General features: G+C 45.1%; 48 protein-coding genes, 5 tRNA genes, 1 other RNA gene and 1 pseudogene (1 of these 55 running past the window's edge). 29 read left to right on the forward strand and 26 right to left on the reverse strand.

Annotated elements, in window-relative coordinates:
• A pseudogene (locus AZH43_RS18540) lies at positions 1–361 on the forward strand (hypothetical protein); the annotation flags it as partial.
• 255 nt (positions 362–616) lie between these two features.
• On the opposite strand, the gene ssrS reads toward AZH43_RS18540, so the two are convergent.
• From ssrS to AZH43_RS05425, 3 genes are all read right to left on the reverse strand, one after another.
• Positions 617–801, reverse strand: a non-coding RNA gene (ssrS, locus tag AZH43_RS05415) — 6S RNA.
• A 96-nt stretch (positions 802–897) separates the two neighbouring features.
• Positions 898–1,185, reverse strand: a complete 288-nt coding sequence (locus AZH43_RS05420) for a cell division protein ZapA (protein WP_067667406.1) — start codon at positions 1,183–1,185, stop codon at positions 898–900.
• Between the two features lie 2 nt (positions 1,186–1,187).
• The gene (locus AZH43_RS05425; RefSeq protein WP_067667409.1) at positions 1,188–1,739 is read right to left on the reverse strand and encodes a hypothetical protein; all 552 of its coding nucleotides are present in this window, start codon (positions 1,737–1,739) and stop codon (positions 1,188–1,190) included.
• Positions 1,740–1,803: 64 nt separating this feature from the next.
• Here AZH43_RS05425 and AZH43_RS05430 point away from each other — a divergent pair, with 64 nt between their 5' ends.
• Both AZH43_RS05430 and pepP read left to right on the forward strand, forming a co-directional pair.
• Positions 1,804–2,421, forward strand: a complete 618-nt coding sequence (locus AZH43_RS05430; protein ID WP_067667411.1) for a UPF0149 family protein — start codon at positions 1,804–1,806, stop codon at positions 2,419–2,421.
• A 57-nt stretch (positions 2,422–2,478) separates the two neighbouring features.
• Positions 2,479–3,801, forward strand: coding sequence for a Xaa-Pro aminopeptidase (pepP, locus tag AZH43_RS05435; RefSeq protein WP_067667413.1), 1,323 nt, complete (start codon positions 2,479–2,481; stop codon positions 3,799–3,801).
• Between the two features lie 74 nt (positions 3,802–3,875).
• Here the strand turns inward: pepP and AZH43_RS05440 are convergent, their stop codons facing one another.
• Entirely contained in the window at positions 3,876–4,607 is a 732-nt protein-coding gene (locus AZH43_RS05440) for a hypothetical protein (RefSeq protein WP_131796927.1), read from the reverse strand.
• 444 nt (positions 4,608–5,051) lie between these two features.
• Between AZH43_RS05440 and ubiH the strand changes: the two genes are divergently transcribed.
• From ubiH to AZH43_RS05455, 3 genes are all read left to right on the forward strand, one after another.
• On the forward strand, positions 5,052–6,260 hold the full coding sequence (gene ubiH / locus AZH43_RS05445; protein ID WP_067667417.1) for a 2-octaprenyl-6-methoxyphenyl hydroxylase: 1,209 nt from the start codon (positions 5,052–5,054) through the stop codon (positions 6,258–6,260).
• A gap of 2 nt (positions 6,261–6,262) precedes the next feature.
• Positions 6,263–7,501 carry an FAD-dependent monooxygenase gene (locus AZH43_RS05450; protein WP_171254431.1) on the forward strand — a complete coding sequence of 413 codons (1,239 nt, stop codon included), beginning with the start codon at positions 6,263–6,265 and terminating at the stop codon, positions 7,499–7,501.
• A gap of 178 nt (positions 7,502–7,679) precedes the next feature.
• On the forward strand, positions 7,680–7,928 hold the full coding sequence (locus tag AZH43_RS05455) for a hypothetical protein (RefSeq protein ID WP_067667421.1): 249 nt from the start codon (positions 7,680–7,682) through the stop codon (positions 7,926–7,928).
• An 18-nt stretch (positions 7,929–7,946) separates the two neighbouring features.
• On the opposite strand, the gene AZH43_RS05460 is transcribed toward AZH43_RS05455, so the two are convergent.
• Positions 7,947–8,360 (reverse strand): hypothetical protein, encoded by a 414-nt coding sequence (locus AZH43_RS05460; protein WP_067667423.1) that lies wholly within the window; start codon positions 8,358–8,360, stop codon positions 7,947–7,949.
• Between the two features lie 206 nt (positions 8,361–8,566).
• Positions 8,567–9,415 carry a 16S rRNA (cytidine(1402)-2'-O)-methyltransferase gene (gene rsmI, locus AZH43_RS05465; RefSeq protein WP_067667425.1) on the reverse strand — a complete coding sequence of 283 codons (849 nt, stop codon included), beginning with the start codon at positions 9,413–9,415 and terminating at the stop codon, positions 8,567–8,569.
• 10 nt (positions 9,416–9,425) lie between these two features.
• On the opposite strand from rsmI, the gene AZH43_RS05470 reads away from it, so the two are divergent.
• The 4 genes from AZH43_RS05470 to AZH43_RS05485 all read left to right on the forward strand — a co-directional run bounded on the left by AZH43_RS05470 (position 9,426) and on the right by AZH43_RS05485 (position 12,449).
• A complete protein-coding gene (locus AZH43_RS05470; RefSeq protein ID WP_067667427.1) occupies positions 9,426–10,373 on the forward strand; it encodes a penicillin-binding protein activator in 948 nt (315 codons plus the stop codon).
• Positions 10,374–10,414: 41 nt separating this feature from the next.
• On the forward strand, positions 10,415–10,822 hold the full coding sequence (locus tag AZH43_RS05475; protein ID WP_067667429.1) for a YraN family protein: 408 nt from the start codon (positions 10,415–10,417) through the stop codon (positions 10,820–10,822).
• A 66-nt stretch (positions 10,823–10,888) separates the two neighbouring features.
• Positions 10,889–11,578 (forward strand): BON domain-containing protein, encoded by a 690-nt coding sequence (locus tag AZH43_RS05480; RefSeq protein ID WP_067667431.1) that lies wholly within the window; start codon positions 10,889–10,891, stop codon positions 11,576–11,578.
• Complete coding sequence (locus tag AZH43_RS05485; protein ID WP_067667433.1) at positions 11,568–12,449, forward strand: alpha/beta hydrolase; 882 nt, start codon at positions 11,568–11,570, stop codon at positions 12,447–12,449. The genes AZH43_RS05480 and AZH43_RS05485 overlap by 11 nt, the downstream gene beginning before the upstream one ends.
• Positions 12,450–12,501: 52 nt before the next feature.
• Here AZH43_RS05485 and nudC read toward each other — a convergent pair whose 3' ends face one another.
• From nudC to dnaQ, 3 genes are all read right to left on the reverse strand, one after another.
• Positions 12,502–13,278, reverse strand: coding sequence for an NAD(+) diphosphatase (gene nudC / locus AZH43_RS05490; RefSeq protein ID WP_067667435.1), 777 nt, complete (start codon positions 13,276–13,278; stop codon positions 12,502–12,504).
• On the reverse strand, positions 13,278–14,921 hold the full coding sequence (locus AZH43_RS05495) for a chemotaxis protein (RefSeq protein ID WP_067667437.1): 1,644 nt from the start codon (positions 14,919–14,921) through the stop codon (positions 13,278–13,280). The genes nudC and AZH43_RS05495 overlap by 1 nt, the downstream gene beginning before the upstream one ends.
• 127 nt (positions 14,922–15,048) lie before the next feature.
• On the reverse strand, positions 15,049–16,416 hold the full coding sequence (dnaQ, locus tag AZH43_RS05500; RefSeq protein WP_067667439.1) for a DNA polymerase III subunit epsilon: 1,368 nt from the start codon (positions 16,414–16,416) through the stop codon (positions 15,049–15,051).
• 207 nt (positions 16,417–16,623) lie between these two features.
• Between dnaQ and AZH43_RS05505 the strand changes: the two genes are divergently transcribed.
• The 6 genes from AZH43_RS05505 to AZH43_RS05530 all read left to right on the forward strand — a co-directional run bounded on the left by AZH43_RS05505 (position 16,624) and on the right by AZH43_RS05530 (position 26,878).
• Positions 16,624–19,962, forward strand: coding sequence for a LysM peptidoglycan-binding domain-containing protein (locus AZH43_RS05505; RefSeq protein WP_067667441.1), 3,339 nt, complete (start codon positions 16,624–16,626; stop codon positions 19,960–19,962).
• Between the two features lie 30 nt (positions 19,963–19,992).
• On the forward strand, positions 19,993–21,831 hold the full coding sequence (locus AZH43_RS05510; RefSeq protein WP_406564612.1) for an extracellular solute-binding protein: 1,839 nt from the start codon (positions 19,993–19,995) through the stop codon (positions 21,829–21,831).
• A 24-nt stretch (positions 21,832–21,855) separates the two neighbouring features.
• On the forward strand, positions 21,856–22,923 hold the full coding sequence (locus tag AZH43_RS05515; protein ID WP_067667445.1) for a microcin C ABC transporter permease YejB: 1,068 nt from the start codon (positions 21,856–21,858) through the stop codon (positions 22,921–22,923).
• Complete coding sequence (locus tag AZH43_RS05520; RefSeq protein ID WP_067667447.1) at positions 22,923–23,936, forward strand: ABC transporter permease; 1,014 nt, start codon at positions 22,923–22,925, stop codon at positions 23,934–23,936. The genes AZH43_RS05515 and AZH43_RS05520 overlap by 1 nt, the downstream gene beginning before the upstream one ends.
• A complete protein-coding gene (locus AZH43_RS05525) occupies positions 23,911–25,530 on the forward strand; it encodes an ABC transporter ATP-binding protein (RefSeq protein ID WP_067667449.1) in 1,620 nt (539 codons plus the stop codon). The genes AZH43_RS05520 and AZH43_RS05525 overlap by 26 nt, the downstream gene beginning before the upstream one ends.
• Positions 25,531–25,633: 103 nt before the next feature.
• Positions 25,634–26,878, forward strand: a complete 1,245-nt coding sequence (locus tag AZH43_RS05530; RefSeq protein ID WP_067667451.1) for an NADH:flavin oxidoreductase/NADH oxidase family protein — start codon at positions 25,634–25,636, stop codon at positions 26,876–26,878.
• A 49-nt stretch (positions 26,879–26,927) separates the two neighbouring features.
• On the opposite strand, the gene AZH43_RS05535 is transcribed toward AZH43_RS05530, so the two are convergent.
• The 12 genes from AZH43_RS05535 to pyrC all read right to left on the reverse strand — a co-directional run bounded on the left by AZH43_RS05535 (position 26,928) and on the right by pyrC (position 37,214).
• Complete coding sequence (locus tag AZH43_RS05535) at positions 26,928–27,605, reverse strand: glutathione S-transferase (RefSeq protein ID WP_067667453.1); 678 nt, start codon at positions 27,603–27,605, stop codon at positions 26,928–26,930.
• 171 nt (positions 27,606–27,776) lie between these two features.
• Positions 27,777–27,852, reverse strand: a tRNA-Glu gene (locus AZH43_RS05540).
• Positions 27,853–27,898: 46 nt separating this feature from the next.
• Positions 27,899–27,974: transfer RNA gene (locus AZH43_RS05545), tRNA-Glu, on the reverse strand.
• Between the two features lie 26 nt (positions 27,975–28,000).
• Positions 28,001–28,076: transfer RNA gene (locus AZH43_RS05550), tRNA-Glu, on the reverse strand.
• Between the two features lie 132 nt (positions 28,077–28,208).
• Positions 28,209–29,093 carry an alpha/beta fold hydrolase gene (locus AZH43_RS05555; protein ID WP_081406778.1) on the reverse strand — a complete coding sequence of 295 codons (885 nt, stop codon included), beginning with the start codon at positions 29,091–29,093 and terminating at the stop codon, positions 28,209–28,211.
• Positions 29,094–29,189: 96 nt separating this feature from the next.
• Positions 29,190–30,602, reverse strand: coding sequence for an amino acid permease (locus AZH43_RS05560; protein ID WP_067667456.1), 1,413 nt, complete (start codon positions 30,600–30,602; stop codon positions 29,190–29,192).
• 107 nt (positions 30,603–30,709) lie between these two features.
• A tRNA-Glu gene (locus tag AZH43_RS05565) sits at positions 30,710–30,785 on the reverse strand.
• Between the two features lie 190 nt (positions 30,786–30,975).
• Complete coding sequence (locus AZH43_RS05570) at positions 30,976–32,406, reverse strand: amino acid permease (protein ID WP_067667457.1); 1,431 nt, start codon at positions 32,404–32,406, stop codon at positions 30,976–30,978.
• A 120-nt stretch (positions 32,407–32,526) separates the two neighbouring features.
• Positions 32,527–32,673: a hypothetical protein gene (locus AZH43_RS18650; protein WP_162840077.1), complete on the reverse strand. Its 147-nt coding sequence runs from the start codon at positions 32,671–32,673 to the stop codon at positions 32,527–32,529.
• A 116-nt stretch (positions 32,674–32,789) separates the two neighbouring features.
• Positions 32,790–35,327: a TonB-dependent receptor plug domain-containing protein gene (locus AZH43_RS05575; RefSeq protein WP_227509788.1), complete on the reverse strand. Its 2,538-nt coding sequence runs from the start codon at positions 35,325–35,327 to the stop codon at positions 32,790–32,792.
• A gap of 208 nt (positions 35,328–35,535) precedes the next feature.
• A complete protein-coding gene (rnt, locus tag AZH43_RS05580; protein WP_067667460.1) occupies positions 35,536–36,195 on the reverse strand; it encodes a ribonuclease T in 660 nt (219 codons plus the stop codon).
• Entirely contained in the window at positions 36,180–37,214 is a 1,035-nt protein-coding gene (gene pyrC, locus AZH43_RS05585; RefSeq protein WP_067667461.1) for a dihydroorotase, read from the reverse strand. The genes rnt and pyrC overlap by 16 nt, the downstream gene beginning before the upstream one ends.
• Before the next feature lie 152 nt (positions 37,215–37,366).
• Here pyrC and AZH43_RS05590 point away from each other — a divergent pair, with 152 nt between their 5' ends.
• Complete coding sequence (locus AZH43_RS05590; protein ID WP_067667464.1) at positions 37,367–38,623, forward strand: GGDEF domain-containing protein; 1,257 nt, start codon at positions 37,367–37,369, stop codon at positions 38,621–38,623.
• Positions 38,624–38,792: 169 nt separating this feature from the next.
• Here the strand turns inward: AZH43_RS05590 and argG are convergent, their stop codons facing one another.
• Positions 38,793–40,136, reverse strand: coding sequence for an argininosuccinate synthase (argG, locus tag AZH43_RS05595; RefSeq protein WP_067667684.1), 1,344 nt, complete (start codon positions 40,134–40,136; stop codon positions 38,793–38,795).
• Positions 40,137–40,491: 355 nt separating this feature from the next.
• Positions 40,492–41,343, reverse strand: coding sequence for a LysR family transcriptional regulator (locus tag AZH43_RS05600; RefSeq protein ID WP_067667466.1), 852 nt, complete (start codon positions 41,341–41,343; stop codon positions 40,492–40,494).
• Between the two features lie 150 nt (positions 41,344–41,493).
• On the opposite strand from AZH43_RS05600, the gene AZH43_RS05605 reads away from it, so the two are divergent.
• The 9 genes from AZH43_RS05605 (at position 41,494) to AZH43_RS19045 (ending at position 51,816) form a co-directional block, all read left to right on the forward strand.
• Positions 41,494–42,411: a DMT family transporter gene (locus AZH43_RS05605; protein ID WP_067667467.1), complete on the forward strand. Its 918-nt coding sequence runs from the start codon at positions 41,494–41,496 to the stop codon at positions 42,409–42,411.
• Positions 42,412–42,523: 112 nt separating this feature from the next.
• On the forward strand, positions 42,524–42,877 hold the full coding sequence (locus AZH43_RS05610) for a hypothetical protein (protein WP_067667472.1): 354 nt from the start codon (positions 42,524–42,526) through the stop codon (positions 42,875–42,877).
• A 549-nt stretch (positions 42,878–43,426) separates the two neighbouring features.
• On the forward strand, positions 43,427–45,109 hold the full coding sequence (gene lldP, locus AZH43_RS05615) for an L-lactate permease (protein WP_171254427.1): 1,683 nt from the start codon (positions 43,427–43,429) through the stop codon (positions 45,107–45,109).
• A 32-nt stretch (positions 45,110–45,141) separates the two neighbouring features.
• On the forward strand, positions 45,142–45,885 hold the full coding sequence (lldR, locus tag AZH43_RS05620; RefSeq protein ID WP_067667685.1) for a transcriptional regulator LldR: 744 nt from the start codon (positions 45,142–45,144) through the stop codon (positions 45,883–45,885).
• Positions 45,886–45,887: 2 nt separating this feature from the next.
• Positions 45,888–47,039 carry an FMN-dependent L-lactate dehydrogenase LldD gene (gene lldD, locus AZH43_RS05625; protein ID WP_067667479.1) on the forward strand — a complete coding sequence of 384 codons (1,152 nt, stop codon included), beginning with the start codon at positions 45,888–45,890 and terminating at the stop codon, positions 47,037–47,039.
• A 293-nt stretch (positions 47,040–47,332) separates the two neighbouring features.
• A complete protein-coding gene (gene dld, locus AZH43_RS05630; RefSeq protein WP_067667480.1) occupies positions 47,333–49,030 on the forward strand; it encodes a D-lactate dehydrogenase in 1,698 nt (565 codons plus the stop codon).
• 239 nt (positions 49,031–49,269) lie between these two features.
• The gene (locus AZH43_RS05635) at positions 49,270–51,306 is read left to right on the forward strand and encodes an NADPH-dependent 2,4-dienoyl-CoA reductase (protein WP_067667481.1); all 2,037 of its coding nucleotides are present in this window, start codon (positions 49,270–49,272) and stop codon (positions 51,304–51,306) included.
• 86 nt (positions 51,307–51,392) lie between these two features.
• Positions 51,393–51,482 (forward strand) — tRNA-Ser (locus AZH43_RS05640).
• Between the two features lie 211 nt (positions 51,483–51,693).
• On the forward strand, positions 51,694–51,816 hold the full coding sequence (locus AZH43_RS19045; RefSeq protein ID WP_264753344.1) for a hypothetical protein: 123 nt from the start codon (positions 51,694–51,696) through the stop codon (positions 51,814–51,816).
• 88 nt (positions 51,817–51,904) lie between these two features.
• Here AZH43_RS19045 and AZH43_RS05645 read toward each other — a convergent pair whose 3' ends face one another.
• The 3 genes from AZH43_RS05645 to AZH43_RS05655 all read right to left on the reverse strand — a co-directional run bounded on the left by AZH43_RS05645 (position 51,905) and on the right by AZH43_RS05655 (position 55,205).
• A complete protein-coding gene (locus AZH43_RS05645; RefSeq protein WP_067667483.1) occupies positions 51,905–52,603 on the reverse strand; it encodes a pirin family protein in 699 nt (232 codons plus the stop codon).
• Positions 52,604–52,724: 121 nt separating this feature from the next.
• A complete protein-coding gene (locus tag AZH43_RS05650; RefSeq protein ID WP_081406779.1) occupies positions 52,725–53,822 on the reverse strand; it encodes a hypothetical protein in 1,098 nt (365 codons plus the stop codon).
• 150 nt (positions 53,823–53,972) lie between these two features.
• Positions 53,973–55,205 carry a L,D-transpeptidase family protein gene (locus AZH43_RS05655; RefSeq protein ID WP_067667484.1) on the reverse strand — a complete coding sequence of 411 codons (1,233 nt, stop codon included), beginning with the start codon at positions 55,203–55,205 and terminating at the stop codon, positions 53,973–53,975.
• A 205-nt stretch (positions 55,206–55,410) separates the two neighbouring features.
• Between AZH43_RS05655 and hemE the strand changes: the two genes are divergently transcribed.
• From hemE to AZH43_RS05670, 3 genes are all read left to right on the forward strand, one after another.
• Positions 55,411–56,481 (forward strand): uroporphyrinogen decarboxylase, encoded by a 1,071-nt coding sequence (gene hemE / locus AZH43_RS05660; RefSeq protein ID WP_067667487.1) that lies wholly within the window; start codon positions 55,411–55,413, stop codon positions 56,479–56,481.
• A gap of 31 nt (positions 56,482–56,512) precedes the next feature.
• Entirely contained in the window at positions 56,513–57,313 is an 801-nt protein-coding gene (locus AZH43_RS05665; protein WP_067667488.1) for a DUF817 family protein, read from the forward strand.
• 146 nt (positions 57,314–57,459) lie between these two features.
• Positions 57,460–57,671: the 5' end (the start) of a DUF3015 family protein gene (locus AZH43_RS05670; protein ID WP_067667490.1), read on the forward strand. It continues 259 nt past the right edge of the window; the window shows 212 of its 471 coding nt (coding positions 1–212); the start codon lies at positions 57,460–57,462; the stop codon falls past the right edge of the window.

Below are 57,671 nucleotides of genomic sequence, written 5' to 3' on the forward strand. Positions count from 1 at the left end.
TGGCTTGGGCGGCACAAATACTGTTACTGCTGATTCAAGCTTTGAGATTCAAATTGGTCAAAAAGGTAATGATGCAGTCATTGGATCACGGTACAGCACGCAGGCTGGCGGTACAGCTATTTCATCAAGCATTGGTGCTGTGAATGGCGGCGGTGCAGGTGCAACAGGCATTGGCGATGAACGTTGGTCTTATGGCGGCGGTGGCGGCTCAGGTGGACGCTTAAAAGTTAAATATACGAATACGACTGAAGAAGTAGTCACATTTAATTTGTCAGTTGGAGCGAAAGGACAAGGCTGGAAATCTGGTGGCAATTCAGGCACTGATGGCGGTATTGGTTTTGCTATCGTTACTACGAGTTAAAATGAAATAACTTTGCATCATTTGAAATGTGCGTGACAAGGTAATTATCGCAAAAAAACGCCGAAATTATCTCGTCGCGCATCAGCTTAACGGCTAGCCGAAAAATTCTGTATATACAAGCATTACCCGCATTAATTGCGCTAATAGTCTTGAATCTGGGGTTTTAGAATCTGGTCTTGGAAGAGGGGGATTTCGCTATTTTAAAGCGAAAAAGAGCAATTAAAATAATTATATGGTGTTTTATTTTAAATAAGAAATAACTCCGAAGATGCCGCTGCATGTGTCGTTACCCTGAACCCGATGAGTTCAAGGTGGACGCGACGCATACTTGCTGGGTTACCTGCACGAAGGCAGGCATACACTCTAAATATGCAGAACACGATCCATAAGTGTTAGTATCGGCAGGGGAATAGACCCGCTGGCGAACACCTCAGAGTTAAGCCAAGTATAACGGATAACGCCTGCTTGGCAAATATTTTGGTGGGTATAACTGTAAAGGAGTGTGCGATTGGTTGCGCTTTAGGCAAAAATCCAGCTTATTCCGCGAGACCTTCAGCTTCTTCTAAAATAGCCTGCAGCAGCCGTTCACAATGCTCATATTCTTGTAAGCTCTTGTTCATGCTGAGAACTTCCTGCATTAATTCCAGCGCAACCATAATAATTAGTTTGCTGGGCTCCATACGCGGCGCTTTGCGACGGAATTCATCATATTTATCGTTGAGCAGCTGGGCTGCGCGCTCTAAATCAGCCTGCTGACTGGCGGTTGTCGCTAAGCGGAAGTTATGGCCAAGGACTTTTAAATCGACAGCAATTTGTTCAGTCATGCTTAAACTTCCTCGTTTGCATCAGTTGGATGGGCCAATTGCTGAATTTCCTGCGCATGCTGGTCCTGAGCTGTACCTAAAATCGCTAGGCGCTGAATAATTGCCTCAACTTTGGCTTTAGCATGTTCATTTTTTTGCAATAAGCGCTGACGTTCTTGCTGCAAGGATTGAATTTCCTGCATCGCATGGCGCTGTTCGTTTTGCATTTTTTCTTTGACGACACGCAATTCATTACGTTCAGCCAAAATTTCCTGAAACCGGTTTTTTAAATCGGTGCAGCTTTTCTCCAGACGGCTGTAACGGTCGGCCAAAGAAGTTGCATCATTATTCAAATGCTGAAATTGAGAACGCGATTCGGTTAATTGCTCTGTCAGCGTGTCAATTTCTTCTTGTTTGTGCGTGATGATGCCGTTTTTATGCACAATTTGCGCATGATGCTGTTCACTTGCAGAATCTTTATCTTCTGCAAGTGAGGCGTTTTCACTTTCATAATGCGCAAGTTTCGTTTTTAAGACGTTTAGATGCGCTTGCAGCCGCTGTAATTCTTCTAACATATCGTGGTCGCACAGTATTGCAAACAAAGGTAATATATAAGAAGTATAGAGATTGGATAAACGAATGCAAGACGATATTTCAGGTTGGTCAGAATGGGACCGCAATTTTAGTGAAATCGAAGAGATTTCCAGCCCGAGCGAACTTCACGGCCTGCTGACAGGCATAGTCTGTGTAACGCAGGTGCCGACCCGTGAAGAGTGGCAGCAAATTTTAGCGACACTGGAAGTGACCGAAATCAGCGATGACGCAATTGCGATTCTGACAGATGAAACCGAAGACATTGCACATGCCTTGTCAGAAGATGAATTGGACTATCTGCCGCTGCTTCCTGATGATGAACACAGTTTGTCTGAACGCGTTCAAGCCCTTGCTGACTGGTGTGCAGGCGTGGTTTTAGGCTTTGGCTTGGCGTCTGGGCATTTGCGTGCAGAAGAGCAGGAATTGATTGAACATCTGCAGGATGTGGCATCGGTTGAGTTTGATGAATCGGATGATGACGATGAAGGTGAAGAAAGCTATCAAGAGCTTTACGAATTTGTGCGCCTGATTCCTGTCAGCCTGTCGATGGGCCGTCAGAAAATTGAAGTGTCTGAAAGTCCGCTTTTGCAGCTGTTTTCTGCCCAAAAATCGGCTGATGCAAATAATGTTGTAGAAATGTTTACACCGCACCGTCCAAGCTGATTTTGGGCGTTTAATTTCACTTTTACCATTTAATCAAGAGCCATAAGAAGTATTCAGATGAAGAAATTAACTCAAGCTGATTTTCAGGAACGCCGCGATATCCTTGCGGGAGAAATGGGGCTGCGCAGCATTGCGATCATTGCAACCAGTCCTGTTGCTATGCGCAACCGCGATGCAGACTATAAATTCCGAGCGGACAGCAGTTTCTTTTATCTGACTGGCTTTGCAGAACCTGAAGCGGTCGCCGTGATTGAAACCTTTGACAGCGAAGAAGATGGCTATACCTACAGCTTGTTCTGCCGTGAACGCGACCGTGAAATGGAAATTTGGAATGGCTACCGCGCAGGTGTTGACGGTGCCGTCGATGACTATGAAGCAGATGAAGCCTATGCCATCGATTTGCTGGACGAAGAAATTCTTGAAAAATTACTGAACAAAGACAAATTGTTTTACCGCATAGGTCAGCAGGCTGAATTTGATGCGCGTGTTGCCAAATGGATTGCCGCTGCAAGCGGCGAATCCCGCAAGGGCGCATCTGCACCCGCTCAGGTGATTCAGCTGGACCGCATTGTTGATGAGCTGCGTTTGCATAAATCTGATGATGAATTAGCGCTCATGCAGCTTGCATCTGATATTTCTGCAGAAGCGCATACCCGCGCGATGCAAACAGTCAAACCGGGCATGATGGAATACACGCTGGAAGCCGAACTGAATTATATTTTTGGTAAAAATGGCTGTGTGCCTTCATATAACAGCATTGTCGGCGGCGGTGAAAACGGCTGCATTCTGCATTATGTGGAAAACGACAAAGAGCTGAAAGATGGGGATTTGGTGCTGATTGATGCGGCTTGTGAATATCAGCTGTATGCTTCCGATATTACCCGGACTTTTCCGGTAAATGGTAAATTCAGTCCAGAGCAAAAAGCGCTGTATGAGATTATTCTTAAAGCGCAGATTGCAGCCATTGAGGCCGTGAAAATAGGCAACTCCTATAAAGAGCCGCATAATGTCGCAGTACGCATTATGGTTCAAGGCTTGCTGGATTTAGGCCTGATGCAGGGCGATATTGAAGACATTATTCAGAAAGAAGCTTACCGTCAATTTTATATGCACGGTACAGGCCACTGGCTGGGCATGGATGTGCATGATGTCGGTTCATATAAGCAAGACGGTGCATGGCGTGCTTATGAAGAGGGCATGGTGGTGACCGTTGAGCCGGGTCTTTATATTGCGCCAGACGATGAAACTGTGGATGAAAAATGGCGCGGGATCGGCATCCGTATTGAAGATGATGTGGCAGTAACCAAAGCTGGTCCGCGTGTATTGACAGCGGCTGTCGTGAAATCTGTAGAAGAGATTGAAGCCTTGATGGCGAAGTAAGTTTAAATTTTAAAAAGGCCCGATCAGATGATCGGGTTTTTATTTCGTATAACAGCCATTATGTTAAATGGATGTTACTTCCAAAATAAAATTTTCTGAAAAAAGCTTTTTTTCTGTGTATTTGGAATTAACTGATTCTCAGCAATCTCCCCATAGCCTAGAGTAATTTTGTTCTCTATGTCATAAAAATCATTAATCAAATCAAAACCTAGATATTTATTTGATAAGTCACTTAGCAACTGTCTGGCTAAATGGTTGGTGGAATAATCTATAGAGCCAACATAATAAAATTTATAATAATTTTCCCATTCTTCAATGTCATCCAAGGAAAATTTTGGATCTGTTATAATTTCTTCTTTCCATTCATCACCTTCTTGATATTCATATTCATAACCTACTGATGCGTTAAGCCATTCTTTTTCAAAGTCTTGAGGTTCTCCATCCTGATAAAAAGCTTGATCTTCACATTCAGTAACTCTTCTAATTTCTATATTATTTTTAAATATCAAATAACTAGCTGCATTAGAACTATCCACACATTCAAAAAATATTACCCAATCATTCAATGAAGATTTTTTAAGCCTTTCATTCCATAAATCCTTATCTTGATAAGCAGAGAAGAAAAAGTTGTGGTTATGGATAATGACCAAGTTATCTTTAATAAACTCTAATTCAATAGTTTCATTTGCTTTCAAATTAGGTTCTAAAATTTCAAAGTCTTTTTCAGTCCAATTGTTAATTAAGTCAACTATTTCTTCTAAATTATCTTTAAAGGGAAATATCATCCCACCAGATCTATAGCCCATAATTATTAATTTATTTTGATTAAAAATTTATTTTATCAAAAATTAAGGTTTCCTAAAATTAACATAATACGCGTTATATGGAATGATTTTTTATTCTATATGAATCAAAATCTTAACTCTAGTCTTAAAGCCTAATTAGGAATGATTGGGTTTTTTAAATGATTTATCATGCTTTATGTTTGTTATTTGATCAACTCTCTGCGTGTTTGATGAGTTTACTTAAATAATTTGCTAACTATTTAGGACGCATTAAATCATCAAAAAAGATTGAGTTTAGGCTTAGCCATTTGCAAACTATGACGTGATTAAGTACAAAACCCAACAACAAATTTCTAATTCATTATAAAAATGCATGTCCTTGATGTAATATAAAATCCATTACAGATTATACGTATTTCGAATGAATCTCCTGAATTCGAATACCTGATAAAAAAGGATGAAAGCATGCAGCAAGAAGTCATTATTGTTGGCGGCGGTATGGTCGGACTCAGTCTGGCGCTTATGTTGGCAAAGGCAAATATTGGCGTGAAGCTGCTCGAAGCCATTCAATATCCAAATTATGATGATGCCAATCTTGCCCCTTACCATTCCAGTTTCGATGCGCGAAACAGCGCACTGTCGCGCCGCACTGTGCAAATCTATCAAGAGTTGGGGCTGTGGGAGGCCTTGCAGGAACACGCAACGCCAATTTATGAAGTTCACATTACAGAGCAGGGAAGTTTCGGTAAAGCCCGCTTAACAGCAGAACAGGAAAAAGTCGAAAGCTTTGGACAAGTCATTGAAAATGCATGGCTGGGCCGTGTACTGCTGCAGCAGGTTAAACAAGAAGCTTTGATTGAACTGATTGATGGCGTGCAAGTGACCTCTTTAACCCAAGATGCAGATTGGGCATATATCGAAGCCATCCGCGGAGCAGAAAAGATTGCACTGCAGTCAAAATTAGTGATTGCGGCTGATGGCCGCGATTCCTTCTGCCGCAAAGCTTTAGGCATTGGCGCATCTGAACATGATTATAATCAAGTGGCGATTGTCACCACTGTGCAAACTTCAAAACCGCACAGCCATGTTGGCTTTGAGCGTTTCAGCCCGCTGGGGCCTTTAGCCTTGCTGCCATTGCCGGGTGAATACCGCCGCTCTGTGGTATGGCCTGTGCAAAAAGGTACAGAAGGTGAATGGCTGGGTGATGAAAATGACCAGCACTTCTTAGAGGCCTTGCAGCAGACTTATGGCGACCGTGCAGGAAAATTCCAAAAAACCGGTAAACGCTTTAGTTTCCCATTATCTCAAGTGCTCGCAGAGAAACAGGCTGTAGGCCGTGTGGTGCTGATGGGCAACGCTGCGCATACCATTCATCCGGTTGCAGGGCAGGGTTTTAACTTGTGTATGCGCGATGCTTATGTGCTGCGCCGTTATTTAATCGAGCAAAATACCCAAGGTTCAGATTTGGGAGATGCCGCGATGCTGCAGGATTATGAAAAATCCCGCCTGACCGATCAGCAGCGTGTGATCAAATTCTGTGATTCTGTGGTACGCGGTTTCAGCAATCAAAATCCAATCTTAAAATTGATCCGCAATACAGGGTTGGTCGCCTTTGATACCATTCCGGGCATTAAGCCCCTGGTCGCCAATTATGCAATGGGGCTGAAAGCATGAATATGAATAATGATCAGGTTTTGGATGCGGTCATTATTGGCGGCGGTTTGGTGGGCGGCTTAGCCGCGCTGCTGTTAGCGCAAGGCGGTGTGCAGGCGACAGTCTTGGATGCAGCGCCGATATTGGACGCGCCAAAAAAATTAGCCGAGGCCAATCCGCGTGTACTGGCGCTCAGTCAAGCGACCATACATATGCTGAAAACAGCCGGGGTATGGGATAAGCTGGCGCGCCAGATGCCTTACAGCGGCATGCAGGTGTGGAATAAAAACGGCTATGGCGAAATCAATTTCGGGCAGCCGTCTGAGCATGCGCCGAGCGCTGAACAGGCGCTGGGCTCGATGGTTGAGCCGAGCATTTTAAATCTCGCTATTCAGCAGCAAATGCTGGAACAGCTGCAGGACTACCGCACGCAAGTTAAAGTGACTCGTGTTGAAGAAGGTGTGGGCGTGTGGCATATACATCTTGCAGATGGTACGCAAATTAAAACGAAACTGGTAATTGGCGCTGACGGCGCAAACTCTTTTGTCCGAGAACAGGCGTTTATAGATTTAGATGTATTGGATTATAAGCAGGCAGGCATCAGCTGCGCGATCCGTACCGCACAGCCTCATCAGCATGTCGCGCGGCAGATTTTCTTGGAAACAGGGCCGCTGGCGTTCTTGCCGATGGCCAGCTTAAATCCAGCGCAAAATGGTCATTGGCAGTCAATTGTCTGGACCTTGCCGGAGGATTATGCCGATGAATACGCTGCGCTGCCTGACGCTGAGTTTAAGGCATTATTAACCCGCGAAAGCCATCACATGCTGGGTGAAGTGCTGGAAGCAACGCCGCGCGCCAAATTTCCGCTGAAGGCGCGCGCGGCGCAGCAGTATGTAAAAGCCGGTTTAGCGCTGATTGGCGATGCCGCTCATGTGATTCATCCGTTGGCAGGTCAGGGTGTGAATATTGGCTGTCTGGATGCAGCTGTGCTGTGCGATGCGCTTTTGCATGACAAGGCGCGGGGCGTCTGGGCGCATGAGCAGACCTTAAAGCGCTATGAGCACCGCCGAAAAGGGCAAAATGATGCAATGATGCACAGCATGTCGGCTATTGGCTGGATGGAAACCGCCGCATTGTTTCCGGTGGTTTGGGCGCGCAATTTTGGCTTAAAGCAGGCCGAAAACCAGCAGATTCTTAAAGATGCTTTTATGGCTCAGGCCAACGGCTTAGCTGCTTTAAAAGAGACCCGTTATTGCGCATAAGCTGAAATAGCGAGTTTTTTAAGCATCTGTAAATACAAGATTACGATTTTGATCAAAAAAGATACGATTTTTGAGTAATTAGCTCTATGCGAAAGCCAAAGAGATTGTTAAATTTCTTTTAAATCAAAATCAGGTTTTCGCCTGACCAGTACAAGCCGTCATTCGTGGGGAGAGCAAGATGACAGATATGAATGATTATGATGATGCAGAAGATTCTGCAGTCGATGATGATGAAGCGAAAGCTGCCGAAAAAGGCGCATCTGATTCAACTGAAGGCGCATCTGATGGTGATGTTGCAGAAGCGGAAACATTGACTGTAACTGCAAAGCTAAAACAGCGTCAGACTTTGGAAGATGAAGTGGCGGCATTTTTGGCGCGCGGCGGAAGAATCACCGAAGTGCCGCCAGACGAAGATGCCCGGGACTGATTACTCAAAACACTGCTTTTATGCAGTGTTTTTCTTTTGCGCAAATTTTTTGCTGATGGCATATAGCGGGTATAAAACAAAATGGGCCAGCAGTATAAACATGCAGTTCATAATTAATGCTCCCCAGTAAGGCGGAGCGTGCATTGCGCCCATAAAGGCAATGAATGCTTGAAACACTAAAATCGCGCTGAGACAAATATAAGACCAATAGCGTGATGCTTTCCAAAAGGGAGTGAGGCGCAAGATGTTGCCGGCAATAAAGTAAATGGAAAAAATGCCGCAAGCCATGAACACGGCCTGAATATCCGGTGTCATCATCTGATCAAGCATATAATGCGGGTAAGGCTTAGAGCCGTAATATCCGATATGCAATAAACCCAATAGCCACAGAACATTCAATAGATAAACAGGTTTTATTTTTGGTTTTTGCATGGGCTTTATTGGTCTTGTAATTATGAATCGTCATTTTAAAAGTTTACAGCAATGCCAAGCAAGGCAGCAGCAAGCATTCAATACAAGGTTTTGTTATTTATTATTTATTGAATATAAAAAAGGCGCATTCAAAGCCTGAGCTGAATACGCCTTTTTATGTTCAGTAAACCTGTAAATCCTGCAGATCACCTACACGTAATGATGAATTATGACTCTTCATTGTGCTGAGTGAGCTCTAAAGCGCGCTGGTATGCCACTTTTTTCTTGATGCCGGTCAGATCTGCCGCCAGCTGCGATGCTGCTTTGACGGACAAATCCTGCAGCAGGCGCGTTAGCAGCTGATCCAGTTTTTCCTGCTCAAGATCTTTCTCTTCGGCTGCGCCGCCAATCACCAGAACAATTTCACCTTTTTGCTGATTGTGATCTGATTCTACAAAAACCGCCAATTCACCCAGCGTCATTTTTTTAATGGTTTCAAAGGTCTTGGTAATTTCACGGGCAAAGCCGACAGGCCGCTCTGCGCCAAACACCTCAGCCATATCTTTTAAACACGCGACAATACGATGCGGCGCTTCATAAATAATCATGGTTTGGGTTTCATCTTTCAGCTTATGCAGCGCCAAAAGGCGCTGGGACTGTTTCGACGGTAAAAAACCTTCAAAGCTGAAACGGTCGCTGGGCAAGCCAACTGCACTGAGCGCAGCGATCGCGGCGCAAGCGCCCGGCACAGGGATGACCCGAATATTGTGTTCTTGTGCTGCGCGGACCAGCTTAAAGCCTGGGTCACTGATCAGCGGTGTGCCTGCATCGCTGATTAAGGCCATATCTTCACCGTTCTGCAGGCGCTGAATCAGCTGAGTGATTTTATTGCTTTCATTATGATCGTGGCAGGCGGTTAAAGGTGTTTGAATATTAAAGTGTTTGAGTAATTGTGCAGAAGTTCGTGTATCCTCTGCGGCAATAATATTAACCGACTTCAGTACATTAATTGCACGATAACTAATATCATCTAAGTGCCCGATTGGAGTCGCAACAACAAATAATTGAGCACCCATAGGTTTCTCCATGTTTAATAATAAGCAGAATAATAAGAAAAATTTACTTGTATTGGCGTTGATGGGAGGAATGACCTGCGCCCAAGCAGAGGTTTTGGTCATTTTACCTGAATCAGGCCCTATGGCGCGAGCCGCATCGAGCATCAAGCTGGGTTTTCAAAGCGCATATGAAGCATCGGGCCATAAAGAGCCGCTGAAATTTATCAATTCTGATCAAAAGCAGCTGGCCAATGTACTGAAAAAGCATGTCACAGCCAAAACTAAATTGATCGTTGGGCCTTTGGGACGCAGCGAGGTTGATTCTTTAATGAAAGCCAAGCCTAAAATACGCGTGCTGGCTTTAAATGAAGGCACTAAACAGGCAGAGAATATTACCCGGTTCAGCTTGGCCAAAAAAGAGGATGCATCTGCCTTAGGCCTCATCCTGTCCAAAGATAAAATTGAGGAACTGATTGTACTGCGCCAGCCCGGAATTGAGGCAGAGCATGAGCTGTTTTTAATAGCTCTGCTTGCATTGAGCGGTTTGCCGATGCAGGTCGTAGAAGCGCCTCCCAAGCAGATAAAAAAGCATCAGGCCCTGCTGCTATTGGGCAGTAATGGCTGGATGATTGCACAGGATAAATTGCCGAAAAAGCAGATTTATACGCTGTCAAATGCCATTGAAGATGACCGGCCGATTCCGCTGGGCATGAAATTCTACGATACGCCGGCCTTATACCGCGGTCAATGGGCAGATGTGCAAATGGCCTATGACCGGCATCCAGTCCGTATGCCGTACCAGCGGCTGCTGGCGTTTGGCGGGGATGCATGGAGTATCGCACAGCTGTATTTACAAGATCCAAAATTGAGAGAAGCAGCCTTTGAAGGCCGTACAGGAACAATTCAAATTCAAGGCAACTATATTCAGCGCACACCGCGCTGCTATCAAAATACCCGAAAAGGTGTCATCGCCCTTTAGAGTTTCATCTTTCTATATTTTAATTTTTAACTGGAAATCACATGCAACTGGGACAGTGGGCAGAGCAGCAGGCGCTTAAATTGGCTGAACAGCAAGGCTATACTCTTGTGCAGGCCAATTATCACAGCCGTTTTGGCGAAATAGATTTGATTGTCGTACGGGAAGCAGAGCTGTTGTTTATTGAAGTGAAAGCGCGCTCAAAGACAGCCTATGCGCAGGCCTCTGAAACGGTTTCCATACACAAGCAGCGTAAAATGCTAAGAACCGCCTTATATTTTATGAATGAACAGCCGCATTTTTATCAGTATTATTGCCGCTTTGATGTGATTTGTTTTGATTTTTATCAAAGGTTTGCAAAATCACTACAGCATGATTTTTCCAATTTCACTTATGATCTGCAATGGATAGAAAATGCTTTTACTTTTGATCAAGAGTTTATTAATCTTTGAACAAAGACAATGTGTAAATGCATAGTATAGAAAACGATTGAAAAGAATATTGAGGAGTCTTGCTGAGTGTTAAAGCGTATTGCAATGACCATGTTATGTGTCGCAAGTTTATCGGGATGCGCCAGTTTTATTTCTGGCGGTACAGGATCAGCTCCTGTAGGTACAGAAAGCGGTGCACGCTCTCTAGGCCAAGTTTTTATTGATTCTTCAATTGTTAGAACAGCCAAAATTAATTTATATAAATTAGATGCGCGTTTTAAGCAGTCACGGGTAAATATTGACAGTTTTCACGGCAATGTCCTTCTGACAGGCCAAGTGCCGGATGAGCATTTAAAGCAGCTGGCGGAAGATAATGTCAAAGCCATGAGTGATGTAAAAACTATTCATAACTTCATTACCGTTGGCAATCAAATCAGTTACAACACCATCATGCAGGATACAGCGGTAACCGCAAATACCCGCGGCCTGATTATGAAAGCGCCTGTGGTGTCTGACAGTAAGGTTAATATTCATACCGAAGATGGCGTGCTGTATGTTATGGGGCGCTTAAATACAGCTGAAATAAATGATTTAAATCAAGTATTGCAGCAGGTTGGCAACGTAACGAAAATTGTCACATTGGTCGATAATATTGAGCAAAGCCAGCAGCCGAATGCGGTGGCGTCGAGTTTTAGCTCACCCATGGTTAATACTGCGTCAAATGCTCAAACACCTGTTGCTATAGATCCGGATGCCGCTGAACCGAATGCGCCTTAATGTACAGCGCTGGTCTGACCAGCTGAATGAAAAAGTCAAGCTTGCGAAATTCCTGTATCGGAACTTCCGAATTTATGACTTCGGCAGTTACGCTTTAAACCGGCTTACGCCGAAGCAGGGCTATACCGTACAGAAAAACGTGCCGTATGGCCTGAAGGCGCGCCACCGTTTAGATTTGTACCGCAGCGGTTCTCCGCGGCTGCAGCGCCCGCTGATTGTTTTTGTGCATGGCGGAGCGTGGATGCATGGCGATAAAAAAGACTACAGTTTTATTGGTGAAGCCTTCGCCAAAGAAGGTTTTGATGTGGCGGTCATTAACTACCACCTTGCGCCTGAGCATATTTTCCCAAGCTATATTGATGACTTGCGTTTAGCTTTGAATTTCCTCAGCCAATCGCAGCAGAAACTGCAGATTGCGGCTGAAAATATTGTGCTGATGGGCCATTCAGCAGGGGCATTCAACGTAATGTCTGCCCTGTATAACCCGCATCCTTACCAGCTGCAAAGCAAAGATAAGATTCGGGCGATTATTGGATTGGCTGGACCGTATCATTTTGATTATAAAGGTGATCCGCTTTGCGCAGAAGCTTTTGATCAGGAACTGCCTTATCAGCAGGTGATGCCGTATTATTTTCTTGAGCAGAATACGATCAAGCATTACCTGTTTACTGCGGCCAATGACACGATTGTCGGCCACAGCAATAGTGCAGACTTGGATACTAAGCTGAGAGAGCTGGGTAATTACAGCCAGCTGATTTCTGTGCCGCGTGTCGGGCATATCACCATGATTGGATCTGTATCCAGCTTATTCAGCCGTTTTTTTGTGACTAAAACAGAAATCATGCGCGCCTTGGATGACGCGTTGAAATAGGGCTTGATGCATTGCAGACAGTTTTGGCGGCTAGGCAGCTTTCTTAAAGCAATTAAAGCCAGGCTTGTGTATCATCTGCAACAGCGGTGCCATGAATGGCATGCATGATCATGGCATGCGCAATGCTGCCTTTAAACGGAATTTCAGGCAGCTGGTCAAATTTAAAGAAAGCTGCGGCACTGATTTCTTCCGGCTGCAGTTTGATTTCACCTGATGCATATTCTGCTTTAAAAGCAATCATTAAATTGCTGGGAAAAGGCCAAGGCTGGCTGGCAAGATATTGGATATTCTTCAGCTTTAAGCCGACTTCTTCTTCTGTCTCACGGCGGACTGCATCTTCCAGCGTTTCACCGACTTCTATAAAGCCTGCAATTAACCCATACATTTCGCTGTTTTTGTTGCGGGCATTTTTAGCCAGCAAAATCTCATCATCGCCGCGGGTAATTACGGTAATGACGCAAGGATTGACACGAGGATATTGATGGTAGCCGCAGGCAGGGCAGACCATGGCGTATTCAGTCGGATGAACATCAGTTTTATGGCCGCAGTGGCTGCAGAATTTATGATTGCGGCGCCACTCTAAAAGCTGAATAGCGCGGCTGGCCTGTTCAAATTCTTTGATATTCCAAATCTGAAGCAGCTGGCGGATTGGAACCAGCTGCAAGCCGTCAGGAATGGGTTCGTGTTCAAGAAGGTCACGGGCAATCACTTGATCACCCGTGCCAATCAGCAAGTCACTTGCCAGACTTTCAACTTTGGGAAGTTGATAATGTTCATTTACCAGCAGCTGCTGCTGTTTAAAAATATAGGCAAGTGAGAGATTGGTCATTAGGCTGCTGATTTCAGTTTATCGCTGCTTTCCAATGCTACCTTAAACATGCTGTGCAATACAGGCAATTTATTCTTTAAATTGTCAATCAGCATGTCTGCGCTGGCCAAGGTATCTAGAACATGATTGATATTTTGCTGATCAATCGCTTCAGCTGCTTCGATACGTTTTTGCAGGAAAGATGCTGCTGCAACCAGCGCGTCACGGCCTGTTTCGGCATTTAAGAACAGCAATGCACCGCCAATTTCACGCAATTGTACAGGAACAGTGTCTAATCCGGCGGTATCCTGATCTTTTACGAATTGGACTAAAGCTTGGCTTGCAGAATCAATCAAGACACGTGTTTCATTTAACAGCGCTTCATGCGCTTCGTCTAAACGGTCCAATGAAATGTTCATGTTGTTGACACGCAGCTGCAGGCGGCTGGAGGTGTGGTGACGCTCCAATACGCCAATTGAATTCATTGCCGATAGAATGCAATTCATCAATTGCTGCGCAAAGTTGTCATCTTTTAAGATGTCTGCCTGATTCAGCGATGCCGCTTGGCGTGCAAGATCATTATGCGCTTCGTTCAAATTCAGCACTTTAAAAATATTGCCCAGCTGCAGCAGTTTGTTTTGCAATTCCTGCGTTTTTTCCGCTGTCATGTTCTGATAATTGAACTCAATATCATTGCGGATTTGCGTCATTTCAGCAGTGACCAAATCACTGATGGTATGCATGGTATCAAAATCAGGGCCATACAAGTGGCGGCTGAAAACCTGCAGCTGAATATCCGTCAGCAGATCATCGCCAATGTTCAGCTTGCCGCGGATATGCTGTGAAACCTCATCTTCTTGGCTGATGCATAGGCTCAATACATTCGCAATATCAGCCAGAGACGGTTTAAAGCGTTCAGGAGCGCTGAAGTATTGCGCCATATTGCGTTCAATGCTGATTAATGTGCGCAAACGCGGCTCGCTGATCAGCAGCTGGTCAATTTGATTAAATGCGCTGAACACCAAGCTCCAATACTGTTTGCTCGGGTGCTTTTCAGCTAAGCCCGCTAAATACGCGCCAACCAGTTTAATCGCTTGCAGGTCTGACTCATTTTCTTCCTGCTTCAGCAGCTTGTTTAACGCCAATTTATACAGGCGGTGAACGTATTTCGATTTTTCTAGCGCAGGCGCTTGTGGCAAGTCAAAATCAGGCGTAATTGAGTCCAGCAAACTTTCAATATGCTGCCCTTCAGAAGTCAGCGGCTTGCCCAGTGACAATTCCAGACGGTTCAATGTGTCCAGCAGGAATTGCGGAATTTTTACTTCCCGCAGGCAGATGAATTCGATGTAGCGTTTCAGCATGGTGGTGCCTTCGCTTAGCGCAATGACATCAGATGCATTGATCACCGCAGGATTCCCCATGATCTTGCGCATCAGCTCTGCCGAATATTGAGCAATTTTAGCAAGGCTGGACATATCGATCAGGGCCAGAACCTGTGCGCATTGCTCGAATTGGTTCAGCGCATCATCAATGCCAAAAGGTAAGGTTTGGTCTTCTACCAGGGTGCTGACTGCTGATTCGACTAACTTGATCGAGTTATCAACCTCATTTTTTATTATCAGCAATGCCGTTGGATCAAAATGAATAGAGGTTTGGTAGGACATGGATCTGCACCTTTCCTAGGGTTTTATCTTGTTTGTGAACCGCCATTTTTCAGGCGGGCCATCTTTTGTTTTACTATAGCGTAAGTTTTAACTGTTTAAATACAAAAAGTAACTCGAAAGTTAGATTTTATTTGGCAAAAAGGCAAGGCGTTCCATGTTTTTCTTCAAATTGTTTGACCCAATTCTCATGCTCGGTTAATTCTTCAGCATTGGGCAAAATGACTGGCAGGTCAATTTGCACCGCTTGCCGCGCCATTTCGGCCTGAGCGCCGTCTGCATGGGTCAAGGCATCTATATCAAAAGAAACCTGTCCGCCTGTCATGGCCAAGTAGACATCCGACAGAATTTCAGCATCCAGCAAGGCGCCGTGGAAAGTACGGTCACGCTGCGGAATTTCATAGCGGCGCACCAAGGCATCCAAGGAGTTCTTTTGACCCGGATGCTTGGACTTGGCCATGGCTAGTGTATCGGTAACTTCACAAACTTCTGACAGGGCAGGGAAACCTGCGCGCTTAAACTCCATATTCAAGAAGTTCATGTCGAAGGTTGCGTTATGCGCAATAATTTCTGCGCCTTTTAAATAGTCAAATAAAGTGTCAGCAATTTCTGCATACAGCGGTTTGTCTTTTAAGAAGTCATCGCTGATACCGTGAATATTTTCAGATTCACCGACAGGTTTTTGCGGGTTGATGTAAATATGGATTGAGCTGCCGGTCAGTTTGCGGTTGATCATTTCAATCGCGCCGATTTCGATAATGCGGTCACTGTCCTGAAAATAGAAGCCGGTAGTCTCTGTATCCAGAATTAACTGGCGCGGGCCCTGAATGTCCAAAGTGGCGGATGTAATTACAATTTTAGGATGAATTGCCGCAGCGGATGGCTGTACAGCAGGCTCAGTAACGTCTTCTACAAGAGCATTGACTTCTGCTGCCGCCATAGCGTCATCGTCCAGAGCTTCTTCATCCGGAAGGTCTTCATCAGAGTCAGTTAAATCTAAGCCAAAAGGGTCATTCAGCAGCCAGTCAGATTCGGCTTTTTTTTTTGCATCATCCGCTTTCCCGTTTTTCAATTGCATTAACATTTCTTCAGCGCCCTGATTGGCCAGCTGATCGGCCATTTCATTGCCTGCATGGCCGGCGTGGCCTTTAATCCAGTTCCATTCAATTTCACGGCCTTGGCAAACTGCGTCGAGCTTTTTCCACAAATCCGGATTTTTAACATCTTTCCAGTTTTTCTTTTTCCAGCCGTGAATCCATTCGGTGATGCCTTGCTTGACATAGTTGGAGTCTGTCCAAATCACCAGTTTGGCATCGGCAGGGCAAAACAGCACGCCTTCTATAGCAGCGGTCAGCTCCATGCGGTTGTTGGTGGTTTCGGCTTCGCCGCCGCAAATTTTATGTTCTTCAGACTCTGTAATGATATATGCCCCCCATCCACCTAAACCGGGGTTGCCCTTGCAGGCGCCATCGACATAAAGCGTGATTGTTTGTGACATAAATACGGATCCGGAAAAATTAAGGCGGTGATCAGGGAGGTATTGTATAACGCAATTGGAAATGCGAAAGCGATATCATGGCGTTTTTTTAATTTCTTGTAACATTTATACTGGAAACACGTTAAATTAACGGCTTGTGTCTGTGTGATGCTTCACTACAATGGCATATCTAAAAAATAAATTTTATACGAGTTGTTTGGATTTTTTATGTATAAACCAACCAAGATCTGGTGTCAGCCCAATATTCCTTCATTATTCAAAATTACAGTACTGGGTTCAGCGTTAGCTGCCCTAGGCTTAACGGGCTGTTCATCATCGTCAAGCACGACACAGGCGTCAAAGTCGAAAATGGTTGGTTCATCAGGCTATTTAGATGCCAATAGCCTAGATGGTTTGGAAGATCTGCTCTCTGCAACAGACATGCGCGCAGTTGAAGGCGACCGTCTGCAAGTATTAAAGCATGGTGATGTGTGGAAACGCATGACCGTTGGCTTCAAAATGGATTTAAACCATTGGGATACCCGTATTGAGGCGCAAAGGGGCTGGTTTGCATCACGTCAGCCGTATATAGACCGCCTGAGCGCGCGTGCATCACGCTATCTATACCACACTGTTAAAGAAGCGGAACGCCGCGGCATGCCGACCGAGCTGGCGCTGCTTCCTGTGATTGAAAGCTCGTATGACCCAGCGGCGACTTCGAGCGCTGCTGCGGCAGGATTATGGCAGTTCATTCCGAGTACAGGGCGCATTTACGGTTTAAAGCAAACCAGCATGTATGATGGCCGCCGAGATGTTGTGGAATCGACCCGTGCAGCCTATGAGTTTTTGGGCGGCCTATATAATCAATTCGGTTCTTGGGAATTGGCGCTGGCGGCTTATAACGCAGGGCCGGGCCGTATTCAGCAAGCGATTAACCGCAATAAGGCAGCAGGTCTGCCGACTGATTACTGGTCTTTAAAACTGCCGCAGGAAACCATGAATTATGTGCCGCGGTTTTTGGCTGTAGCGCAGATTATTAAGAGTCCCGGGCAGTATGGTGTCAGCCTGCCGCCAATCGCCAACCGCCCGCACTTTCGTGAAGTGATGGTTGGGCCGGCAAACTTAAATGAAGTCTCATCAATTACGGGTTTAAGCCGTTCGGAACTTTATGCCCTAAATCCAGGGCACCGCGGTGAAGTGATTGATACTTCCAGCCCGATGAAAATTTTAATTCCTGCCGATATCAGCCCATCTGTGGATGAAAAGCTGAAAAAAATGAAATCCAGCTCGGGCGGCTATTGGGCAGGCGGCTTAAGCCAGAATTTACCGCAGAATAACGTGACCATTGCACCGTCGCGCGCAACGCCGCCGACCTTAAATACCAAGGTCATTACGCCGGCTAAATCTGCGCCGCCAGTTATTGTCTCCGCAAAACCCGCTGTGCCTGCAGTGACTGCATCTGTACCAGTGACAGCCAGTTCTACGGCATTAGGCCGTCCGCAGGCCAAAACACCGCAAGGTTCAGCCGCTTTGGCCGCTTTTGCTTCCGGTACCGATATACCAAGCGCACCGCGTATTCCAGTTGCTGTTTCTCCTGCTGCGCCGTCAAAAAGAGTTTCAGCAGAACCTGCACTGACAGCCAAAGAGCGTGAGCAGATTATGGCGGCCATTCAGGCGGAAGGTGCAACGAAAACGGTTGATGAAGTGCTGAAACCTGTCGCAAGCAAAGCAGAGCAGGATGAAGTCGTTCAGGAGCTGACAGCGTTAGCGCCTAAAGGTACAGAAATCGTAGACCCTTATGACGGCAAAATTAAGCTGACAGCGATTCAAACCAGTCAATCCATTGCCGAACAGCAGGGCAAAGAGCTGACGAAAGGTTTCGCCTATCCGAAAGGGGTTGCGGAAAGCACCCGTCCAGATTCGGACGAAGCGAAACGGAATCAGGGCAAAAACATTATCAAAACAGACTCGGAAGTGGTGGTGGTTGCGCCGAAAGGCAAACGCAGCACCTACACGGTTCAGTCTGGTGATACGCTTGCTGTGATTGCCATGAAAAATGGCGTGAACTGGCGGGATGTCGCAAAATGGAACCAGATGGATGCCGATTCTAAGCTGTTTGTCGGAACTACTATTTATTTGTATGATGCGAAACCTGCCGCGCAGCAAGAAGAATCCAAGTCTAAAGCGCAGCCTGAAACCTATGTGGTTAAAGCCAATGACAGCTTAACAGGGGTGGCTGGCCAATTTGGCTTATCGGTGAAGCAGCTGGCTGATTTTAATAATATCAGCACCACAAGCGGCCTGTTTGTGGGGCAGAAACTGTCTTTAAAAGAAACCGCGGCCTCTAAAGCTAAGCTTGAAGTAGAGAGTAAAAAAGCGGAAGCTGAGAAAAAAGCGCTTAAAGTGCAAACGAAGCCTTATAGTGTGAAACGCGGTGAATATCTGAAGCTGATTGCAGACCGATATGCGCTGTCGAATCAAGAGTTAGCTGATCTTACAGCAGGTTTAACTGCATCCAGCAGCCTCATGGCGGGTCAAAAAATCAATGTGCCATTGAATGAAGTGAACGAAAGCGCTTCATCTGCAAATGCATCGTTGAATAAAAAGCAGGAAGAAGTAAAAACCTCAGCGTCTAATGTGAAATATGAGGCGAAAGCGGAAACCGGCTACAAGACAGAAAGCTATACGGTACAGCGCGGCGATACGCTGTACAGTATTGCAGCGCAATCTAAAATGGCCATGACTGAATTGGCTGATTTAAATAATCTTCAGGCGAGCAATGGCTTGCGTGCAGGCCAAGTGCTGAAAATCCCGGCTTCTGCGGCGGTGCCGGATCAATATACGGTTCAATCGGGCGATACCTTGTCGGGCATTGCCAGCCGTTATAATTTAGGCATGGACTACATTGCCAATGTGAACGGTATTAACCGCAATACAGGCTTGCGTGTAGGGCAAAAACTCCAGCTGACTAGTGATGCGCCGGAAGATAAACCAGAAGTGAAAGCTTCAGTGAAGGCAGAGGCTAAAACTGTATCTAAAAATGATAAATCTGCTGCGGGCTTAATGCCGGATACGCATACAGTGAAATCGGGTGAAACGCTGACTTCAATTGCGCAAAAGTACAAACTGCAGCTGGCTTATTTGGCTGACTTGAATGATTTGAGCCGAACGAGCACTGTCCGTATTGGCCAAAAGCTCAAGATTACAGGCGATCTGCCGGAAATTGAAAAAACGGCAGCGGCGGCTAAATCTGCGCCAGTAAGTGCGCGCAGTACAGAAAGCTATACCGTAAAATCCGGTGAGTCGCTGAACTCAATTGCCAGCCGTACCGGCTTGAGCGTAGCGGAATTGGTAGACATGAATAATCTCAGCGCGCGAGCAGGTTTGCGTGTGGGGCAGAAAATTCAGCTGCCAAAAACAGTCGCTGAATACCGCATTAAGCGCGGGGACACACTGATTGGTTTAGCCAGCCGTTATGGCATGGACAGCAGTACTTTGGCCGAATTAAACAATCTTCAGCCTTCTGCTCAGCTGCGTATTGGTGAAGTGATTAAAGTCCCGAACTAGCATCAAGCCGCAGCAGGGAGCCGCGTGAATATTTTATTAGCGAAGATTAATCCTTATCTGCTGGCTTTCGGGTCAGTTGCTTTATCGCAAGGGGCATGGGCGGCGCTGCAGACGACGCCTTTTATTGCAATACACAGCGCGCCGAAATATGCCTCTATGGCAGTGATGCCGTATGCCAATATTAAAGCGCCGAAAGGCGGTTATCTCAGTACCGCCAGCAATGGCACTTTTGATAATCTGAACAGCATGAACGGCAAAGGCAGTTCCGTAGATGGCGTGAATTTTCTCTTCGATTCATTGATGAGCAGTTCCTTGGATGAACCTGGGGTCATGTACCCGCTGCTGGCGTCCAGCGTGACCTTTGATCCGCATAAAACCGCTTATGTGATTTTCCATTTGAATCCTGAAGCAAAGTTCAGTGACGGTTCACCGGTGACAGCCATTGATGTGAAGTTCAGCTTTGATGCCTATCAGACGAAATCGAATCCGGGCCTGCAGATGTATTTGGCCGATCTGGCTAAGACTGAAGTGCTGTCCAAATATCAGGTCAAAATGAGCTTCAAATCGGACAACAATGCAGAAATGCCGCTGATTTTGTCGCAGCTGCCGATTTATTCTAAAAAAGATTGGGCCAAAAAGGATTTTACTCGCGTCACTTTGCAGCCCATTTTAGGTTCTGGCCCTTATTTAATAGAGCGTATCGATGCCGGACGAAGCGTCAGCTATAAGCGCAACCCGAATTATTGGGGCAAAAATTTGCCGGTAAACCGCGGGCGCTACAATTTTGACCGGCTGAAATATGTCTATTACCGCAGTTTGGATATTGCGTTTGAAGGCTTTAAGTCGGGGCAGTACACCCTGCATGAAGAATATACAGCCCGAAAATGGGTAACTGAATATAACTTTCCCGCCGTAAAGGCGGGCATGGTGGTGAAATACCGTTTTAGGCACAGCAATCCTATTGCGACACAAAGCTTCGTATTCAATACGCGCCGCAATCCGTTTCAGGACATCCGCCTGCGTCAGGCGCTCATCTACGCTTATGACTTTGAATGGCAAAACAAGGCGCTGTTTTATGGCCAATACAGCCGTTTGCAAAGCTATTTTGCCAACAGCGAGTTAGAGGCGAAAGGTGTCCCGTCTGCACAAGAGCTGGCGGTACTGAAACCGCTGCTGGCAAAATTAGATCCGATTCAGCGCGCGGGTGTATTGAAAAACTGGACATATCCAGTTTCAGATGCCAGCGGCTTTAACCGCGGCAATTTGCTTACTGCGCGCCGGCTGCTGCTGAATGCGGGCTATCGCTACAAAAATGGCCAGCTGATGGACAAGAAGGGTCAGCCGATTCAAATAGAATTTCTGATTCATCAGGAAGGCCTGCAGCGCACTTTAATGCCTTTTGTTCGTAACATGAAGCGTCTAGGCATACAGGTGAATGTGCGTCAGGTTGATGTGCCGCAATATATAGAGCGGATGCGCAGCAAAGATTTTGATATGACGACGAATGTCATGCCGCAGTCTTTAAGCCCAGGCAATGAGCAGGCGCAATTCTGGGGCAGCGCTTCAGCCGATCAGGATGGCAACTACAACTATGCGGGAATTAAGAGCCCTGCTGTGGATGCTGTGGTGCAGCAGATTATCCGCGCACCTGACCGTCAAGCCTTGGTGATCAATACCCGCGCTTTAGACCGCCTGCTGCGTGCGGGCTATTATCAAATTCCAACCTACGGCAAAGGGGAGAACTGGCTGGCTTATTGGAATATGTATAAACAGCCGGCCGTCAAGCCAAAACTTTCTGTCGGTCTGGATTACTGGTGGAGTGACCCGGCTCAAGCGCAGAAAGTTGCCAATTATTTGCGTAAGCAATAAGCCCGAAGCAAAAGGATAAAAATTATGGGCACATATATTTTAAAACGGCTGCTGCTGATTATCCCGACGCTGCTGGCGATTTTGCTGATTAACTTTGTGGTGATTCAGATAGCGCCCGGCGGGCCAGTTGAGCAAGCGATTCAGCAGGCCGAGAGCTTTCAGGGTATGGGAACTGCCGGCGGCGGAGAAACAGCGCAAGGCGGCAGCAAATACCAAGGCGCTAAAGGCCTAAGCGAAGACATGGTGAAGAAAATTGAGGCGCAATACGGTTTTGATCAGCCTGCATACCAGCGTTTTTGGCAAATGCTGAAAGGCTATGCCGCCTTGGATTTTGGCACCAGTTTCTTTAAAGATAAGCCTGTCACTCAACTGCTATGGGAAAAGCTGCCGGTATCTTTGTCTTTGGGGCTCTGGAGCACCTTGCTGATTTATCTGGTGTCTATTCCCTTGGGCATTAAAAAAGCCCGCCATCATGGTTTGCTGTTTGATAAGGCGACTTCATTGCTGCTAGCTGTGGGCTACGCCATTCCGGCCTTTGCTTTTGCTATTTTACTGATTGTATTTTTTGCCGGCGGATCATATTTTCAATGGTTTCCGCTGCAGGGCTTGGTGTCGGAAAATTTTGCCGAGCTGAGCGTGCTTGGAAAAATTGCCGATTATTTCTGGCACATGACATTGCCGCTGCTGGCAATGGTCATTGGCGGTTTTGCAGGTCTGACCTACTTAACCAAATATTCTTTTATGGAAGAATTGAACAAGCAGTATGTGCTGGCGGCGCGTTCTAAAGGGCTGACAGAATCAAGGGTGCTGTATGGCCATGTCTTCCGCAATGCCATGCTGATTGTGATTGCCGGCTTGCCGGAAGCCTTGATAGGCATTTTCTTTGTCGGCAATTTATTCATTGAAATTATTTTTAACTTAGATGGTTTAGGGCTGCTGGGTTTTGAAGCCATTGTGCAGCGGGATTATCCAGTTATTTTCGGGACTTTATTTATATTTACGCTGCTGGGATTGATTCTGCGCCTTATCAGTGATGTGCTGTATCAGGTGATTGATCCGCGGATTAACTTTGAATCACGGGGAGCAAAATAATGTCCCCCATCATGCAGGCGCGCCTGCAGCGCTTTAAGCAAAATAAGCTTGGCTTTGGCTGCTTTATTCTTTTTGCCATTATTTTTGTGCTGTCTATGGGTGCAGAGCTGATTGCCAATGATAAGCCGCTGCTGGTGAAATATGACAGCAGCCTCTATGTTCCAGTCTTTAAACACTATCCTGAAACCGCATTTGGCGGCGTATTTGAAACCGAAGCGGATTATAAAGACCCAGCTGTGCGGCAGCTGATTGATGAACATGGCTGGGCGCTGTGGCCGGTTAATCATTTCTCCTATCAGACGCCCAATTTAGATTTAGCGGTTCCAGTTCCTTCTGCGCCGACAGCGCAAAACTGGCTGGGAACAGATGACCAAGGCCGTGATGTGCTGGCGCGCATTTTGTATGGTCTGCGGGTTTCGCTGTTGTTCGGTTTTGCCTTAACGCTGGCATCTGCGGTCTTGGGTATTGCAGTGGGCGCTATTCAAGGCTATTACGGCGGCTGGATTGACCTGATTGGACAGCGTATTTTAGAGGTTTGGGGCGGTCTGCCGATGCTGTTCATGGTCATGATCTTGGTCAGCATGTTCAATCCAAGTGTCTATTGGCTGTTTGCGATAATGCTGCTGTTTGGCTGGCCTGCTTTGGTGGGGCTGGTTCGGGCGGAGTTTCTGCGGGCGCGAAATTTTGACTATGTGCGGGCAGCGCGCAGTTTAGGCGTTACAGACCGCGCGATTATTTTCCGCCATATTTTACCCAATGCCGTGAGTTCGAGCCTGTCCCAGCTTCCATTTATGCTGACAGCGAATATTACCGCGCTGACCGCTTTAGACTTTTTGGGCTATGGTCTGCCGCCCGATGCCGCTTCGCTAGGAGAGCTGCTGTTGCAGGGTAAAAATAATTTAAATGCGCCGTGGCTGGCGCTTTCAGGATTTTTTACTTTAGCGATTGTACTGTCATTGCTGATTTATATTGGGGAGGCGGCGCGTGATGCATTCGATCCAAGACGTCAATAAAACATTTACAGAGGCAAAGCTGGAGCCGGCTGCACATACTGTGCTCAGCGTGCATCAGCTGCGGATACATGACGGTGATGGGCAGCCGCTGGTGCATGGCCTCAATTTCGAGCTGAACGCTGGGGAAACACTGGCGATTGTCGGTGAAAGCGGTTCAGGAAAATCCATCAGCAGCTTGGCTTTGCTGGGGCTGTTGCCGAAGAATTTGCAGGTGACCGGGCAGGCGTTTCTGGGCGGTCAAAATCTTATAGGATTGAAGCAGGTGCAGCTGCGTGAAATTCGTGGTGCAAAAATCGCGATGATTTTTCAGGAGCCCATGACGGCGCTGAATCCGCTGCACCGAGTAGAAAAAATCATTGGTGAAAGCCTGCTGCTGCGCGGGCAGTCTAAAGCGCAAACCCGTGAACGGGTGATTCAGCTGCTGCAGGATGTCGGCATTCCAGAGCCGGAAGATAAGCTGAAACGCTATCCGCATGAGCTGTCTGGCGGTCAGCGCCAGCGGGTGATGATTGCTATGGCATTGGCTTTAGATCCGGACATTTTAATTGCTGATGAACCGACAACGGCTTTAGATGTAACACTGCAAGCGCAAATCCTGCAGCTGCTGAAATCGCTGCAGCAAAGCCGAAAAATGGCCATGATCCTGATCAGCCATGACCTGAATTTGGTGCGGAAATATGCCGATCAGGTGATTGTGATGAGCCAAGGCGCAGCTGTCGAGCAAGGCGGCGTGCAGCAGATTTTTGATGCGCCTGAGCAAGCTTATACACGTGATTTGCTCAATCATGATTTTGGTGAGGCGCTAAAGCTGCCCAGTCAGCCAGTATTGCTGGAATTGTCTAATGTCGGCGTGAAGTTTCCGATCAAGCACGGCCTGCTGAATCGGGTCAAAGATTATTTTGTGGCGGTAGAGCCTTTAAGCATCGCGCTGCAGCAGGGGCAGTCCATTGGTGTGGTGGGAGAAAGCGGTTCGGGTAAAAGCTCACTGGCTTTGGCGGTATCACGCTTAATTGACAGTGAAGGGCAGATTCTATTGCAAGGGCAGGACTTGAACCGGCTGAACGAAAATCAGCTGCGTCCTTTGCGCAGCAGTTTTCAAATTGTGTTTCAAGATCCGTTCAGCAGCTTAAATCCGCGCCTAAATGTGGAGCAGACCATTGGTGAAGGCTTGGAGCTGCAAAAGATGCCTCAATCCGATATTCAGAAAAAAATTGATGAAGCGTTGAAAACAGTCGAGCTGCCAGCCGCGTTTAAGCAGCGCTACCCGCATGAGCTTTCAGGCGGACAGCGTCAGCGTATTGCATTGGCCCGGGCTTTGGTGCTGCAGCCAAAAGTATTGATTTTGGATGAGCCGACTTCCGCTTTGGACAGGACAACCCAGCGCGCCATTGTGCGCCTGCTGCGCCGCCTGCAGCAGGAATACGGTATGAGTTATCTGTTTATCAGCCATGACCTGCAGGTGGTGAAAGCGCTGTGTCAAAAGGTGCTGGTGCTGCGGCATGCGCAAGTCATGGAATTTCAGGACACGCCTGAGCTGTTTGCTCATCCGCAAACGGAATATACACAGAGGCTGATTGAAGCCAGTCAGTATTAATCTGCTGTAGGATAATTTGACAATATTAATTGTCTATATGCTATTGACGTTGCGCGGAATATGTTTAGAGTAAAAATACTATTTAAAGAATAATGGAAATGACATGAGCCATCTTGCAGAACCGATCCAAATACGGAAAACGCAATTTAAAAACCGCATTATTAAAGGCGCGATGAGTGAAGCGCTGGCCAACGTTCAAGGCCAGCCGAATCATTTGCATTTTGGCCTGTATGAGGCATGGGCAAAAGGCGGTTTAGGCTGTGCAATTACTGGCAATGTCATGGTAGATATTCGCGCTAAAAATGAACCGGGTGTGGTTGCGATTGAGTCGGAGCGTGATTTGCCGCTGCTCAAGCAATGGGCGGATTTAGGAAAAAAATATGGCATGGTGCAGCTGGTGCAGCTGTCGCATCCTGGCCGGCAGTGCCCGAAAGGTTTGAATAAAGAAACGGTTGCGCCGTCTGCTGTCCCATTCAGCCCGATGCTGGCAACGACTTTCGGTACGCCCCGTGAACTGCGTGAAGAAGAAATTCAAAACATCATCCAGCGCTTTGCCACAGCAGCGGCGGTATGTGAAAAAGCGGGTTTTGAAGGTGTGCAGCTGCATGGCGCGCATGGTTATTTAATCAGCCAGTTTTTGTCGCCATTAACCAATCAGCGTCAAGATCAATGGGGCGGCTCTATTGAAAACCGTATGCGCTTTCTGTTGGAGGTTTACCAAGCGGTCCGCGCTGTGACATCAGATCAATTCATTATTGCGGTCAAGCTGAATTCAGCAGACTTCCAGCGCGGCGGCATCAGTGAAGAAGACGTGGTTACGGTGTTTAAAGCGATTGATGCAGCCGGCATAGACTTGATTGAAATTTCTGGCGGAACGTATGAAGCTCCTGCCATGGCAGGTGCGAAAGAGGATAAACGCAAAGCATCGACGATTGCCCGCGAAGCCTATTTCTTGGACTTTGCCGATAAAATCCGTAAAGAAGTGAATTGCCATTTAATGGTGACAGGCGGCTTCCGTACCGTGCGGGGCATGAATGCTGCGCTGGACAGCGGCGCCTGTGAGTTTGTCGGCATCGCGCGTCCATTTGCTGTAGAAACGGCATTGGCAGACCGCCTGCTTGCAGGTCAGGATGTGCGTTATGGCGTCAATAAAATTAAAACAGGCATTCCCATGGTGGATAAAATGGCGATCATGGAAATTATTTGGTATGCCGCGCAATTCAAAGCCATTGGTGAAGGCAGACAGCCGAATCCGAAATTGTCGCCTTTAAAAGTGTTCTTTAAATATTTAAAAGGCAATTTGACCGCAGTCATTAAGGGCCGGGTCAATTCACGTAAATCGGCTTAAGGCGCAGCGCAATAATTAGAGTTGAGCTTAGGAATAACTCTATCTGGCATTATTGGGTGATTTGCCAATAGCGCTGAAACTCTTCAGTAGACCAATGGCCTTTCAGCAATGCAGTTTGAAAGGCCGGCCTGCTTTGAATTTGGGTTAAATACCGCGCCAATGCTGGATAGGCGGTAAAACTCAGCAACGCAGACTGGCTGGCCTGTAAAGGAAACCACACTAAGATATCTGCGCAGCTGAACTGGTTACCTGCCAGCCAAATATGGTTTTTTAAATGGCTGTCCAGCATTTGCAGCTGTTTTGTGATTTCAGGGGTTAAATAAGCGCTGTTAAAGGCCGCTTTAAAAGCAAGGCTGACAAAGCGGAGCAGCCAAGGCGTCTGCTGGGCAATTTGAGCAAAAACCTGCTTTAAGGCGAGATTCGGCATGAAGCTGGCATCTGCGTAGTTCTTATAAAAACAATAATTCCAGTACATATTGTCTGGGGCATCTAAAATAAACTGCTTCTTCAGCTGACATAAGTATTCAGCAATTGCGCTGCTTTCGGTCAGTGTATGTATATCGGCATATGGTTGCTGAATCAGAAGGGTTGGAAACTTTAAGCCGCTTTGTATTTTATTTGGACAAATGATTAATTCATAATTTAAATCTAATTCTTCAAGCAGCCAAACAATCCGCTGAGAGCGGGAATTGGGCAGATGGTGCAGTGTTATTTTTAGATCTTGCATGCTGTTTTTATCATGATGAGCTGATGCTGAATTTCAATATATCTGAAGTGGCACAGCCTTTATAGCCAAAGCAATGAAAATATGAAGCTATTAAACAATAGGCAATAAAAAAGCCCAAGGCTGAATAAGCTCGGGCTTTTCTATGAAATGAGTCTAGACTCATTTCGAATATGGCGTCCCTACGGGGATTCGAACCCCGGTTACCGCCGTGAAAGGGCGATGTCCTAGGCCTCTAGACGATAGGGACAGCGTGAAGTAAATATATTTAAACCATTCCATGCACTGGAATTTAATGGCGTCCCTACGGGGATTCGAACCCCGGTTACCGCCGTGAAAGGGCGATGTCCTAGGCCTCTAGACGATAGGGACTAAATAAACATACATACTTCTGAAATTGGCGTCCCTACGGGGATTCGAACCCCGGTTACCGCCGTGAAAGGGCGATGTCCTAGGCCTCTAGACGATAGGGACGTTTCAGAGGTGGGCGTATAATAGGGTGAAATAGGAGGGGTGTCAAACGCATTTCTGAAATTAATTCATGAAAATTCAACAACTGGATAAATTATCAGCGCTAATGCTGAAAATGCTTAAAAAACTCGAATTTTAACGCTTTAAAAAGGGCTGAATGATTTTCTGTACGACATCGGGATGCTGTAAATATCCAATAATTTCATGCGGCCGGTTGGCAAAGGTTGAGATTTCATGATTGCAAATGGGCGGTGTAAAAGTAAAAGGGGCGCAGCTGAGCGGGAAGGCTGTCAGAAAATCATCATGTGAATAAAAGTTAATCCAATTGCCCCGAATGCCGGCAGGCCGGATGATTGGATGCATGACTTTGTCCTGCACGACCCGGAATGCAAGCGGAGAGCCTAAGGTAATAAAATTTTTAATTTTTAATTCTGGATGCCGGTACAGTAAATTGTAGGCAATCACCGTACCGAGTGAGTGCGCCACCACAATATGCTGCTCATGCGGGCTTAGGGTTTGTAAAATACGGTTATGCACTTCCCGAAGAAAGCATTCATTGGACAAATACAAATAAGTTTCAATTAAAAAGCGGTGGATCAGCTGCTCATGCAGCCGAGGAAAGCGGTTCAGTAAAATCGTGAACTCTTTTAAAATAAGATCTTTGCTGATGGCGGTGAACAGCGCTAATTTTTCTGAAATCGGCAGGGTTTGACTGATGCTTTCGTGCGGTAAAAAAGGAATAAACTCGCTGTGTTCAGTCGCTTCTTTTTCTTCACGCTGTAAATGCAGCGGAAAATGAAACAGCGTTTTAGGCAGCAGGGTGTTCATATCAATGTTGTTTTGTTGATGATGCAGAAGAAGCAGATCGCCATAAAAAGGGAACTCGATCTTTAAATCCGAGATTTTCAGCGGATATTTGCCGCAGCTCAAACCTTGCTGAAAAATATTCAGCCAGTGCTGTTTCAGAGATTCAGCCGTATGATTTTGCTGATTCATGCCATGGATAAATATTATTTTCATAAGGCATTCCATCATGATGAATACCATTATTTTATACATAAAAAAGAGCAGCCTGGGCTGCTCTGATTTGCTGCAATTGGTAATCTGCTTCAGCTGTCAGTTTTTCGTATGGTAAAACGTGTAATAGCTGGCGTAGCAGCAGGCGATAAAGATCATGCAACCGATAAAGCCAGGCAGCATTTCAGGATCGAAAACCATGCTGATGCAGGTGATTAGGCAGAATACAAAACCTAAAATCGGCACAATAGGAAATAAAGGCGCAGCAAAGCCAAGCTCCGCTTTGCTGTGGCCGTCTTTATACCACTGGCGGCGGAAGTTGAACTGGCTGAGGCAAATACTCATCCACACCACAACCATGGTAAATGCCGCAATACCCAGTAAATTCTTGAAAATAGTTTCAGGCGCAAACTGTTCTGACAATAGACCTGGCACCGCACCGAACATTGTCACAATGACTGCGACGTAAGGAATGCCGCGATGGTTTAATTTTGAAAAAACGGCGGGCAGCTGTTTTTTGTACGACAGTGACCACATCATGCGTGAAGCGGCAAATAAACCTGAGTTGGCGGCTGACAAGAGCGCAGTAATAATGACAAAGCGGATAATGTCTTCTGCATATGGAATGCCGATATTATTGAACACGGTCACAAATGGACTGCTGCTGACCCCTTCAGCATCCAGTCCTGCCATTTGATGCGGCAGCAAAGCGCTGATGACCACAATGGTGCCGACAAAGAAAATCAGCAGGCGCCAAATTGCAGTATTAATCGCTTTAGGCACATTTTTAGCAGGATCTTGAGTTTCACCGGCAGCAACACCAATCAGCTCTGTACCGGAAAAGGCAAAGTTCACAATCAGCATGGTCGCAAAAATAGGGAACAGCCCATGCGGAAACCAGCCCTGAGCGGTCAAATTGCTGAACAGCGGTGCAGATTCATAGCCTTGGTAGCTGGCTGCGCCAAAAATAGCCAGCAAGCCCAACACAATAAATGCAATGACTGTAATGACTTTGACCAGCGCCAGCCAAAACTCAGATTCTGCAAACCATCGGGTTGAACTCATGTTCATGCAAAAAACAAACGCTGCAAAAATAATTGTCCATAGCCAGACTGAAACATGCGGAAACCATTCCTGCATGAGCAAGGCCGCTGCGGTAAATTCAGTGCCTAGCGTTGCAGACCACGTCAGCCAATACAGCCAAGTCATGGTATAACCTGTGCCTGGGCCAATATAGCGCGTTGCATAAGCGCCAAAAGAGCCGGATTCAGGCATGTGGACAGCGAGCTCGCCTAAGCAAAGCATGACCATATAGGCGATAATGCCGCCTAAAAAATAAGAAATAATGGCACCAATAGGCCCCGTTTGTGCAATGACTTCACCCGACCCTAAAAATAGGCCTGTGCCGATTGCGCCGCCAAGCGAAATCATGACCAGATGCCGGGTACTCATAGCGCGTTTTAAAGGCGCTGAATTGCCCTGATGCGAAGCATCATTCGGAGATGAGTGCATAAATTGTCATTAAGAAAATCAGTGAAGCGAGCTATTGTAGAGAAAAACAGCGAGAGTGCAATCGAGTTTTAATTATTTGATGAATTGATAATCTATAAAAAGATAGATGGCGTCCCTACGGGGATTCGAACCCCGGTTACCGCCGTGAAAGGGCGATGTCCTAGGCCTCTAGACGATAGGGACGTTGCGAGGTGATGGCTATATTAGGGATTTTTAAAAATGCTGTCAAACCTGAGAAGGCATTATTTTTAAAATATTGAATTATTTGATTAAAAAATGAGAGATCAGGCTAAATAAAAGTGCCTAAACGTTAAAAGCGCAGTATGGCGGCTGCGCTTTTAACGACATTGTTCAATGAAAATGCATCTAGGCTTTAATTTTTATTGTGATACAACCAATAATAGCTGGCATAACATGCCGCCATAAACAGCAGGCAGCCGATAAAGCCGGACAGCATTTCAGGGTCAGCCGCCATGCTCAAGCCGGTGGCCGTACAGCAGATAAATCCTAAAATAGGCACCAGCGGAAACCATGGTGTTCTAAACTTCAATTCACTGACACTGTGGCCTTGTTTCAGCCACTGGCGGCGGAAGTTGAACTGGCTCCAGCAAATGCTCATCCACACAATCACCATGGTAAAGGCGGCCACGCCCATCAGGTTTTTAAAGATCACATCAGCGCCAAACTGCTCAGACAGCAGACCCGGCAAACCGCCGATCATGGTGACCCAAATGGCAACGACCGGCACGCCTGCTTTATTGACTTTGGCAAATACACGGGGCAGCTGATTTTGAGCGGAAAGCGCCCACATCATGCGTGAAGCTGCATAGAGGCCCGAGTTTGCAGTAGACAATAACGCTGTGATAATCACAAAACGGATAATATCCTCTGCATAAGGAATGCCCATAAGATTAAAGACGGATACAAAAGGGCTGCTGCTGAGGCCGCCATGACCGCCGACATTTAAGCCTGCATCGGTATAGGTCAGCAGTGAACCGATGACGATAATGGTGCCGACAAAGAAAATCATTAAGCGCCATACTGCCGCGTGAATAGCTTTAGGGACATTTTTTTCCGGATTTTCCGTTTCACCGGCAGCAATCCCGATCATTTCTGTGCCGTTAAAGGCAAAATTCACGATAAGCAAGGTCGCAAACAGCGGGAACAGGCCATTCGGCAGCCAGCCATGTGCAGTTAAATTGCTGAACAGCGGCGCAGAAGTGTAGCCTTCAAATGAAATCAGGCCAAAAATGCAGGCAAAGCCAAGTGCGATAAATACCAGCACCGTAGCTACTTTAATAAAGGACAGCCAAAATTCAGATTCAGCAAAGGTGCGGGTTGAGCTGAGATTGGACAGCAGGACACAGGCAGCAAAAATCAGTGTCCAAAGCCATATAGAGGTTTGCGGAAACCATTCCTGCACCAGCATGGCAGCTGCGGTAAATTCTGTACCTAATGTGGCGGACCAGCCTAGCCAATACATCCAAGAGACCATATAGCCTGTTCCTGGGCCGATATAGCGGGTTGCAAAGGCGCCAAAAGAACCGGATACCGGTAAGTGCACTGCGAGTTCGCCTAGACACAGCATGACAATATAGGCGATGAGGCCGCCAATAATGTAGGCCAGAACTGCACCGAGCGGCCCAGCTTGGGAAATGACTTCACCAGATCCCATAAACAGGCCTGTACCAATAGCGCCGCCCAAGGAAAGCATAATAAGGTGGCGCGTGGTCATCGCGCGTTTTAACGACGGCGAATTCCCTTCCGCAGGCGGTTGCTGCGAAGGCTGAGAGGGAGATTGCATAGAAGAAAGATTAAGTGTAAAAAAGATATTTTATAATTTGATTAGATGAAAAATCACATAAATCGGTTTTTTCTTATCATTTATATTTTATTATCAATAAAATAGATATAAATATTCGGATTAAGGTTTTGACTGTGCTGCCGAATGCTGTTCGGCAGATGGCTGTTTTTGCTCTGCCGGTTTGGTGCTGTCATCACGGCTGGCCATATAAATATATAGCGCGGCAGGAAATGAAATAAGTAAAACCAGCAGGATATTTTTCAGCATAAATATGGGGGAGATTGAACAAAGCCCGCTTAGTATAGCGAAAACAAGGCAGGCTGTAAGCTACAGAGCCTGTGAATTCAGGCTGCATTGTTTTCGCAATGTAAGCGATTTACAAGCTAAAATTTAAAAGTGACGTCTGCAATGAATTGTCTGCCGATCTCCGATTTTAAAGTATTGCTACTGTCCGTGATATTTTGGCTTGTGTAGGTGTTATGTCTGTTGGTTACGTTATTGATTGTCAGGCCTAAAATAGCTTTGTAGTCTTTAGTGATTTGAAAAGCATATGTACCGCGTAAATCCCAGCTAAAGCGAGGTTTGATGGTTTCTGTTTCATAAATTTCTAAACCGTCAATATTAGTTGCTTTTAATTTATAGGTGTCTTCATATGACGATTTATAGCTTAAGAAGTTACTAATTTTTAGAGGGAATGTAAGAAAATCAACGTCCCAGCTTACGCGTGCTGTCCAAGGCTGAGCAAAATTTTCAACTGGTCGCTCATTAAATTTAATTCGATGCCCATTGTAAATAACATCACGGTCTTCAGCTGCAGTTTGACTGTTGACATTGAATGAATCTACATAGGTATTATAGTTCTTTTCCTGTTCATTATAATCAAAAGCAAAACCAAACATATGTTCAGTGTTTTTTAATTTTAGGGGGGCTATATTATTGATCGCTAAGGTATATATATCAGCTTTAGCTTCACCTAGGTTGCTATATTCATAGTGATCGATTGTATTTTTTGTGCCAGGGGCCGTATATCTGCTTTTAGTAATCTCGTTTTTTGTTTCGCGATTAACCCATTTCAGAGCAATATTTATATTGCTGACTTGTCCATTAATGCCAAATACAATTTCATCATTATAGGGTGTATCTAATTCAGATCTGCGAATGTTTGCATTACTTAATAGTAAGTCTGATAAACCTGTCTTAACCCAGTCATCTTCTGGACTGGCAGTTCTTTTTAAATTGTATTCTAGAAGAGCTGTTTCATCACGCAGTTCAGTATTAAGAGTATAGTTTGAATAGTAGCGGTTCCAGCCAGTTGTAAAGCTTAAGGCATCAGATTTAAATGGCTTATAATTAAATGAAGTGCGTGGTGCAATATTCAAATTTTTAGCTAATGATTCATAATCAGCTCTTAGTCCTAAACGAGCAGAAAATTTATCCCATTCCATCTTATTTTCAGCAAATAGAAATATGGCATCTTGAGATAGATTCGCTGTGCCTTTTTGGTAGTATTTCCCATTTGTCAGGAATTGTCCCTGCATAGTATTTTCAGCAGATGGACTATCACATAATATATCCTCTGCTAAACATGAATAAGTTGCTTTATCCGTGAAACTTTTGGATTGGTTGTACATGTATGTATCATTTAGGCGTTCCCAAGAAGCATTGGTGTGGGTAAAGCCTGAGCCAAAACTGATGTTGTGCGTTGTATTGGTAAGTTTTATAGGGTCAAAGGTATTTTTAAAACTATAAGCAAAAACATCTTGTGAAAGATTGATATCACTGCTTGTAGAACCTTGACCAGGGTTGTCGCTCCAGTTTTTAGTTGGAGTCTGCTTCCATAAGATGCCTAGATTATTATCATTTTCACGGGCATTATCCATGGTTTGATAGCTGATATTTTGTGTCAATGTTGAATTGTTGAGTTTAGTGATCAACTCACCAAAAAGAGTTAAAGTTTCTGTATACGTAACACTTCGCGAATCTAAACGTTTTGTAACGTAGTTAATGCTATCTAAATTGCCGTAATCGAAACCAAACTTTAGCTTAGTATCAGTGGATGGTGTATAAAAAAAAGTAGCTCCAGTATTTATATTTGTTCTGTCTTTTTCTACCTTTTTGGGATCGTTTAGACCACTCATCACAGGAATTAAAGATTGTCGTCCTGATGCATAAAAGTTAATGCCCCAGTTATCGGATAGCTTGCTGTAAAGGTTGGCGCTAATACCTTGTTTTGTGAAATCTTTTTGATTGTTTGAGCTGGGTTCAGCGAATTCATCCTCTTCTTCATCTGTAGCAAAGTGATAATCAGCCCAATCGCTGCTAGTATAGTCGTAAGTAATGGAGCCGTGGATTTTACCAATTTCAGTATTTGGGGCACATGTTGTTGCTTTGATAACACCGCCTGTAAAATCACCATATTCAGCAGAAATATTGCTGTCCAGAACTTCTAAACTGCAGATTAAGTCAGTATTAAGCGCGATACCTTGTGAACCATTATCCAATTGACCATCATATGAATCGCCGCTGCCTAAAGGATCTACATTATTCGTAGAGTTAACGCCATTTATAATAAATTTGTTGCGGTAGGTTGGAGCCCCATTTATAGATATTTCGGCAGGTTTTAGCTCACCTTGAGAACCTGCCGCCCGATGATCATTACTAAATTGCACATTTGGATTCACTTTCAAAAAATCGGTAATATTTTTTGAACTGTTCGGCGTTTTTTCTAAATCTTCTTTACTGTAAATGGTTTGTCCGACTTCATTTGCCTTTTCTGCTTCTACAACAATAGTGTTCAATTTAACTTCGGGCAGTACGGCTGGGTTTTCTGCATCATCTGCATATGCGATAGGGCTAAGAACTGAACATATAGCCAGTGCAAGAGGAGAAAGAGGGAATCGCATAGTGTAAGAATGACGCAAATAATAATGCGATCGATTATCATTAACTTACATTGAATAATCAATATAAATGAGAATTATTTTCAATATAAAAAAACGATTTAATTAATATAAAAAAACGATTAGAAGAATAGAGAATTAATAAAGAATACGCCCCTAAAGCGCTTTAAACTTGAATTCAGCAGAAGCCGATGTCTTCAAAGTTTCAGGCAAAAGGGGCAGAGCGGTTTTATTTGTCAGCGCTTAAGGTGTCCAACAAATGCGGGCCAAGCTTATTTAAAATAATGCAGAACAATTCAGCTGTTTTTTGGGTGTCGTAAAGCGCTGAATGCGCTTCTTTACCGTCAAATTCAATGCCCGCCTGAATGCAGGATTTTGCTAAAACGGTTTGACCAAACACCACTGCACTTAAAGTCACAGTATCAAAAACCGAAAAACTGTGGAACGGATTCTGGTTTTTCGTTCCAGTACGCGCAATGGCTGCCTGTACAAAACCCAAATCAAAATGCGCATTGTGGCCAACCAAAACAGCATGGGTGCAGCCCTGCTGACGGCGTACTTCATTGACTGATTTAAAAATCCGCTTTAACGCAGATTTTTCATCTTCAGCCATTGCCATACGCATTGGATTAAATGGGTCTATGCCAATAAAGTCCAATGATCTGCGGTCTAAGTTTGCACCTTCAAAAGGATTGATATGCGCATGATGCGCTTCACCTGGTACAAATTTTCCCTCTGCATCATACACAATAGGTATGGCTGCAATTTCCAATAATGCATCGGTCTGTGAATTAAAGCCTGCAGTTTCGACGTCGACAACGACCGGCAGGAATCCACGGAAACGCTGACCAATTACTGGTAGAGTTTCATCTGTCACACTTTTCTCCATTGAATGGTTTTACCCGCATGCAGCGGAATAATCTGTTCACCATCCAAATAGTCTAAACTTTCAGGAATCACTTGATCTTCTTTTACCAATGTAATGGTATTGGTATTGCGCGGCAGGCCATAGAAGTCTGCGCCAAAGTGGCTGGCAAAACCTTCTAAGCGGTCAATTTTACCGACTTGATCAAATGCTTGAGCATACAGCTCAATTGCGGTAGGAGCACTATAGCACCCTGCACAGCCGCATGCATTTTCTTTAGCATTTTTTGAGTGCGGCGCGCTGTCCGTCCCTAAGAAAAATTTAGGGCTGCCGCTGGTGGCGACTTCAAGCAAAGTTTGCTGATGTGTTTGACGCTTTAAAATCGGCAGGCAGTAGAAATGCGGCTTTACACCGCCTACCAGCATGTCATTGCGGTTAAATAATAAGTGCTGCGGGGTAATGGTGGCCGCCACATTGCGGTCATGCTCCAAGACAAAATGCGCAGCTTCACTGGTGGTAATGTGCTCTAAAACCAACTTCAATTTTGGAAACTGCTTCAGCAGCGGAGAAAGCACTTCATCCAGGAAACGCTTTTCACGGTCAAAAATATCGACATGGTTATGCGTCACTTCACCATGCAATAACAGCGGAACCTGGTGTTCTTCCATTTGTTCAATGACGCCGTATACTTTACTGATGTCACTGACACCACTGTCTGAATTTGTCGTTGCGCCGGCTGGATACAGTTTAATGGCATTGACGTGCTCAGATTGCTTGATTTTCAGCACTTCGCTTGGGGCCGTATTATTTGTGAAATACAGTACCATGCGGGGGTCAAAATGAACGCCTTCAGGCACATGCGCCATAATGCGTTCACGATAAGCATTTGCTTCTTCTACCGTTTTTACAGGCGGAACTAAGTTTGGCATGCAGATAGCGCGGGCAAATTGCTTCGCTAAATCAGGAACTGTACGCTTTAATGCTAGGCCGTCACGCAAATGGGCATGCCAGTCGTCTGGCTGAAGAATAGTAATCGAGTTCAAGGCAATTTCAAACTTGCAAATAAAATAGATGATAATGCAAAAAGTGTGAAAATGGTAACGTGTTTTAAAGACAAATGGCGCGGGCCAGATAAATAATCTGAAAAAAATGTGTTATTTTAAAGGCACTAAAATAATTAAATAAATCGTTGGCAATGGAATACAAGTATAATCTTGCAAAATTGCAATATGATAAAGAAAAATTAGAAGAATTGATTGCACGCCAAAGCCGCCGTGTGGGGCAGGCATTTCCCAAAAAGCTGGAAACTCAATTTTGGACCCTGAATTTAGACCGCGCCCGGGACAACATTAATCAATATGTCTGGATAGGCGTTTTAACCTATTTTATTTTAACGTTGCTGATGATTCCCGGCGATTACTGGATCATCGAAGATGCTTTTTTTGCGCATGATTTTACGCACTGTTTAGCCGGTTTGGCGAATGGCGCTTTTTGCCTGCTGACCCTATATGTTTTTGCGCACTATAAACAGTTGAATCTTTATTTTCCCTATGCTGCTATGGCCGTCGTGTTTTGGTCAGTGATTTCAATGACGTGGCTGACCATCACGGTCTATACGCCCGCATTAAAGCTTCAAGCGATGATGATCATCTGCATGATTTATATCTTGGGCTATATACTGACTGGGGTGAAACCCGCTCATATGCTGATGACTGGACTCACGGCCGCAATTGTCACTTTGCTGATGCTGTTTTCACTGCATGTCAAATTTGATGCCATGGTGATTGGGCGTGTACTGATCGGCAGCTGCGTACTGGGCTTTGCAATCAGTAAAATGCTGTGCGCGCGGGAGCGGATGATTTTTCTGAGTATGAAGCGTGCGGATATCAGTGAAAAAATTCACCGTATACATACAGCAGAATTGCTGCACCTAAGCCAGCATGATGAGCTGACGAAAATTTCCAACCGCCGTACTTTTGATGAAATGCTGGATACCTGCTATGAACAGGCGAAGCGGGATGAAAGCGCGCTATCCATTCTATTTATCGATGTCGATCATTTTAAAAATTACAATGATTTTTACGGGCATCAAAAGGGCGATGATGTGATTTCATCTATTGCGAAAAGCATTAAGAATGCCATCCGCCATATGGATTTTGTGGCCCGTTATGGGGGAGAAGAATTTGTAGTGCTGCTGCCGGAAACTGATGCGCATGGCGCCTATGCTGTTGCATCCAATATTTATAAAGCCATTGACCGTTTGGAAATCCCGCATGAAAAATCGTTGGTATCCAGGCATGTGACCATCAGTTTGGGCATTACGGTATTCCGCGGTGAGGAACTGTCTAAAGAAGACTTGCTGTCCATTGCGGATCAAGCGCTGTACCGCGCCAAACAGTTAGGCCGCAACCAAATTTATTATCAATCTATCCGTTCTGCACAAGTGGCTTAAACATTAAGTTGCCGAGCCTTATTCAAATTATTTGAACAGTTTTGGTCAATATTGGCTTTGGCTTGTCAGGTGAATTATCTGTATCTTGATGTTTTTTATTATGAGATATTAAAAAATTAGACATAAAAAAACCGCTCAAATGAGCGGTTTTTGAAGATAAAACAAATGATTATTTGTTTTTGTCTTTTAATTGCGGCACAGCAGAGCCAGTACCTACTGCAAGTAAGCCAGCGCCAGTATAGATGCCTAATTTAGCGCGAGTATCTGTAATATCTAGGTTACGCATAGTCAATTGACCAATACGATCCATAGGAGAGAACATTGAATCGCCTTTTTCCATCGTCAAGCGTTCAGCTTCATAAGTCAGGTTTTCAGATTCAGTATTCATGATGGTGTAGTCATTACCACGGCGAAGTTCAAGAGTAACCGTACCAGTTACAGCTTTAGCAACCCAACGCTGTGCAGTTTCACGAAGCATCAGCGCTTGTGAGTCGAACCAGCGGCCTTGGTAAAGAAGACGGCCTAAACGTAAACCGTTGATACGGTATTGTTCAATGGTATCTTCGTTATGAATACCCGTTACAAGACGTTCGTAAGCAATATGAAGCAGCGCCATACCCGGAGCTTCGTAGATGCCGCGAGATTTCGCTTCGATGATGCGGTTTTCAATTTGATCCGACATACCTAGACCGTGACGGCCGCCGATACGGTTCGCTTCAAGAATGAATTCTACTGGATCTTCGATACGCTGACCGTTGATTGCAACAGGGAAACCTTCTTCGAAAGTAATTGATACTTCTTCAGGAGCGATTTTCACGTCTTCTTTCCAGAACGCAACGCCCATAATCGGATCAACAATTTTGATGCCGGCATTCAGGTATTCAAGATCTTTTGCTTCGTGGGTTGCGCCCAGCATGTTCGAGTCAGTTGAATACGCTTTTTCTTTTGACATTTTATAGTCAAAACCGTTGTCGATAAGGAACTGTGACATTTCTGCACGGCCGCCAAGCTCATCGATAAAGGTTTGATCCAGCCATGGCTTGTAGATTTTAAGCGCTGGATTCGTCAATAGGCCATAACGGTAGAAACGCTCAATGTCGTTGCCTTTATAAGTAGAGCCGTCACCCCAAATGTTGACGTCATCTTCTTTCATGGCGGTAACAAGCATTGTGCCTGTAACTGCACGGCCTAAAGGCGTCGTGTTGAAATATGGCACGCCGCCAGTAGAAATATGGAAAGCGCCGCATTGAATCGCAGCAATACCTTCAAGCGCAAGCTGTAAACGACAATCAACTAAGCGTGCTTTTACTGCGCCATACGCTTCCGCTTTACGTGGAATCGCATCGTAGTCGTCTTCATCAGGCTGACCCAAGTTTGCTGTATAAGCATAAGGTTCTGCGCCTTTTTGTTTCATCCACAAAAGAGCAGCTGAAGTATCTAGACCACCAGAGAAGGCAATACCAACTTTTTTGCCAACAGGGACATTCTGCAAGATAGTTGCATTATCAGTCATTGTTAATCCTAACGATATTAAAATAGGCACCTGAAAAGGGTGGCCCGAGAGAATATATATTTCTTCAATGATATCACTTTTTGGCGCATTTTTTTTCTGAAAAAATTCGGAATAGATAAAAAAACAATACGAAGAATAGATTTTATCGAAGAAATAGAATGAATAGGAATATGTGCCGGCAAATTTGATCAAATGAACATCATTTTCGTTTTATACAGCGAAGCGGAAAATCTTTTCAGATATTATCTGAATATATGCGCAGGGCTGATACGCTGCGCAGAAGTGATGATAAAAATTGCTAGATTTTGCCTTTGAAATGAATCAATAAAATAACCATTTGTATCATCATTATTTCTTATAGCTGATCATTCAAACCTACAAACTGCTTTTCTATTGGCGTAAATACATGATCATTTCGTGCAATCAGATACAAGCCGATGTTGCGGTATTGTTCAGGGATTTCCATATAGTATTGAATATTGAATTTCTCAATCAATGATTTGGCAATCATAGAAATACCCATGCCAAGCTGTGTAAATTGAATCAGCGCTTCATGGTCAAAAATATGGGTAATTTCACCTTTTTGAATCTGATAGTCTGAACACATTTGATCCAAAGTTGTGGAGTAACAGCATTGCTCTGAAGCAAGGAGAACATTTTGCTGATGCATGCAATCGGCAATGTTGTCATGGTTAATGATATTTTTTCCAATCAGTACCAAATGGTCATCCGCTTTGTGAATGTATTGCAGATTTTTGTGTTTCGGATGTCCAAGCACATAGGCGATATCTAAATTTCCCTGCAGTATTTCATCTTCAATAAAGCCTGTTGCCCCAGTTTTCATGGTGATTGAAAGTTCTGGATAGGTTTCGTAAAGCTGGCTAAAAGAGGGGTAAAAACGCATGCCGCCTAAGCTGGTATTGGTGCCAAAACGTAAATATTTTTCTTGCTGATAAATTTTATGTTCAGTTTCTTCCCAAGTAAACATCATTTTTTTGTATTGCTGATAAAGATTGATGCCTGACTCAGTCAGTTCTACGCCTTTAGGCTTGCGAATAAAAAGCTGACGGTCATAGTGATTTTCAATTTTTTTGATTTTAGCCGTCATATTGGATTGCAAGTAATTGAGCTTATGCGCGGCAGCGGTAATGCTTTTAAGCTCTGCTACGGTCACAAATGATTTGATATCACTCATATCGATATTCATTTCGCATCCTCAAATATGGGCCTAGGCAGGTATCACCAATGATTAAACCAAGGCATCAAAAAAAATGATGTATAGATTAAAATATAACATTATTCATGATGTCATTTATTATTTACACTACCCGAACTTTCCATCTGTTGAGTACAGCTAATGAATATTAAAGTTGTGAGCGCCATTGCTTTGCTCTGTCTGGTGTGGGGATCTCTATGGGGCTTGGTCAAGCACAGCCTGCAAATTTTTCCGCCATTTTTATTTATTTCAATGCGTTTGATTTTGGCGGCATTGACACTCATTGCTGTACAGCTGCTGCTGAAAAAATCTGTGCTGCCTGCTCAAGGGGAATGGAAAAAGCTGATTATTTCCAGTTTGATGATCTGCATCGGCTTTTATGCGACGCAGACATTTGCCATGCAATTTGTAGATTCAGGCTTATCTGCTGTTCTGGTATTTACCATGCCGATTTTTATTGGCGTTTTGGCGCACTATATTTTGAAAGAGCGCTTAAATACGCAAAAAGTCATCGGGCTGCTGTGCGGGACATTAGGTTTAGCCGCTATTCTGTGGTCGCAGCTGCACCACATGCATTTGAATTTGGCGTTAATCGGTCAAGGTTTTTTGATTCTGTCCGGTTTTTTCTGGGCCATGACAACGGTTTACGTCAAAAAGAATTTTGCGGCCTATGACAAAATGAAGCTGACGATTTGGCAAATGCTGATTGGCGGTTTCATCATTTTAATTGGCGCTTTGGCATTTGAACCCGTAGATTTTAAGGTGTGGCTCAATCCGCTGAATGACTCGATTCTGTTTTATATTGCGGTGATTGGGACAGGTTTTGCTTTTGCGTTATGGAATTGGATTGTGAGTCAGGTTGATACTTTTGTCGCTTCAATTTCAGTGATGTGCATTCCAATACTAAGCTTGTTTTTTGGACATGTGCTGTGGCATGAACCGATCACAATCAATATTCTGATTGGCGCTGCTTTTATTTGCGCCGGCATTATTTTGAGTTCATTGAATTTTGCATCAAAGCAAAATATTCAGCGCGCCATAATGGAAAATCGGTATTAAATCGCAATACATTCACATTAGAAGTCTAAGTTGCTGATATATTGATATTGGCAACTTCTGAATATTTAAAAAAAGTTAAGTTAAAAACACATTTTATTGGGGAATGCTCATTATGGTCATGAATCATTTACCGCCGTTATATCCGCATCAAAAAAGCAAGAACGAAACCTTAAGCTTGGTGCATGGAATCTATGCCGGGCTGCTGTTTTGCGCATTGGCTATTGTCTGGTATGTGGAATATCAGCAAAGCACCATTCCAATGATTGAATTGGCGGTATTAAGTGTGCTGATGCTGCTCATGTTCGGCTTGAATGTGCTGGCTTGCATTAAAGTTAAAAAGGGGAACAATGCAGGGCTGATTTTGTCGCGGGTCATGGCGGTTCTCATGCTGCTGAGCTTTCCGATCGGAACGGTGCTGGGGCTGTTTTCTCTGTGGAAAACGTCAAAAAAACAATGGGAAAAATAAACGGGATATTCTGTTTTTATATGGATTAATGTGTAGATCAATGCTGAAGCTTAAGAAATGCCGTAGTTAAATGATTCAGCACATCATATATTGCATAGAAAATCAGTATTTCAAATTTTCAGGGCAGGCGCTTTAAGCGATGATTTGAGCGACGATGGAATTGGCCGAAAATTCATGCAGCCGCTGCGGTTTATTGTGCCGATGTGTTTGATAGGTACCTGCTTAAATGCTTGTTTTAGACTAAAGTATAAGACCTGTAGCTTGAGAAACTGCTGTTCCAATGAAAAATATTAAAAATGAAAGATTTATATAATTTGATCTGTTTTCCCCGCAGCCTAAAATTGGCACTAAAACTCCGTTTTGAATGATAATATTGGTATGACCAATTTTAATTCATTAATTAATAATTGATCTTTAAATCAACAGAAAGTACGATATTCTCTCTCAAAGAGATATATTTTTTACTTAATTGATTATTGGTCATACCAATTATCGTGTTATGCGATGGATGATCAGACCGGTTTGTGTTCTAGAAAGCATTTCAAGGAGATGACAATGCTTCAGCAATGGCAACAGATTTATGACCCTATGGGGAACATTTGGCTTTCAAGCTTAATTGCCCTGATCCCGATTATTTTCTTCTTCTTGGCCTTGGCGGTTTTTCGCCTAAAAGGCAGTGTTGCAGGCACGATTACCGTAGTCTTAGCACTGCTGGTTTCCCTGTTTGCATATCAAATGCCGGCTGCTATGGCGTTTGCATCAATGATTTACGGTTTCTTTTATGGCCTCTGGCCGATTGCCTGGATCATTATCGGCGCGGTGTTTTTGTACAAGATTTCAGTGAAAACGGGCCAGTTTGATATTATCCGTTCTTCCATTTTGTCCATTACCGAAGATCAGCGCTTGCAGATGCTGCTGGTCGGCTTTGCTTTCGGCACCTTCTTAGAAGGCGCGGCTGGCTTCGGCGCACCGGTGGCCATTACCGCAGCGCTGCTGGTTGGTTTAGGCTTTAAGCCGTTGTATGCAGCTGGACTTTGCTTGATTGTAAATACTGCACCTGTGGCATTTGGCGCAATGGGCATTCCAATTATTGTTGCAGGTCAGGTGTCCGGTGTAGACACCATGGAAATCAGTCAAATGGTGGGCCGTCAGCTGCCGTTTATGGTGCCGATTGTACTGTTCTGGATTATGGCCATTATGGATGGCTGGCGCGGTGTAAAAGAAACTTGGCCTGCTGTTATTGTCGGTGCTGGTTCTTTTTCGATTGCGCAGTATTTAACGTCGAACTTTGTTGGGCCTGAATTGCCTGATATTACCGCGGCGATTGCATCTTTAGTGTCATTGACCATTTTATTGAAATTTTGGAAACCCAAGCATATTTTCCGTTTTTCAAATGAAGATGCAAGTCTGGATCAATCGGCTGCCCAAGAGCTTGAGGCTCAAAAGCAGAAGAAGTACAGCCTAGGCCAAATTGCCAAAGCATGGTCACCATTTGCGATATTGACAGCAATGGTAACGGTCTGGAGCATCAAGCCTTTTAAAGATTTATTTGCAAAAGACGGTGCATTAAGTGATTTAGTCATTTCAATTAAAGTGCCGTATTTGCATCAGCTTGTGCAGAAGCTTCCGCCGGTCGTTCCAGACATCAAAGACTATGATGCCATTTATAAATTTGACTGGATATCAGCAACAGGTACAGCCATTTTTATTGCCGCTGTCATCACGATTTTCTTTTTAAAAATGAAACCGAAAGAGGCAGTGGTTACTTTCGGTGAAACACTGAATGAATTGAAAGTGCCTATTTATTCGATTGGCATGGTGCTGGCATTTGCTTTCATCGCAAACTATTCAGGCATGTCTGCCACTTTGGCGCTGGCATTGGCGCATACCGGAAAGGCATTTACTTTCTTCTCGCCATTCTTAGGCTGGTTAGGCGTATTCCTGACAGGTTCAGATACCTCTGCAAATGCGCTGTTCTCTGCATTGCAGGCGACAACGGCGCAGCAAATCGGGGTGCCGGAAGTCTTGCTTGTGGCGGCCAATACCAGCGGCGGTGTAACAGGAAAAATGATTTCTCCTCAGTCGATTGCGATTGCATGCGCAGCCGTAGGTTTGGTGGGTAAAGAATCTGATTTGTTCCGTTTTACAGTAAAACACAGTATAACGTTCACAATCATGATGGGCATTATGATTACCTTACAAGCCTATGTGTTCCCATGGATGATTCCGTAATGCGGGATCAATGAAAAAGTAGAGAAATGCAGATGAAAGTCTCCGATCAAGCCGTACAGCAGCTTCGCATACTGATTGCACAGAGCAATATGCAGATTGGAGACCGTTTGCCTGCAGAACGTAAATTATGTGAACAGCTTGGAATTTCCCGCTCTTCGCTGCGTGAGGCGATACAGCATTTGGTCAGCACCGGAATGCTGGTGAGCAAAGCCGGGTCGGGGAGCTTTCTGCAGCAGTTGCCTGACAGCTGGTCAAATCATCAAATTGTAGAGCCGCTGAGCAATTTGATTGATCAGGATCCTGCTTACCGTTTTGACGTGCAGGAAGCACGCAGTATTTTGGAAGGCGGAACAGCGTGGTATGCCGCACAGCGGGCAACACCTGAAGACTTGGTAAATATTCGTCAGTACTATGAGCAGATTTCTTATTATCAGTCGATTGGGGATGATACTCAGGCATCCATGGCGGATGCAAAGTTTCATTTGGCCATTGCTGAAGCCTCACATAATTTAGTGTTAATACAAATGATGCGCAGCTTGTTTGACTTGCTGAAATTTAACGTCGTCTTAGGCCGCCGTAAAGTCTATACAGACGCGCACCGTTTTGATCAATTGCGTGATCAGCATTTTCAAGTGATGGATGCAATTGAACGCCGTGATCCGGACGCTGCCCGAAACGCAGTGTGCGGACATATTGAGTTTGTAGTTCAACAGGTGCGCTTGATTGATGAAGAAGAAGCTCGTCGACAGCGTGCCAGTAGATTAAACAGGATATAGCCATGATTATTTCTTCTGCAAATGACTATCGTGAAGCCGCACGACGTCGTTTACCGCCTTTTCTTTTTCACTATATTGATGGCGGCGCATACGCGGAATACACATTGAAACGTAATGTGGAAGATTTATCGAAAATTGCGTTAAGGCAGCGTGTACTGAATGATATGTCGCAGCTGAGTTTAGAAACCAAGCTGTTTGATGAAACTTTATCGATGCCTGTCGCTTTATCGCCAGTGGGCTTAACGGGCATGTATGCGCGGCGCGGTGAAGTTCAGGCTGCTGTCGCGGCTGACAAAAAAGGCATTCCTTTTACGTTGTCGACAGTGTCTGTGTGCCCCATTGAAGAGGTTGCGCCTGCAATCAACCGTCCAATGTGGTTCCAGCTGTATGTCTTGCGTGACCGCGGTTTTATGAAAAATGCTTTAGAGCGGGCTAAGGCGGCTGGCTGTTCAACGCTGGTCTTTACCGTGGATATGCCTGTGCCAGGCGCACGCTACCGTGATGCGCATTCAGGGATGAGCGGGCCAAATGCAGCGATGCGCCGTTATGTGCAGTCTTGCATGCATCCGCACTGGGCTTGGAATGTCGGCTTATTGGGCCGTCCGCATGACTTAGGCAATATCTCTAAATATTTGGGCAAGCCAACCGGTTTGGAAGATTACATTGGCTGGCTGGGCAATAATTTTGACCCGTCCATTTCGTGGAAAGACCTTGAGTGGATCCGTGAGTTTTGGGATGGCCCGATGGTCATCAAAGGCATTCTAGACCCTGAAGACGCCAAAGATGCTGTACGTTTTGGCGCAGACGGCATTATTGTGTCCAATCATGGGGGTCGTCAGCTGGATGGTGTTTTATCTTCTGCGCGCGCTTTGCCTCCGATTGCTGATGCGGTGAAAGGCGAGATTAAAATTCTGGCAGATTCCGGTATTCGCAATGGGCTGGATGTTGTGCGCATGCTGGCTTTGGGAGCGGACACTTGCATGCTGGGCCGGGCATTTGTTTATGCATTGGGTGCAGCAGGCGGCGAAGGCGTTTCCAATCTGCTTGATCTGATTGATAAGGAAATGCGTGTAGCCATGACCTTGACTGGCGCAAAAACCATTGCTGACATTACTTCGGATTGTTTAGTGAAATTAGAGAAAGAGCTGGCTTAAATATTAATTTTGAATATTGAATTTGAGCCAATGCTTGAATTTAATACGTGTAAACGTCATCCGTAACTGTTCGAGGCAGAGCTGCATATTTAATATTATGTTTCTGCGATGAAAATATTGATTCGATGGAATTTGACGAATTTTACGGATGACAATGGTTTTGCCTGCTTTTTCCCAAAGAAAAGCAGGTCGAATCGAAGGCTAATTCCTAAATATATATAAGATTGAAAAGACTCCGCAGTAATGAATACCGTATTGATTAAGCACGGGAATTCATCAATAGGAAATGACAGATGCCATCCAATTCAGATACACAGCAAACTATTCAAAAACTCATCAGCATTGTCGGCAAACAGCACGTGCTGACCGATGATAACGACACGCGCCTTTACCGTCAGGGGCGCCGTTACGGAGCCGGTCAGGTTTTAGCCGTTGCAGTTCCGGGAACATTGCTGGAACAATGGCAAGTGCTTAAAACGGCAGTGGATGCAGATTGCATTGTGATTATGCAAGCGGCCAATACGGGTTTGACCGGAGGTTCGACACCGTTTGGTGATGATTATGACCGCCCGGTAATTTTGATGAGTACCCGCCGTTTAGCCGGTATTCAGGTGATTAATGAGGGAAAGCAAGTGATTTGCCTGCCGGGCGCTACGCTGGACCGCTTGGAAAAAGAATTGGCGCAATTTAACCGTGAGCCTCATTCAGTCATTGGTTCATCCTGTATTGGAGCTTCAGTTCTTGGCGGGGTGTGCAACAATTCTGGCGGGGCCTTGGTGCGCCGCGGGCCAGCATATACAGAGTTAGCCCTGTATGCACGTGTAAATGATGCTGGTGAATTAGAATTGGTCAATCATTTGGGGGTGAACTTGGGTGCATCGCCGGAAGAGATTCTGACCAAGCTGGAAAATAAAAAGTATCAGCTTAATGATATCATTAATAATTCAAGCTGCTGTGCATCAGATCAGCGATATGAACATGATGTGAAACAAGTGGATGAAAACACGCCGGCCCGTTTTAATGCCGACCCGACACGCTTATTTGAAGCATCGGGTTCTGCAGGTAAAGTTTGCGTATTTGCAGTGCGTTTAGACACCTTTGAGAAAATTCCGAGTCAGGTATTTTATGTCGGCACCAATTCACAGCATGATCTGACTGAAATCCGCCGTTTTTTGCTTAAAGATTTGCCGCGGCTGCCGATAGCTGGAGAATATATTCACCGTGTCGCTTATGACATAGGCGCTGAATATGGCAAAGATACCTTCATGTTTATTGAAAAGTTCGGGACGGCAAAAGTACCGGCGGCATTTGCCATGAAAGATAAGGTAGACGGCTATCTTGAAAAATTCGGCATGAAAGGTTTGTCAGATAAAGTGCTGCAGCTGGTAACTAAATTTATGCCTAATCATCTGCCGCCGCGCATGAACGAATTCCGCGATTTATATGAACATCATTTGGTGATCCGCATTGAAAATCAGGATGCGCATTTGGCAGAGGATTTTCTGAAAACCTATTTCCACGGTCAATCTTCAGGCAGCTATTTCCATTGCACAGAAGAAGAAGGGCGTAAGGCATTTTTGCACCGTTTTGCTGTAGCCGGCGCCGCCATCCGCTACCGCGATACACACCGTTCAGAAGTAGAGGATATTGTCGCGCTGGATATTGCGCTGCGGCGCAATGACCGTGAATGGGTAGAAACATTGCCGAAAGCTATGGATGATCTCATTCTTCATAAATTGTATTACGGGCATTTCCTCTGCCATGTGTTCCATCAGGACTATATTGTCAAAAAAGGCGTAGACCCTTTAGCGATGGAGCATCAAATGTGGCATTTACTGGATGAGCGCGGTGCTGAATATCCTGCGGAGCACAATGTTGGGCATCTTTATGTCGCGAAGCCGGCGCTGAAAAATCATTATCAAAAGCTGGATCCGACCAATAGCTTTAATGTGGGGATTGGTCAAACCAGCAAACTGAAATATTGGAAATAATTTTTTAATCCGATGCAAAGCTCAAACCAGTGAATTGAAAATCACTGGTTTTTTTGTCTTTAAAATCTCTCTAAAAAAACAAGAAGGCTTAACGGCTTGCCTTAAGATCTGTATCGGCCATGATCAATCGCATTGACCGTAAGCGCGGATAATATTTCTTGAATTGCCATCCCAAAATGAATAAAACCAGTTAAAGTAATATGCAACAAGTTGCAAAGCCAAATATAAAAGGATTCATGATGACAACGACCAGCTATGCAAATATTTTAAAACCGCTGCATTTGGGCTTTACTACCATTAAAAACCGTGTGGTCATGGGGTCAATGCATACCGGACTGGAAGATCGTTTTTATAATTATCCTAAATTGGCGGCTTATTTTGGCGAACGCGCTAAAGGCGGTGTCGGTTTAATCATTACAGGCGGCATTTCTCCGAACCGCCAAGGCTGGCTGCTTCCTGCGGGCGGCACGATGAATACTTTGGGCGATATTGCGCCGCATCGTTTGGTCACGCATGCCGTACATAAGCATGGTGCAAAAATTTTGATGCAGATTCTGCATGCAGGCCGTTATGGCTATCAGCCTTTTGTGGTGTCAGCCAGCCCGATTAAATCTCCGATTTCTCCTTTCAAGCCGCGCCAGCTGAGCGATAAGCAAATTCTAGACACCATCGATGACTATGTGCACTGCGCAAGTTTGGCGAAAAAAGCCGGCTATGACGGTGTTGAAATTATGGGGTCAGAAGGCTACTTGCTGAATCAATTCTTAAGCCGTCATGTCAATCAGCGGACAGACCGCTGGGGCGGCGATATTGAAAACCGCATGCGTTTTGCTGTAGAAATTGTGAAAGCTATCCGTGAAAAAGCGGGCGAGAAATTTATTATCTGTTTCCGCCTGTCGATGCTGGACTTGGTGCATGACGGCAATACCATGAATGAAGTCATTACTGTCGCTAAGGCCTTGGAGCAGGCTGGCGTGACTTTATTAAATACCGGAATTGGCTGGCATGAAGCGCGAATTCCAACTATTGTGACTTCGGTGCCGCGGGCCGCTTTTGCCGATTATACAGCGGAAGTAAAAAAGCATGTTTCTATCCCGGTAATTGCATCTAATCGAATTAATATGCCGGACACGGCTGAAGCCATTTTAGCAGCCGGCAAGGCCGATATGGTGCAAATGGCGCGTCCATTGCTGGCTGATGCATTTTGGGTGAACAAAACAGCGACCAACCGTATAGATGAAATTAATACCTGCATTGCCTGCAACCAAGCGTGTCTGGATCATACCTTTAAAAACCAGCGGGCAACCTGCTTAGTCAACCCGCGGGCTGCTTTCGAAACAGAATTGGTCTATCTGAAAGCCGCTAAACCGAAACGCATTGCTGTTGTTGGCGGCGGTGTTGCCGGCATGTCTGCCGCGACAGTTGCAGCCAGCCGCGGCCATCACGTGACCTTGTTTGAAGCTAGTTCAGACGTTGGCGGACAGTTTAACTTAGCAAAAGTTGTTCCGGGCAAAGAAGAGTTTCACGAGACCATCCGCTATTTTAAAGTGCAAATTGAAAAAACGGGTGTAGAACTCCGTCTAAATACTCAAGTCAACCGCGAACAGCTGGAACGTGAGGGTTTCGATGAAGTGATTGTTGCAACCGGCGTTGTGCCGCGCGCTTTGAAAATTGAAGGCAGCGATGCGCCGCAAGTCTTATCGTATGCAGAAGTATTGCGCGGCGCGCCAGTGGGTGACAGAGTTGCCGTCATAGGTGCAGGCGGTATTGGCTTTGATGTTTCTGAGTTTTTATTGAAGCCGCCTCATCAGCCGCAGCCACAGCCTTTGGCGGACTGGCAGCGCGAGTGGGGAGTCGATCCAAATCCTAATTATGTATCTGAGGGCGGTTCACAGCCTGCACATATAGAACCGCCTGTACGGGAAATCTATTTGCTTCAGCGTAAAACCACGCCGCTTGGCGCAGGTTTAGGCAAGACCTCCGGCTGGGTGCACCGTGCACAGTTGAAAAAGCACCAAGTCCGCATGCTGCGCGGTGTTCAGTACAAAACCGTTACTGATGAAGGGCTATGGATTGAACTGGCTGGGCATGATCAATTGCTGCGTGTCGATACTGTAGTGGTCTGCGCTGGACAAGAATCAGTCAAAGACATCATGCCGCAGGCGGCTGAAAAGACTTTGGCGAATTATCATATTATCGGCGGTGCAAAACTCGCCGCAGAATTGGATGCGAAGCGCGCCATCCGTGAAGGTGCAGAATTGGCGGCGCGTTTATAATTTTTGGCGAAACAATATTCATTTGAATGGCTTAGTTTCATTTTTTGCTTGTCATCATGACAAAAGCTCCGTATGATGGCGCACATGGAAGCGTGGCAGAGCGGTTTAATGCACCGGTCTTGAAAACCGACGAGGGTTTACCCCCTCCGTGAGTTCGAATCTCACCGCTTCCGCCAAATTCGAAAACCCCAATCATTTGATTGGGGTTTTTTTATGGCTGTTTAATTTAAAATCTAAAAAATAGATTGTTAATATTAAAATTAACAGTTTTAACGATTATTGGGTTTTCTTTATATTGTGTGCATTAAACAGGCGGATGCAGTTCTTGTGGTACTCAGCAGCCCAGAGCTCATCGTATGCAAAATGCTGGATATGAGGATGTAAAAGATGTTGAAATTAATCGTTGCTGTAATGACCGTGGCTACGCTGAGTGCATGCGCTTTTGATCCAGTGTCTTATGAACAATTGCGCCAAGCGGAAAACCTGCAGCACAACCGTACAATGGGCTGATGCTTGGTATTTGCTATATCATCCTTTAATAAGGCTGATTTAGCCCATAAAAAAGCCCTGAATGATCAGGGCTTTTTTATTATGTGATTTATGCAATTTGCTCTGGCAGGTCAAACCAAATCACTTGAGCATCTTCCAAAGCTTCAATTTGAGCGGGCTCAAGAAAGGCGATGGCGCCACCAGCGTCGACAGTATGTTCTGCAATTTTTACAGAGCCTGAAATGACATGCACATAATTAATATGCTGCGCAGCTTGAATATCTAAGCTTTTGCCCTGAGTAATCAATGCTGTTTTTATTTCAGCTTGCTGGCGGATATGCATCGGCGCATGATCATTCGGGCCAACAATTAAATGCCATTGATCGGGCTGTTCGCGCGGATCGCATTTAATTTGCTGATAAGTCGGCTCAGCATCGCGCTCATTGGGGATAATCCAAATCTGCAGCAAATGAACATCTTCATCGCCTTGATTCATCTCGCTGTGGCGAATGCCTGTACCTGCACTCATCAGCTGCCATTCACCGGCAGAAATACCGCCATGATTACCCATGCTGTCTCTATGCGTGATCGTGCCTTTAAGCACACAGGTTAAGATTTCCATGTTGTCGTGCGGATGCTGGCCGAATCCTTCATGGGCTGCAATCAGGTCATCATTAATCACGCGCAGCGCGCTGACACCCATATATTTCGGGTCATACCAGTTGCCAAACGAGAAACTGTGCTTAGACTCCAGCCAGCCCATTTTGACGTGGCCGCGGTTTTCACTTGGGTGTAAAAAAGCATTCATGGTTCTGCTCCGCTATTATTTTTAACTTGAATTCAGTGTAGTGTTTTATATCTGCAATGAATATAGAATAAAAGCGATGCAGTGTTTCAAATTTGAAATGAATCTGTATCACATCCGCAGCTTAGTTTAAACGGCAAAAGCGCTGGCGGAACCGCAGCCAAGTATAGGTTTTACCGTTTTCGTATTCTTGAATAAAGCGTTGGTATAAAGCCTGTTGCTGTTGCATCCATGGATTGCCCCAGCGGCTGCCTTTAGGCGCTGCTTTATCATGAAATACCCAATAGTCATTTAGGCAGCTGCTGGGTTCCGGCGGGGCATTTTTATGGGTTTCGTCATATTCATCCTGCATATTTTCCGCATTCACGCTGCCTGCATCATCCCGCAATGCTGCGCGTTCACTCAGGGTCAGCAGACGCTTTTCTGTATGCTTGGATAATTTTCCGCTTTGATATTCATAGCGGTATTCAACGTTATAAGGCTTGAGTGTCTGATAAACCCCAGGTGTATTGGTGCTGTACTCAATCACATTGTCATGATTATTCCCGGTCTTTGCGTTCTGCTTTGGGCCAAAACCCATGCCATTTTCAGGATTTGGCGCTATAAATTGAACGCGGTGCAAAATTTTGCCTTTGGGCGTCACTTCAATCAATTCATAGCTGCTGCGGTAGAAATAGCTGGCAAAGGCTGAGTCGAATGCAGTGTTGCGCTTCATTTCTGCCGGTGTATTCAAATAGCGGCTACGGAAAATCAGCATTAAATTACTCCCATGCGGCTGAATGCTGAACAGCTGATGGTCTTTTAATTGATGCTGCAGCTGAGGTTCAAGATGAATCGCCTGACGATTTTTTCCAAAGGACTGCGAGAGCGCAAAATTAGCGCTTCCTGAAGGCGCATCATAAAATATAGCCGGATTTTTATCCTCAGAAAGCGGATAGTAATACACGCTTTGCTTGCCATTGATGACGAAATGCCGCCGATTGCTTAAATATTGCTGAGAGCTGTCTTGATGCGGATTGTAGTTCGGATCGTGAATTTTTTTGCTGTCTGACCAATTTTCCGGATAAATTGAGTCATCTTCTTCACCGTCCAATGATGCGTCAATGTAGATTACTTGCTGAATGTCTTCTTCCAGTTCTGCATGTGCAGCTGCTGATAATCCTGTCAGCAGGGCAGCGCTGAAGGTTAAAGCTGTTAATTTTTTTATCTTTAAGTAAGGCATAGGATGATCCTTGATTATTTATATTCAGTCAGTTTTAGGCCGTAAAGCATTAGGACTTTAATTATTCTGCTGATCTGATTTTTTTATTTATTATAAAAAAGGTGTTTCAGCTGAATGCTGAAACACCTTGAGAGCTTTCAAAAAACCGTATTATTCTAAGAATTTAACGGTTACACCTGATTTTACTTTTTTGCCAAGATCATTGGCATCCCAGTTGGTCAGGCGGATACAGCCATGTGACGCAGTTTTTGAAATGGCAGAAGGATTCGGTGTACCGTGAATACCGAATGATTTCTTGCTTAAGCCAATCCAGATGTTGCCCACTGGGCCGTTCGGGCCAGGCGGTAAAGATAGCGGTTTAGTGTTTTTGCCTTGCACAAAATTGCTTGGTGAGTAGCTGTACCAAGGATTAGGCGCAACGCCAGTCACTTTGTACGTTCCTGTTGGTGATGGCGTATCAGAACTGCCGATCGTTGCAGGGAAAGAGCCGATCATTTGATTGCGGCTGTTGAATAGATACAGCTGTTTTGCGCCTTTATGCGCAACAATCAAATGAATGTCTTCAGGCACTTCATTGCGGATATTGGCAACAATGATTTTTTCGCCGGCTTTTTTGAACGTGGCTTTAGGATTTAATTTCTTTAGGAAATCTTCATCCATATGGAATTTTTCGCCCAGCATTTCAGTTACGCGGGTGTAATACAAGCCTTTCATTTTTGCCTGCAGCGCGTAGTCATGCGGAATAGACTGCGCATAAGGGCCATCTAGGTCTTGCTGCGTAATGGTATATTCAACAAAAGCCGGTTTGCTGCCTTGATTGGCAATCAATGCATCCCAAGTTTCTTTTGTCAGTGTGCCTGTCGGTTTCAAGCCTTTAATTTGCTGGAATGAAGCGATGGCTTTAAGCGTATTTTTACCGCTTGAACCATCAATGGCGCCAGGCGAAGCATGTGCATTGTTCAGCATGACATGCGCGCGCGCATAGACAGGAAATTGGCCTTTGCCAATATCTTCGAACCATTGCGCATTATTGATGCCATCCAGCGTCCAAGATGCTTTTGCGGCCGAAGCATTGCCCGCTGAAGCTTTAGGCGCTGCTGCTGGCGCAGTCGAGGGCGCTGCGCCCACATCGGCAGTTTGATCTTCAGTTTTTTGCAGATCATTCAGGGTTTGAGATGCTTTATTTAGATCTTGTTGTTCTTGAGAGGTAATTTGTGTTGCAGCAGAGGATGCTGAATCGGCAGCAAGCGGATCAATCGGGTCTTGAACCGCTACATCCGTAATTACCTTTGGATTTAATGGCTGTTCAGAAGTAGCTGCGGCAAAAGCTGTACCCGCAATTATGCAGCTTAAACTCATTGCGAGCATTGTGCGAACGAACATGTAACTCAACCTTAAGAATTATTCATTTACAATGTGAAAAAAACGTTTGCAAGTATTGCAGAAAAATTGGGGGGATGCAGTATTTGTTTTGTGTAAATATCATATTTACCTTTGACAATAATCGATTTTTAAAATTCTGAGAAATTACTCAATTTGAAGGGTTTTTGTTATGATGTTGCAAAGTTGAAAATAGATGGAAGAGTAAATGACGACCCTTAAAAATGACCGTTTCCTGCGTGCATTGCTGCGCGAGCCAGTCGATGCCACTCCTGTATGGATGATGCGTCAAGCCGGCCGTTATTTACCAGAGTATCGCGCAACCCGTGCAACGGCTGGAGATTTTTTATCGCTGTGCAAAAATGCAGATTTTGCCTGTGAGGTTACGCTGCAGCCATTGCGCCGCTATGATTTGGACGCCGCGATTTTATTTTCAGATATTCTGACTGTTCCGGATGCGCTGGGCTTAGGGCTGTATTTTGAAGCGGGTGAAGGCCCGAAATTTCATAAAACCATCCGTACCGAGCAAGATGTTGCAAACTTGCCTGCATTCAATGCCAAATCTGATTTGGACTATGTAATGAATGCAGTCAGCACAATCCGTTCCGCTTTAGGCGGTCAAGTGCCATTAATCGGATTTTCGGGCAGCCCGTGGACTTTGGCAACCTATATGGTAGAAGGCGGTTCAAGCAAGGACTTCCGTTTTACCAAGCAAATGATGTATGCGCAGCCAGAAGTGCTGCATGCGTTGCTGGACCGTTTGGCCGTGGCTGTGATTGATTATTTAAATGCGCAAATAGATGCAGGCGCGCAAGCTGTTCAAATTTTTGACAGCTGGGGCGGGGCATTGGCACACCGTGAATATATTGAATTCTCTTTGAATTATATGCAGAAAATTGTAGCAGGCTTGAAGCGTGAAAAGGATGGCCGCAAAGTTCCCGTTATTTTGTTTACCAAAGGCGGCGGCCAATGGCTTGAGCCGATGATTGCAACGGGTGCAGATGCATTCGGTTTAGATTGGACAACACAGCTGAACGTTGCACGCCGCACAGTTGCGGGCCGCGCAGCGCTGCAAGGCAATTTAGATCCGGCGACTTTATACGGCACTTCTGAATCAATTGCTAAAGCAACCAAAGCCATGCTGGACGATGCCTATGCCAATGGTGAAAAAACCGGATATGTTGCAAACTTAGGCCACGGCATTACCCAATGGGTAGACCCTGCAAATCCGAAAGCCTTTATTGATACTGTACACGAATACAGCGCGAAATATTTGTAATGCGTGGCGCGGACGGTATTTAGGTTTTATTGTGATCTCAATTTTTAAATCTGGTATTGAGTTCTCCTTTAAGGCAGCTTCGGCTGCCTTATTTGGGATACTGCTTCTGGTGGCATTTGTGCTTAGCGCGCAAATGGGCAGTCAGGAGTTTTACGGTTTTTTCCGTTATGACTATCTGCTGTTTTATGCATTGATCATTCAGGTCTGCCTGCTATGCCTGAAGCTGGAGTCTTGGGCGGAAGCGAAAGTCATTGCCTTGTTTCATGTGATGGCCATGGTGATGGAAGTTTTTCTTACCCATCCGCAAATTGCCTCTTGGCAGTATCCGCAGCCTGCGGTGTTTAAAATTTTGACTGTGCCTTTATTTGCCGGATTTATGTACTCGGCTGTCGGCAGTTTTTTTGCGCGGTCTTTACGCTTGTATCAGGTTTCATTTGAAAAATTGCCGGGTTTTGGCAATATGCTGATATTGGCATTGCTGTCATACATCAATTTCATGAGCAAATTTTTTGTGCCGGACATCCGAATGATTTTATTTGTCTGGAGCGTGGTGATTTTCTGGGAAACCAAAATTAAATTTCAGCTGCAGCATCACCAAGTTCAGCTACCGATGCTGCCTATTTTAATGCTGCTGGCGTTTATTATCTGGATTGCAGAAAATATCAGTACATTTTATAAAATCTGGCTGTATCCAAGTCAGGTGGATGCATGGCACATGGTTGGCTGGGGCAAGCTGGGATCATGGTATTTATTGCTTCTGCTCAGCTTGGTTTTGGTGCTGAAAATTTTAGGCACACGGCAAAGCGCTGGCGCATGGTCACTTAAAAATTAATGTAAACAAGCGCTTAATTATTACCCCATGCTTTCGTCTAAAATTGCTTTGCGTTCTTTGTAATATAACGGTAATCTGCAAAAGTGCAAAAAATTGTACATTTTTTAATAATTAAAACAGTGGAAAAGAATTTCTGGAGAGATGCTATGTTCAAAAAATTAGCTTTAGCTGCAGTGTTAGCGGTTGGTTCTACAGCTGCTTTTGCAGACCGTGATGCAGGCTGCGGTATCGGTTCTCAAGTCTGGGCAGGACAGTCAGGGAAGGTTCCAAAAATTTTAGCAGCGACAACCAATGGCTTATTTGCTAACCAGCTGTTCGGTATTACATTCGGTACATTAGGCTGCAGCGGCACAGGGAC

Source organism: Acinetobacter pragensis (assembly GCF_001605895.1).
GTDB classification, from domain to species: Bacteria; Pseudomonadota; Gammaproteobacteria; order Pseudomonadales; family Moraxellaceae; genus Acinetobacter; species Acinetobacter pragensis.

Excerpts from the sequence above, each read along its gene's own strand:
- AZH43_RS05440 (WP_131796927.1), bottom strand. The coding sequence starts at position 4,607 with ATGGGCTATAGATCTGGTGGGATGATATTTCCCTTTAAAGATAATTTA.
- AZH43_RS05560 (WP_067667456.1), bottom strand. The coding sequence starts at position 30,602 with ATGCACTCATCTCCGAATGATGCTTCGCATCAGGGCAATTCAGCGCCT.
- AZH43_RS05570 (WP_067667457.1), bottom strand. The coding sequence starts at position 32,406 with ATGCAATCTCCCTCTCAGCCTTCGCAGCAACCGCCTGCGGAAGGGAAT.
- AZH43_RS19045 (WP_264753344.1), top strand. The coding sequence starts at position 51,694 with ATGTTGAAATTAATCGTTGCTGTAATGACCGTGGCTACGCTGAGTGCA.
- dnaQ (WP_067667439.1), bottom strand. The coding sequence starts at position 16,416 with ATGTCACAAACAATCACGCTTTATGTCGATGGCGCCTGCAAGGGCAAC.
- lldR (WP_067667685.1), top strand. The coding sequence starts at position 45,142 with ATGAAAGTCTCCGATCAAGCCGTACAGCAGCTTCGCATACTGATTGCA.
- AZH43_RS05555 (WP_081406778.1), bottom strand. The coding sequence starts at position 29,093 with ATGAAAATAATATTTATCCATGGCATGAATCAGCAAAATCATACGGCT.
- AZH43_RS05455 (WP_067667421.1), top strand. The coding sequence starts at position 7,680 with ATGACAGATATGAATGATTATGATGATGCAGAAGATTCTGCAGTCGAT.
- argG (WP_067667684.1), bottom strand. The coding sequence starts at position 40,136 with ATGACTGATAATGCAACTATCTTGCAGAATGTCCCTGTTGGCAAAAAA.
- lldD (WP_067667479.1), top strand. The coding sequence starts at position 45,888 with ATGATTATTTCTTCTGCAAATGACTATCGTGAAGCCGCACGACGTCGT.
- AZH43_RS05450 (WP_171254431.1), top strand. The coding sequence starts at position 6,263 with ATGAATAATGATCAGGTTTTGGATGCGGTCATTATTGGCGGCGGTTTG.
- pepP (WP_067667413.1), top strand. The coding sequence starts at position 2,479 with ATGAAGAAATTAACTCAAGCTGATTTTCAGGAACGCCGCGATATCCTT.
- dld (WP_067667480.1), top strand. The coding sequence starts at position 47,333 with ATGCCATCCAATTCAGATACACAGCAAACTATTCAAAAACTCATCAGC.
- AZH43_RS05655 (WP_067667484.1), bottom strand. The coding sequence starts at position 55,205 with ATGTTCGTTCGCACAATGCTCGCAATGAGTTTAAGCTGCATAATTGCG.
- AZH43_RS05520 (WP_067667447.1), top strand. The coding sequence starts at position 22,923 with ATGTCCCCCATCATGCAGGCGCGCCTGCAGCGCTTTAAGCAAAATAAG.
- AZH43_RS05610 (WP_067667472.1), top strand. The coding sequence starts at position 42,524 with ATGGTCATGAATCATTTACCGCCGTTATATCCGCATCAAAAAAGCAAG.
- hemE (WP_067667487.1), top strand. The coding sequence starts at position 55,411 with ATGACGACCCTTAAAAATGACCGTTTCCTGCGTGCATTGCTGCGCGAG.
- AZH43_RS05505 (WP_067667441.1), top strand. The coding sequence starts at position 16,624 with ATGTATAAACCAACCAAGATCTGGTGTCAGCCCAATATTCCTTCATTA.
- AZH43_RS05495 (WP_067667437.1), bottom strand. The coding sequence starts at position 14,921 with ATGTCCTACCAAACCTCTATTCATTTTGATCCAACGGCATTGCTGATA.
- AZH43_RS05650 (WP_081406779.1), bottom strand. The coding sequence starts at position 53,822 with ATGCCTTACTTAAAGATAAAAAAATTAACAGCTTTAACCTTCAGCGCT.
- AZH43_RS05525 (WP_067667449.1), top strand. The coding sequence starts at position 23,911 with ATGCATTCGATCCAAGACGTCAATAAAACATTTACAGAGGCAAAGCTG.
- AZH43_RS05600 (WP_067667466.1), bottom strand. The coding sequence starts at position 41,343 with ATGAATATCGATATGAGTGATATCAAATCATTTGTGACCGTAGCAGAG.
- AZH43_RS05485 (WP_067667433.1), top strand. The coding sequence starts at position 11,568 with ATGCGCCTTAATGTACAGCGCTGGTCTGACCAGCTGAATGAAAAAGTC.
- AZH43_RS05635 (WP_067667481.1), top strand. The coding sequence starts at position 49,270 with ATGACAACGACCAGCTATGCAAATATTTTAAAACCGCTGCATTTGGGC.
- lldP (WP_171254427.1), top strand. The coding sequence starts at position 43,427 with ATGACAATGCTTCAGCAATGGCAACAGATTTATGACCCTATGGGGAAC.
- rsmI (WP_067667425.1), bottom strand. The coding sequence starts at position 9,415 with ATGGGTGCTCAATTATTTGTTGTTGCGACTCCAATCGGGCACTTAGAT.
- nudC (WP_067667435.1), bottom strand. The coding sequence starts at position 13,278 with ATGACCAATCTCTCACTTGCCTATATTTTTAAACAGCAGCAGCTGCTG.
- AZH43_RS05470 (WP_067667427.1), top strand. The coding sequence starts at position 9,426 with ATGTTTAATAATAAGCAGAATAATAAGAAAAATTTACTTGTATTGGCG.
- AZH43_RS05645 (WP_067667483.1), bottom strand. The coding sequence starts at position 52,603 with ATGAATGCTTTTTTACACCCAAGTGAAAACCGCGGCCACGTCAAAATG.
- AZH43_RS05420 (WP_067667406.1), bottom strand. The coding sequence starts at position 1,185 with ATGACTGAACAAATTGCTGTCGATTTAAAAGTCCTTGGCCATAACTTC.
- AZH43_RS05425 (WP_067667409.1), bottom strand. The coding sequence starts at position 1,739 with ATGTTAGAAGAATTACAGCGGCTGCAAGCGCATCTAAACGTCTTAAAA.
- rnt (WP_067667460.1), bottom strand. The coding sequence starts at position 36,195 with ATGGAGAAAAGTGTGACAGATGAAACTCTACCAGTAATTGGTCAGCGT.
- AZH43_RS05475 (WP_067667429.1), top strand. The coding sequence starts at position 10,415 with ATGCAACTGGGACAGTGGGCAGAGCAGCAGGCGCTTAAATTGGCTGAA.
- AZH43_RS05605 (WP_067667467.1), top strand. The coding sequence starts at position 41,494 with ATGAATATTAAAGTTGTGAGCGCCATTGCTTTGCTCTGTCTGGTGTGG.
- AZH43_RS05460 (WP_067667423.1), bottom strand. The coding sequence starts at position 8,360 with ATGCAAAAACCAAAAATAAAACCTGTTTATCTATTGAATGTTCTGTGG.
- AZH43_RS05515 (WP_067667445.1), top strand. The coding sequence starts at position 21,856 with ATGGGCACATATATTTTAAAACGGCTGCTGCTGATTATCCCGACGCTG.
- AZH43_RS05530 (WP_067667451.1), top strand. The coding sequence starts at position 25,634 with ATGAGCCATCTTGCAGAACCGATCCAAATACGGAAAACGCAATTTAAA.
- ubiH (WP_067667417.1), top strand. The coding sequence starts at position 5,052 with ATGCAGCAAGAAGTCATTATTGTTGGCGGCGGTATGGTCGGACTCAGT.
- AZH43_RS05535 (WP_067667453.1), bottom strand. The coding sequence starts at position 27,605 with ATGCAAGATCTAAAAATAACACTGCACCATCTGCCCAATTCCCGCTCT.
- AZH43_RS05590 (WP_067667464.1), top strand. The coding sequence starts at position 37,367 with ATGGAATACAAGTATAATCTTGCAAAATTGCAATATGATAAAGAAAAA.
- AZH43_RS05430 (WP_067667411.1), top strand. The coding sequence starts at position 1,804 with ATGCAAGACGATATTTCAGGTTGGTCAGAATGGGACCGCAATTTTAGT.
- AZH43_RS18650 (WP_162840077.1), bottom strand. The coding sequence starts at position 32,673 with ATGCTGAAAAATATCCTGCTGGTTTTACTTATTTCATTTCCTGCCGCG.